At 70.5% G+C, this 57671-nt stretch carries 46 protein-coding genes and 3 pseudogenes (1 of these 49 running past the window's edge); 33 read left to right on the plus strand and 16 right to left on the minus strand.

Annotated features, from left to right (window positions below; all coding sequences use genetic code 11):
• Positions 1-9: 9 nt before the first annotated feature.
• The 5 genes and pseudogenes from ABZ454_RS19365 to ABZ454_RS19385 form a co-directional block, all read left to right on the plus strand.
• A pseudogene (locus ABZ454_RS19365) lies at positions 10-478 on the plus strand (IS5 family transposase); the annotation flags it as partial.
• Between the two features lie 279 nt (positions 479-757).
• Positions 758-937, plus strand: a complete 180-nt coding sequence (locus ABZ454_RS19370; protein ID WP_359539424.1) for a transposase — start codon at positions 758-760, stop codon at positions 935-937.
• 391 nt (positions 938-1328) lie between these two features.
• A complete protein-coding gene (locus ABZ454_RS19375) occupies positions 1329-1478 on the plus strand; it encodes a hypothetical protein (RefSeq protein WP_359539426.1) in 150 nt (49 codons plus the stop codon).
• Complete coding sequence (locus tag ABZ454_RS19380; protein WP_359539428.1) at positions 1478-1702, plus strand: helix-turn-helix domain-containing protein; 225 nt, start codon at positions 1478-1480, stop codon at positions 1700-1702. Before ABZ454_RS19375 ends, ABZ454_RS19380 begins: the two co-directional genes overlap by 1 nt.
• On the plus strand, positions 1702-2982 hold the full coding sequence (locus ABZ454_RS19385) for a site-specific integrase (RefSeq protein WP_359539431.1): 1281 nt from the start codon (positions 1702-1704) through the stop codon (positions 2980-2982). Before ABZ454_RS19380 ends, ABZ454_RS19385 begins: the two co-directional genes overlap by 1 nt.
• Positions 2983-3059: 77 nt before the next feature.
• Here ABZ454_RS19385 and ABZ454_RS19390 read toward each other — a convergent pair whose 3' ends face one another.
• The 3 genes from ABZ454_RS19390 to ABZ454_RS19400 all read right to left on the minus strand — a co-directional run bounded on the left by ABZ454_RS19390 (position 3060) and on the right by ABZ454_RS19400 (position 6326).
• The gene (locus tag ABZ454_RS19390) at positions 3060-3488 is read right to left on the minus strand and encodes a hypothetical protein (RefSeq protein WP_359539433.1); all 429 of its coding nucleotides are present in this window, start codon (positions 3486-3488) and stop codon (positions 3060-3062) included.
• A 139-nt stretch (positions 3489-3627) separates the two neighbouring features.
• Positions 3628-5478, minus strand: a complete 1851-nt coding sequence (locus ABZ454_RS19395; RefSeq protein WP_359539435.1) for a polymorphic toxin-type HINT domain-containing protein — start codon at positions 5476-5478, stop codon at positions 3628-3630.
• Positions 5475-6326, minus strand: coding sequence for a hypothetical protein (locus ABZ454_RS19400; protein ID WP_359539436.1), 852 nt, complete (start codon positions 6324-6326; stop codon positions 5475-5477). The genes ABZ454_RS19395 and ABZ454_RS19400 overlap by 4 nt, the downstream gene beginning before the upstream one ends.
• A gap of 99 nt (positions 6327-6425) precedes the next feature.
• On the opposite strand from ABZ454_RS19400, the gene ABZ454_RS19405 reads away from it, so the two are divergent.
• Complete coding sequence (locus ABZ454_RS19405; protein ID WP_359539438.1) at positions 6426-11768, plus strand: DUF3883 domain-containing protein; 5343 nt, start codon at positions 6426-6428, stop codon at positions 11766-11768.
• Between the two features lie 84 nt (positions 11769-11852).
• Here the strand turns inward: ABZ454_RS19405 and ABZ454_RS19410 are convergent, their stop codons facing one another.
• Together ABZ454_RS19410 and ABZ454_RS19415 are read right to left on the minus strand one after the other, a co-directional pair.
• Positions 11853-12221, minus strand: a complete 369-nt coding sequence (locus ABZ454_RS19410) for a UBP-type zinc finger domain-containing protein (RefSeq protein ID WP_359539441.1) — start codon at positions 12219-12221, stop codon at positions 11853-11855.
• A gap of 382 nt (positions 12222-12603) precedes the next feature.
• On the minus strand, positions 12604-13326 hold the full coding sequence (locus ABZ454_RS19415) for a flavodoxin family protein (RefSeq protein ID WP_359539443.1): 723 nt from the start codon (positions 13324-13326) through the stop codon (positions 12604-12606).
• Between the two features lie 182 nt (positions 13327-13508).
• Here ABZ454_RS19415 and ABZ454_RS19420 point away from each other — a divergent pair, with 182 nt between their 5' ends.
• Positions 13509-14459, plus strand: a complete 951-nt coding sequence (locus tag ABZ454_RS19420; protein WP_359539444.1) for a DUF5996 family protein — start codon at positions 13509-13511, stop codon at positions 14457-14459.
• Positions 14460-14834: 375 nt separating this feature from the next.
• Here the strand turns inward: ABZ454_RS19420 and ABZ454_RS19425 are convergent, their stop codons facing one another.
• Positions 14835-15257, minus strand: coding sequence for a YjbQ family protein (locus ABZ454_RS19425; protein WP_359539446.1), 423 nt, complete (start codon positions 15255-15257; stop codon positions 14835-14837).
• Positions 15258-15412: 155 nt separating this feature from the next.
• Here ABZ454_RS19425 and ABZ454_RS19430 point away from each other — a divergent pair, with 155 nt between their 5' ends.
• On the plus strand, positions 15413-16504 hold the full coding sequence (locus tag ABZ454_RS19430) for an NAD(P)-binding domain-containing protein (RefSeq protein ID WP_359539447.1): 1092 nt from the start codon (positions 15413-15415) through the stop codon (positions 16502-16504).
• A 21-nt stretch (positions 16505-16525) separates the two neighbouring features.
• Here ABZ454_RS19430 and mltG read toward each other — a convergent pair whose 3' ends face one another.
• The 3 genes from mltG to ABZ454_RS19445 form a co-directional block, all read right to left on the minus strand.
• Positions 16526-17374: an endolytic transglycosylase MltG gene (gene mltG, locus ABZ454_RS19435; RefSeq protein WP_359539450.1), complete on the minus strand. Its 849-nt coding sequence runs from the start codon at positions 17372-17374 to the stop codon at positions 16526-16528.
• Positions 17375-17763: 389 nt separating this feature from the next.
• Positions 17764-18372, minus strand: coding sequence for a hypothetical protein (locus ABZ454_RS19440; protein WP_359539451.1), 609 nt, complete (start codon positions 18370-18372; stop codon positions 17764-17766).
• Between the two features lie 80 nt (positions 18373-18452).
• Positions 18453-20261: an ABC transporter ATP-binding protein gene (locus tag ABZ454_RS19445; protein WP_359539453.1), complete on the minus strand. Its 1809-nt coding sequence runs from the start codon at positions 20259-20261 to the stop codon at positions 18453-18455.
• A gap of 218 nt (positions 20262-20479) precedes the next feature.
• On the opposite strand from ABZ454_RS19445, the gene ABZ454_RS19450 reads away from it, so the two are divergent.
• The gene (locus ABZ454_RS19450) at positions 20480-20923 is read left to right on the plus strand and encodes a MarR family transcriptional regulator (protein WP_356318711.1); all 444 of its coding nucleotides are present in this window, start codon (positions 20480-20482) and stop codon (positions 20921-20923) included.
• A gap of 85 nt (positions 20924-21008) precedes the next feature.
• A complete protein-coding gene (locus ABZ454_RS19455; RefSeq protein WP_359539456.1) occupies positions 21009-23942 on the plus strand; it encodes an FAD-binding and (Fe-S)-binding domain-containing protein in 2934 nt (977 codons plus the stop codon).
• A gap of 49 nt (positions 23943-23991) precedes the next feature.
• Here ABZ454_RS19455 and ABZ454_RS19460 read toward each other — a convergent pair whose 3' ends face one another.
• Positions 23992-24708, minus strand: a complete 717-nt coding sequence (locus ABZ454_RS19460; protein ID WP_359539694.1) for a hypothetical protein — start codon at positions 24706-24708, stop codon at positions 23992-23994.
• Positions 24709-25016: 308 nt separating this feature from the next.
• Between ABZ454_RS19460 and ABZ454_RS19465 the strand changes: the two genes are divergently transcribed.
• Positions 25017-26867: an ABC transporter ATP-binding protein gene (locus ABZ454_RS19465; RefSeq protein ID WP_359539458.1), complete on the plus strand. Its 1851-nt coding sequence runs from the start codon at positions 25017-25019 to the stop codon at positions 26865-26867.
• Positions 26864-28645 carry an ABC transporter ATP-binding protein gene (locus ABZ454_RS19470; protein ID WP_359539460.1) on the plus strand — a complete coding sequence of 594 codons (1782 nt, stop codon included), beginning with the start codon at positions 26864-26866 and terminating at the stop codon, positions 28643-28645. The genes ABZ454_RS19465 and ABZ454_RS19470 overlap by 4 nt, the downstream gene beginning before the upstream one ends.
• 78 nt (positions 28646-28723) lie before the next feature.
• On the opposite strand, the gene ABZ454_RS19475 is transcribed toward ABZ454_RS19470, so the two are convergent.
• The gene (locus ABZ454_RS19475) at positions 28724-30364 is read right to left on the minus strand and encodes an MFS transporter (RefSeq protein WP_359539461.1); all 1641 of its coding nucleotides are present in this window, start codon (positions 30362-30364) and stop codon (positions 28724-28726) included.
• Between the two features lie 260 nt (positions 30365-30624).
• On the opposite strand from ABZ454_RS19475, the gene ABZ454_RS19480 reads away from it, so the two are divergent.
• On the plus strand, positions 30625-31620 hold the full coding sequence (locus ABZ454_RS19480; RefSeq protein WP_356318717.1) for an AsnC family transcriptional regulator: 996 nt from the start codon (positions 30625-30627) through the stop codon (positions 31618-31620).
• Positions 31621-31815: 195 nt separating this feature from the next.
• Here the strand turns inward: ABZ454_RS19480 and ABZ454_RS19485 are convergent, their stop codons facing one another.
• A complete protein-coding gene (locus ABZ454_RS19485; protein ID WP_356318718.1) occupies positions 31816-32607 on the minus strand; it encodes a metal-dependent hydrolase in 792 nt (263 codons plus the stop codon).
• A 174-nt stretch (positions 32608-32781) separates the two neighbouring features.
• Between ABZ454_RS19485 and ABZ454_RS19490 the strand changes: the two genes are divergently transcribed.
• A complete protein-coding gene (locus ABZ454_RS19490; RefSeq protein WP_356318719.1) occupies positions 32782-35295 on the plus strand; it encodes a DUF3516 domain-containing protein in 2514 nt (837 codons plus the stop codon).
• A 46-nt stretch (positions 35296-35341) separates the two neighbouring features.
• On the plus strand, positions 35342-36223 hold the full coding sequence (locus ABZ454_RS19495; protein WP_356318720.1) for an acyl-CoA thioesterase II: 882 nt from the start codon (positions 35342-35344) through the stop codon (positions 36221-36223).
• 95 nt (positions 36224-36318) lie between these two features.
• On the opposite strand, the gene ABZ454_RS19500 is transcribed toward ABZ454_RS19495, so the two are convergent.
• Complete coding sequence (locus ABZ454_RS19500; protein ID WP_356318741.1) at positions 36319-36507, minus strand: DUF6011 domain-containing protein; 189 nt, start codon at positions 36505-36507, stop codon at positions 36319-36321.
• A 268-nt stretch (positions 36508-36775) separates the two neighbouring features.
• On the opposite strand from ABZ454_RS19500, the gene ABZ454_RS19505 reads away from it, so the two are divergent.
• From ABZ454_RS19505 to ABZ454_RS19515, 3 genes are all read left to right on the plus strand, one after another.
• Positions 36776-37465, plus strand: a complete 690-nt coding sequence (locus tag ABZ454_RS19505) for a hypothetical protein (RefSeq protein WP_359539465.1) — start codon at positions 36776-36778, stop codon at positions 37463-37465.
• A gap of 208 nt (positions 37466-37673) precedes the next feature.
• Positions 37674-39443, plus strand: coding sequence for a cation:proton antiporter (locus ABZ454_RS19510; RefSeq protein WP_359539466.1), 1770 nt, complete (start codon positions 37674-37676; stop codon positions 39441-39443).
• Between the two features lie 151 nt (positions 39444-39594).
• On the plus strand, positions 39595-40935 hold the full coding sequence (locus ABZ454_RS19515) for a chloride channel protein (protein WP_359539468.1): 1341 nt from the start codon (positions 39595-39597) through the stop codon (positions 40933-40935).
• A 27-nt stretch (positions 40936-40962) separates the two neighbouring features.
• Here the strand turns inward: ABZ454_RS19515 and ABZ454_RS19520 are convergent, their stop codons facing one another.
• A complete protein-coding gene (locus tag ABZ454_RS19520; protein WP_359539469.1) occupies positions 40963-41400 on the minus strand; it encodes a hypothetical protein in 438 nt (145 codons plus the stop codon).
• 159 nt (positions 41401-41559) lie between these two features.
• Here ABZ454_RS19520 and ABZ454_RS19525 point away from each other — a divergent pair, with 159 nt between their 5' ends.
• The 3 genes from ABZ454_RS19525 to ABZ454_RS19535 all read left to right on the plus strand — a co-directional run bounded on the left by ABZ454_RS19525 (position 41560) and on the right by ABZ454_RS19535 (position 43276).
• On the plus strand, positions 41560-42141 hold the full coding sequence (locus ABZ454_RS19525) for an XRE family transcriptional regulator (protein ID WP_359539472.1): 582 nt from the start codon (positions 41560-41562) through the stop codon (positions 42139-42141).
• Positions 42142-42154: 13 nt separating this feature from the next.
• Entirely contained in the window at positions 42155-42685 is a 531-nt protein-coding gene (locus tag ABZ454_RS19530) for a GNAT family N-acetyltransferase (protein WP_356318727.1), read from the plus strand.
• Between the two features lie 102 nt (positions 42686-42787).
• Positions 42788-43276 (plus strand): glutathione peroxidase, encoded by a 489-nt coding sequence (locus ABZ454_RS19535; RefSeq protein ID WP_356318728.1) that lies wholly within the window; start codon positions 42788-42790, stop codon positions 43274-43276.
• Between the two features lie 99 nt (positions 43277-43375).
• Here the strand turns inward: ABZ454_RS19535 and ABZ454_RS19540 are convergent, their stop codons facing one another.
• Positions 43376-44605 carry an acyl-CoA dehydrogenase family protein gene (locus ABZ454_RS19540; RefSeq protein WP_356318729.1) on the minus strand — a complete coding sequence of 410 codons (1230 nt, stop codon included), beginning with the start codon at positions 44603-44605 and terminating at the stop codon, positions 43376-43378.
• Between the two features lie 170 nt (positions 44606-44775).
• Here ABZ454_RS19540 and ABZ454_RS19545 point away from each other — a divergent pair, with 170 nt between their 5' ends.
• A complete protein-coding gene (locus tag ABZ454_RS19545; RefSeq protein ID WP_356318730.1) occupies positions 44776-45426 on the plus strand; it encodes a TetR family transcriptional regulator in 651 nt (216 codons plus the stop codon).
• Positions 45427-45435: 9 nt separating this feature from the next.
• Here ABZ454_RS19545 and def read toward each other — a convergent pair whose 3' ends face one another.
• Entirely contained in the window at positions 45436-45990 is a 555-nt protein-coding gene (gene def, locus ABZ454_RS19550; protein ID WP_359539475.1) for a peptide deformylase, read from the minus strand.
• Positions 45991-46095: 105 nt separating this feature from the next.
• On the opposite strand from def, the gene ABZ454_RS19555 reads away from it, so the two are divergent.
• From ABZ454_RS19555 to ABZ454_RS19605, 11 genes and pseudogenes are all read left to right on the plus strand, one after another.
• Positions 46096-47334, plus strand: a complete 1239-nt coding sequence (locus ABZ454_RS19555) for a MurT ligase domain-containing protein (RefSeq protein ID WP_356318732.1) — start codon at positions 46096-46098, stop codon at positions 47332-47334.
• A gap of 34 nt (positions 47335-47368) precedes the next feature.
• The gene (locus tag ABZ454_RS19560) at positions 47369-48097 is read left to right on the plus strand and encodes a glutamine amidotransferase (RefSeq protein WP_356318733.1); all 729 of its coding nucleotides are present in this window, start codon (positions 47369-47371) and stop codon (positions 48095-48097) included.
• Positions 48098-48240: 143 nt separating this feature from the next.
• Positions 48241-49266, plus strand: coding sequence for a 6-phosphofructokinase (locus ABZ454_RS19565; protein ID WP_359539477.1), 1026 nt, complete (start codon positions 48241-48243; stop codon positions 49264-49266).
• Positions 49267-49384: 118 nt separating this feature from the next.
• Positions 49385-50335 (plus strand): cytochrome c oxidase assembly protein, encoded by a 951-nt coding sequence (locus ABZ454_RS19570; protein ID WP_359539480.1) that lies wholly within the window; start codon positions 49385-49387, stop codon positions 50333-50335.
• Between the two features lie 66 nt (positions 50336-50401).
• Positions 50402-50560, plus strand: a complete 159-nt coding sequence (locus ABZ454_RS19575) for a hypothetical protein (RefSeq protein WP_148015273.1) — start codon at positions 50402-50404, stop codon at positions 50558-50560.
• Positions 50561-50708: 148 nt separating this feature from the next.
• Positions 50709-51251 (plus strand): hypothetical protein, encoded by a 543-nt coding sequence (locus ABZ454_RS19580; protein ID WP_356318736.1) that lies wholly within the window; start codon positions 50709-50711, stop codon positions 51249-51251.
• A 3-nt stretch (positions 51252-51254) separates the two neighbouring features.
• On the plus strand, positions 51255-51653 hold the full coding sequence (locus ABZ454_RS19585; protein WP_359539482.1) for a cupredoxin domain-containing protein: 399 nt from the start codon (positions 51255-51257) through the stop codon (positions 51651-51653).
• 747 nt (positions 51654-52400) lie between these two features.
• On the plus strand, positions 52401-53936 hold the full coding sequence (locus ABZ454_RS19590) for an endo-1,4-beta-xylanase (RefSeq protein WP_359539484.1): 1536 nt from the start codon (positions 52401-52403) through the stop codon (positions 53934-53936).
• Positions 53937-54131: 195 nt separating this feature from the next.
• On the plus strand, positions 54132-56885 hold the full coding sequence (locus tag ABZ454_RS19595; protein WP_359539697.1) for a glycoside hydrolase family 48 protein: 2754 nt from the start codon (positions 54132-54134) through the stop codon (positions 56883-56885).
• Positions 56886-56947: 62 nt separating this feature from the next.
• Positions 56948-57640: pseudogene (locus ABZ454_RS19600) on the plus strand (hypothetical protein); the annotation flags it as partial.
• 30 nt (positions 57641-57670) lie between these two features.
• A pseudogene (locus tag ABZ454_RS19605) lies at position 57671 on the plus strand (cellulose binding domain-containing protein) (its annotated part continues 755 nt past the right edge of the window); the annotation flags it as partial.

The following is a 57671-nucleotide window of genomic DNA, read 5'->3' on the forward strand; positions in this document are numbered from 1 at the left end:
TAAAAAAGGGGCGAACTCACAGGTCCGAGCCCCGTGGACCGGGGCAAGCCGGGTTCCAAGATGCACGTCCTGTCGGACGCGAACGGACTGCCCCTCCTCGTCGGGATCTCCGCCGCGAACACCCACGACAGCCTCGCGCTGAAGCCCATGGTCGAGGGTCACCAAACGAGACACGACCCCCACCGCGGCCGCTACTTCAAGCCCCAGCGCCTGCATGCGGACAAGGCATACGATGTCCCTCACCTGCGGAAATGGCTTTTGGGACAAGCACATCGGCGTGCGCATCGCACGCAAGGGAGTCGAGTCCAGCGAACGATTAGGCCGCCGCAGATGGGTCATCGAGCGGACCATGTCCTGGCTGACCGGCTACCGCAGACTCAACCACCGCTACGAACGCCACCCCCGCAACTACCTGGCCTTTCTCGGCCTCGCAGCCGCCCTCTGCTGCTACAAACGACTCGCCCGACTCACCACATAGGACACCGTCTTAGAAGTTATTGTTGTTCCGATCTCGAGGGGCGGGCATCGAACAGGAGTCTTGATCGGATGATCACAGCTGGCTGCGGGCACGAAAGCAAGGCAACATTGGTAGCTCAGTGTTGCGAAGCCAGCCGAGATCCAGGGGAACCTGTTGCCGCAGTTGCACGTGCTCGCGCCGATGGAGTTCAACTGGGCTGCTCTGTCATGTGATTGTGTCGCTCACCGGTTGGGGAATGCGGCCAACCATCCGGAGCGTGTTCGGAGGCATCACTCGGACATGACGGATGCGGAGTGGGCCGTGGTCCGGCCGCTGCTGCCGGTGCCGCGCTGGATGCGGGGTCGGGGCGGGCAGCCGGAGGCGTACACCCACCGGGCGATGCTGGACGCGGCCCGCTATCCGGTGGACAACGGGTTCAAGATGCCTTGTCGGGGGAACCGCCGTGTGGAGCAGCTATGACCGCTCAAGCAGGCGTCCCGTTTGGTGCGGCCGGAAGCCGCTCCCACGGTGAAGTCAGACACGACACTACGCGAGGGACGACAACCGAACGTTACGGTCGCGATTCGAGACGTTCGTGTCCACCAAACTCCGTTTACATAGCTCGCAGCATGGCCATGGGCGCCACCGAGCCCTCCCCTGGTGGGCGGCTCTGACCGCAGGAACCGGCGTGCGCCGGCGGGTGCTCGACCTGTTGCGGATCAGTCGAGTCGCAGCTCCGCCGCGCTTCACGCCGTCCCGTGATCGCACTAGCGCTTGCGAAAGGGCAGAGCAGGGACGCTCCGTCACCCTCGGCGCGCTCCGCGACGCCCGCCGCGCCTGGCGTACCGACCAGGCCCGCACCCAAGCCGGCATGCCCGAGCCCGGCCCGAAGACCACCCTCGTCATCGGCCACTGGGCCTACCACGGATCGGGTCACAACCCCGGCGCCGGACTCCTCGCCGCTGGCGTATGGCACCGCAGAGAACTGGAACGACAGTTCGCAGCGGAAGGGAGCTGCTGATGACCTCGTACCAGCCCACACCGCCCCACCAGGCACCGAGTACTTCTCAGGAACTGCTGACCGTCCCCCAGGTCATGGCCCGCCTCCAACTCGGCCGCTCCGCTGTCTACGACCTGCTCCGCACTCAGCAGCTCGCCTCGATCACCCTCGGACGCGCCCGCCGCATCCCCACCCACGCCCTCACCGACTTCATCCACGCCCGCCTCGACCAGGAAGCCGCCTGATGACCACGCCCCGCGACGCCACTCCCTCCCGCCGCGTCCGCGCCAACGGCGACGGGACCGTCTACCAGCGCAAGGACGGCCGCTGGGAAGCCGCTGGCTACGTCATCGCCCCGGGAAACACACGCAAGCGCATCCGCGTCTACGGCACCACCCGCAAGGAGGCCCTGGCCAAGCTCACCGAGAAGATCGCAACCAGCAACCACGGCGTCCCCGTGCCGTCCGCGCAGGGCAGCGTCAGCGCGTACTTGACGTACTGGCTCGAGGCGGTCGCCCTCCATCAGCTCCGCGAGAACACCCACACCCGTTACACCGCCTGCGTCAACCAGTACCTCGTCCCCGGCCTGGGCAAGAAGAAGCTCGCCAAGCTTACCGCCAAGGACGTCCGCAACTGGCTCAACCAGGTCCGCACCACCTGCCAGTGCTGCGCCCGCAGCATCGATGCCGGCCGTGATCAGCCCCGCTGCTGCGCCGCCGGAGCGTGCTGCTCCAAGCGGCTCTCCCCGCTGACGCTGGCGTACATCCACTCCGTACTCAAGTCCGCTCTGGAGCACGCCGTCCGCGAGGAGGAGATCACACGCAACGTGGCCCGCAACGTCCGCACCGGTACACCGCGTCCTCGTCGGTTCGAACCGCTCACGGCAGATGAAGCCCGCCAGTTTCTCGCTGCCGCCCGCGGTGACCGCCTGTTCGCGCTGTACGAACTCGCCCTCCGCACCGGACTCCGCAAGGGCGAACTCCTCGGCCTTCAGTGGGAAGACCTCGATCTCCAGACAGGCACTGCCAGCATTCGCCGCACCCTCCAGCGCACCCAGACCGGCGGGCTGACCGCCCTGCCCACCAAGACCCGAGCATCCGACCGACGCATCGCCCTCCCCAGTGAGTGCATCCACTCATTCAAGGGACACCGTGAGGTACAGGAAGGAGAACGAGGGGCGGCAGCGGAGGGCTGGAGAGACAACGGCCTCGTCTTCAGCACGCCCGCGGGAGGGCCGATCGATCCGGCGAACCTCAATCGCAGCTTCCGTGCCCTCCTCGACCGGGCAGGGCTCCGCCGCATCCGCTTCCACGACCTGCGACGCTCCACTGCCACCCTGCTCTTGGAGCAAGGCGTCGAACTCGTCGTAATCAAGGAGCTCCTCGGCCACGCACACATCGGCGTAACCGCCACTGTCTACGCCCATGTCCGGCTCCGACTTCAGCGTCAGGCCATCGACACCCTCAGCAGCGCGCTCTCCCGCCCGACGAGCACCGAGGCAGCCCTCGACGGCAGCGACAAGTAGCCGCCTTGGATCGGCCCGTCCGCTGACGTTGCCGTCAACTACTGCCGTCACGGCTCAGCTGCCCGTCGATTGGCTGGTCAGCTCGTCCAGCAGTAAATGCCCTCCTGGGGTTCTCGTTCCTGGCAAGTCAGGTCGACAAGCGCATGCAGAATACCCAAAGAGATGGGTAGTCCGATCTCCATTCCGCTATCCGCTTTCTCGTTTACCCACCACTGAGCTAGATCTTCGATCTGATAGGTCGACGAGGAGCTGAACGCATTCAAGAGTGAATCGGACAGCAGGAAAACCGCGGGGCCTCCATCACTTTCCGCGACGACCTCTGGAATGTCTTCCTCAACGAGTGCTTCGAATGAATTTCCGGTGAGGTGGGACTCCCAGTCCAAGAGGGCTTCCTCGGCATCGAAGTTACCGAATGAGATCATGCGAAATGATGCATCCGGACCGGAGTTCAACACGTCGAGTGCATCTGCCCTCGCTGCCACAAAGAATTTCACAATGCTGCTCACGATTCACCCTTCCATCGATCAATAGGGAAATGCCCCACTGGGAGCGACTGGGCCGCCCGACCGGCACTTTCGGGCGGGCGGCCCAACCGCGATCATCCCGTCATGCGAGAACTACGGGGCCTAAAGAATCCTCTTGCGTTCACTGCCAGAGGATTCCCACCCCTGGGCCATACTTGGGCCCGTAGTCAAATGCATGCTGCCCCCACATACGTGTGGTTGTCAGATCGTACCAGCCGACACCTGGAACGCTTGACCCCGTATTAACCCAGTCTGGACCTGGCATACCGCCAGGGGTAGAGAAGAGCTCACTTAGGGCCGGGTCATTGTCGGCCAGCGTCTTCACTCGGGCGTCGAGGATGTTGCCCTTAATGGTGTTGGCTCGGCTTGGCCTCCGTGCTACCCGTGCAAGATCTTTTACAGAAAACCCGATGGTTCCTGCATTCCATTCAGATAGAGCTGTATTCGTGTGCTCAAGCAGACGCGAAGCCAGTGCATCTGGATTCACAATGTCGTTGCCGTGCATATCGACAACACGAGCTCCACAGTTATGGACGAGGACCGGAGTGGTGCCTGCCAGCACATAGTACGTGTGGAGGTCGTTGACGGTGAGGTTGTGAACGGTTTTGTGGTGGCCCGTCCACCGCTTGATTACTGTGACCTGCACGTAGGTGCCGGCACTCGTGCGCAGCCATTGGCCCGGCTTCAGGTCGGTGGCGTCGACCCACCTCTCGAGTGACTGGATCCAGAAGGGGTGGCCGTCGGTGGCTGTGAGGGTGGCGGTAGCTGTGCCCCTGTCGCTGTCGGCGTCGACTGTGACCTCGACGAGGTGCTTGACACCGGTTCCTTGGATTTCTGCTGTGACCGGTTCTGCGGTTGTCTCGCCGGTTTCGGGGTCGGTGGCTAGGACTTCATCGCCGCCCTTGACGTCTTCGATGGATTTCGTGGTGCCGTCAGCCATGAGCACCTGGGTGCCGGGGGTGAAGCTGTTGCTGGCCGAGCAACTGCTTGGGGCGTCGTCCTTGCCCTTCCGCGTCACTTTCTGGGCGGCGCTCTTGACCTTCTCGCCGGCCTGGGCTGCCGCCTTCTTGGCCTTTTGTACCGGGTTCCTGGTTTTCTGTGCTGCCTTCTTCGCTTGTCGAGTGGCGGCCTGTTTTGCCTTCTTCGCCGCGGCCTGGGCAGCCCTCTTCGCCGCGGCCTTTGCGGCTGCGGCCGCCGCCTTCGCGGCTTCACGAGCAGCCTTGGCCGCGGCAATGATCTTGCGGGCCTTCTCCTGGGCCTTGCGCCAGGCGCTGATCGCGCTGAATGTTTTCTCGACCGCGCGCCAGATCTTCTTACCCTTGCTGAAGACCGAGGTCCACGGAATGGCATCGATGATCAGGCTGCCGCACGCCCACATGTCCCCGCGGGAGAAGCAGGACACGACGTCGTTCCAGCCGATGAACTCCTTGAACACCGCCCAGCCGACGTTCATGATGATGTCGGAAATCGTAGTGTTCAGCTGGGCGTTGGCCCATGCTTCCTCGGCTGTTTCTCCGCCACTACCGCTGCCGCCGCTGCCTCCTCCGTCGATCATCAGACCGCTCGGGTCGGCAAACGTGACGGGGTTGTTCTCGCAGTACACGTACCCATTCATCTGGACCGGGTCGGCCAGGTCCAGGACCGGGTCGGCCGAGAGGAACCGGCCTGTCGAGGGGTCGTATTCTCGTGCTCCCAGGTGGATCAGTGCGCTGGATCGGTCGTCGTTCCCGCCGATGTATCCGGAGTGTGAGAGCCAGTTCGCGTGGTTCGTGCGCTTCACACCAAACGGGTCGGACTTGTCGAACTTGCGCCGCGGTGGGGTTGGGGCGACAGGTGTAGTGAAGGGGGAGTCGTTGTTGACCCATAGCACGCCGGCCAGCTCGGGGGGCATGGTCCAGCGCGGCGGGTTGGACAGGTCGACATCGACGGGGTGGTGGATGAACGGGTCGCCGAAGTTGAACTGGACGCTCAACGTGGGGGAGCCGTTGAGCAGGTCGTCGGATGCTGGACGTGGACGCCGGTGAATTTGTGGGCGCCGGCCGCCACGATCAGCGGGAGTCCGGCTTCCTTCGCGAGCGTCCGGTACTTGTTGACCTTCTTCTCGATGCGAGCGGTGACCGAGCGGGCGGAGACGACGCCGGCCATGCCGCTCGGGGGGATGAGAATCGTGCTCATTCCGGGGGGCCGCATGCTCTGGTCCGTACGTGGGTCGGCCTGGAGCAGGAAGGTGTAGCCCTGGCTCCTGAAGACGCTCTGGTGCAGAGGGGAGAGCAGTGCTCGGCGCAGGTGCTGGGCGATCCTCTTCGCGGTGCGGGCATCAGGGGCGGCGAGTGGGCGCGTGGGGTCGCCAGTCACGGTGAGGACGACGGGGACCGGTACCTGCTTGAGACGCTCGACCAGGGCGTGCCACGCCTTCATCTTCGCGAACGTTCCCTGCTGCGGGCTGTGGGTGAGGACCTCGACCAGTGCGACCGGCGCGCCGTCTTCACCGACGACTGTCCAGTCAGGTGTCAGCTTCCCCCACCGGCGCTCGAACTCCACGCTGAAGCCTTGCCGCCGCAGCGCCGCGCCTGCGGCGAGTTCGATGACGTCGGGCCAGAAGTTCTGGTCGCGCCACAGGTTCGCGGCGAAGGTCTCCGCGGCGGCCTCCGGCAGGAGATCGAGCTGTTCGTCCAGCCAGATCCGCCAGGGCTCGTACTCGTCCAGCACCGCCAGGTCGTAGGAGAGCATCCGGTTCTCCGGCGGACGCTTGCCGTAGCGGTGGCGCTGTTCGGCGACGAACTGAGGGCCGAAGCGCCGAAGGGCCTGTTCCGTGGTCATGGGCCCGGATTCTCCGCTTTCCCGCCCCTGCGCGCACCCAGTTTGAGAGGCTAATCGTGCAGCTGTGGCAGACGGGCATCGGCGTGGGGGAGTAGCGGTATGGCAGCGGGGGGCCGGCGACCGTCGGTGGAGCGGGTGCGGCAGCGCCGGTCGGCGGCCGTGCGCAGGCGCGTGCACGAGAAGGCGCTGGTCGAGGTGCGTGGCTGTCTGCGGGACTGGGACGACGACCGTGACGCGGCTGGCGAGGCCAAGGCCGTGATCGATACGCTCATCGTGCCCGAGTACCAGGGCCGGGCGCTCATCGAGTTGTTGCAGAACGCACATGACGCGCACCCGGCCGGTGCCGCCGACGGACGTGTCGAGATCCGGCTGGACGAGGACGAGGGTGAGTACGGCACCCTCTATGTGGCCAATCGGGGCAAGCCGTTCAGCAGCAAGAACTTCAAGGGCATGTGCAGCATCGCCCGGTCTCCCAAGCGTGCCGACGCGGGGATCGGCCACAAGGGCGTCGGGTTCAAGAGCGTGCTGAACCTGTGCGATGCCCCCGAGGTCTACAGCGTCGACAAGGAGAGGGCTCGGACCCCCGACGGGCTCACCTTCCGTTTCGCCCGGCTCGACGACTACGACGCGCTCGCCCGCGAGGTGGCTCCCGAGCGCGCGGACTTCGCCAACTACTTGAAGGCGAACCTGCACACGCTGAAGGTTCCGATCTTCCTGGAGGAAGCACCGAAGGCCATTCACAGCTTCACACGCCGGGGCTTCGTCACCGTCGTCCGGCTGCCGCTGAAGTCCGCCGAAGCCTGCTCGGCAGCAGCTGCGCAGGTGCGGGAGCTCATGGACGACAGCGCCCCGTTCGAGCTGTTCCTCGACCGCCTGGAACGCGTCCAGCTGGAGTGGCGGGCCGCGGGGGAAAATCGGCGCAGGACGTACGACCGTCAGGTTCAGGTGCTTTACCGGGCCCGTGGCCTGAAGGTGCAGCAAGTCACCTTGCGCCGACGGATGCGACTGATCGTCGTCTGCGGGAAGGTCGACCCGGACCGCGCCCGGGAGGCGCTCACCGCGTCGATCGAGAGAAGCGGGATGCGACACGACTGGACGGCCTGGGAGAAGAAGGCCGAGGTGCGCATCGCCATCCCGGTCGCCAATCCCCTCGACAAGGGGCGGCTGTACACCTTTCTGCCGATGGGCGAGCAGGTCACGGCCCCTCTGCGCGGCTTCGTCCACGCTCCGTTCTTCGCCGAGCTGAACCGGCGCTCGTTCAACGCGTGGGTGCCGTGGAACGACCTCCTGCTCGACACCGTGGCCGAGACGTGTGCCCGTGCGGTGCTCGCCACGACGGACGGACGTGCACCCATTCCCTCCGGGGCGCTGGTCGACCTGATGTGCTGGCAATCGCCCATGGCACTGCCCCGGCTCACCTCGGCCTTCCAACGGCTCGGTCACGGCATCACCCAGGTGCCGTTCATCCCAACGATCACCGCGGCCTCGGGCACGCGCACCTCCCTGCACCGGGCAGTGCTGTGGGAAGGCAAGGAGCACGCCACGGCTTTCACTCCGCACGCGGTCGCCGCCACGGGGATCACCGATCTCCTCGACCCGCAGCTCCACCCAGTCCGGCTACGGGAACTGGTCTCTTTGGCCGGGAGTGCCGGCACGCGCCTCGAACCGCCCACGGAGCGCCTCGCCTCCTGGGCCGAGCGGCTCGCCGAGGCGACCGCCTGCGCCCCCCTCGACCCCGGATGGTGGGCGGACTTCTACTACGACCTCTCCCAGGAGTTCCCTGATGGCTCGGACGTCGCCGGCCTACGGATCATCCTCACCGCCGGGCCGGCGCTGGCACCCGCTGCCGCGGAAGGCATCTTCTTCAACCGGGAGCCCCCACGGGGGGCCTCCCTTCCGGCCTTGCCCACCGGGCTGTCGGGCAGGCTGCACTTCGTCCACGAGGCCATCACCTGGACCGGCAAAGGCAGCAAACGCAGAGCGCAGGGCCGCACCTGGCTCAAGACCGTCGGCCTCGTCCACGACTACAGCGCAGACCAAGTGCTCGAGGTCGTGGCCGCGGCCCTGCGGGTGGACGGAGAGGGCGAAGACGACAACGACGTGCGCATGGCCTGCCTCCGCTACGCCTGCGCGGTGTCCTACACCTTGGAGAAGGAGGGGCGTAGGCCTCCGCGGCTGCATGGTCTCCGGGTCCCAACGCGGGGCGGCTGGCAGAAGGCGAGCGTTGCCATGTTCGGGCCGGGGTGGCCGGGAGAGCACTCCGCTGTCGACGACACCCTGACCCGGTTTCTGGAACGCGTCCGGGAACTGTCCTCCGTACTCACCCGGACCGAGCGGCAGCTCCTCCGGCGCCCCGAGGAACTCTGTGGGGAGGCGATCCCTGTCGAGGTCATGCGGCGCTTCCTCGAACGGCACGATGTCGCTCACGGCCTCCGCCCCCGCTACGAGGTCTTCCGTACCGGAGTGCGAGGCGAGGTTCTCAACCGGCCCGCCCGTTTCTGGGCCCCGAACAGACAGAATCTGCTGCCACAGTGGCAAACGGCCGCCGAGCGCTGGCCGAACCGGCGGCGCGTCGGCTACGTCAGCGTTGACTACCACTCACGCTCCCGTGCTACGGCCGCGCTGCCCGGACAGGGCGTCTACGCCAGCTTCAGCGAGGAAGACCGCAGGCTGTATGCGGAACTCATCGTGCACGGCCTCGCCATCTCCTGGCCCGACTCCGCGCTGGAGATGCACTTCGTACGCCACACCGACTCAGCCGGGACCTCGTGGCCCACGCCGCTGGCCGCCTTCCTCACCCACGCGCCGTGGATCCCGCAGACCTCCGTCTCAGGCGCCCCATCGGAGGGAACGGTGTTCGCGACCGCGGGCCGTGCCTGGTGGTGGCAGGGCACGCAGTCCCCACTCCCGTTTCTCAGCGTGGTGCCCGCGGCCTTGCGTAGCAGTCGGTCCCCCAAGCTCGTGGCGCGCCTCGGCCTGCTCGGCATCCGCTCCTGGGACGATGCCGGGACCGCGCCCGACAGGCTCGGCCACCTGCCCGAGCTGGTGCAGGTCAGGCCTCACCTGCGCGAAGGCAGGCTCGCGCACGAAATCAGGCGGGAGTACGAGAAGGCATGGGCCCAGCTGCTGCCCGCCCAGGGCGGCACACGCACCACCGACGGCGGGCCCGCCATGCCACCGCACCGGCTGCTGGTCCACCGGGCCGGCGTCCTCGAATCGCTGGACCCGGCGCAAACAAAAGAGACGGTCTTCGCCCCCGACCCTGACGGGGCTCAGAACCGGGTCCTCCTGGACCGTGTCCCGGTACCCGTGATCCCGATCGGGGACAAGGCACTTGGTGCCCGGGTCCACGCCTTTCTGGACAAGAGGGCGGCGTTCGACGTCCAGCGGTGCGGCGACGCCACACGCGACATCCAGGCCGACGGACTGCCCGTCCGTGAGGCGATTCGCCTGCCGCTGGCCCAGTACGCGGGTCCCTGGCTGCTCACCCTGGTCGCCGCTCTGCTGGAGTTCGACGAGGAGCGCGCGTCCCGGACGGAACCCGTGGCCGTGGCCGAGGCGACCAGCCTGCTGAGCCAGTGCGAGGTGGCCGTGGCCGGCGTGGCCGTCGTCTGGATCGCCGGACACCGTCTCACCGAGAACGGAACGGACCGCGCTCTGCTCCACTCCGACCCCGACCGGCCCTGTGTCGTCGTCGTGCACAGCGGGCTACGCACAGGCTGGCGGATACTCCGCACCGCCGCACCCGCCCTCGCCGCTCTCATCCGCGCACCCCACCTCGAGCACATCCTGTGGAAAGCACTGACCCGGCTGGAGGAGCGGGGCCTGAAGACGGACGGCGTCTCCGAGGAGGATCTCGCCGACGTCCTGGAACTGCGGCAGCACCAGCTGCACGCCGTCCTCGCCGAGCGGGCCTCGCAGCGCTCCGGCAGCACGCGGCTCGTGCCGCTGCTCGCCTGCCTCGACCTCGACCTCGCGGAGGAACTTCAGCAACGCATCGAGGACTTCCCCGACCGTGCTGCCCTCCATGCCTGGCTCACTTCCCGGATCGGCGCGCCGGACGCGGAACGGCTCATACGGCTCCTGGACGACGACGATCCCGAACGGCAGCTGAGGGCCCTGTCCGTACCCCTGGCCGAGGCCAACCGCGCCTGGCAGGCACTGGGCCTGCCGCAGATCGACAACACCGACAGGCACGAACAGCAGTTCGCGGCCTGGCTCCAGCGGTACCGTCCCGCACTCGCCGAGCGGGTCAGGGACGCCCATGCCGACGACTACCGCTCCGGCAGGTCCCTGACTGCCTACGTGCGGCTGCGTGGCCTGCCCGCGCTCGCGCCGGACCCGGCCTGGCACACGACACTCTGGGACCTCACCGATCAACTCCTCCAAACTCACGCGGACACCTGGCTGAACCGATCGCTCCCCGCACAACCGTCGACGTCCCGCGCGCTGGCGCCGCTCACAGAGGTCCGCGAGTCATCCACCACCGCAGTCCACCAGCATCTGCCGCGCCTGCGGCAGCTGATCGAGGACTGGCAGCGTCTGCACCCGACGAGCCGCACCGTGGTGCCTCCGCCCCCGCAGGAAGTACTGCGAGCGCTGGACGACCAAGGGCTGCTGGACTTCGAGGTCCTGCCCAAGAAGGCGTTGATCACCTGGCTCAGCGACCACAGCCACTGGCCGGCGGGCATGCCGCTGTCGGACCGGCCGTCCCAGCTCGGACTGTCCGCAACCACGTCGGCGCCAGCCGGGAACAGCGGTGCGACCGCAGGCACCAGCCGATCTGGAGCACCCCTACCGGGCCCCACTGTGGTTCTGAACGGCAGGCTCGTCCTGGCAGGCCCCTACGACCTGGCGGCACTGGCCCGCCAGGTGGCCGCGGACCTGACACCGGAACAACGCGCCACCCCGGCCACGGCCGTCACGGTGCTCGCGCCCCGCATTCCCCGGCCGCGCACCTCGTCGCAGTCCGCCACCGGATCACATGGCGGCTCCTACCAGGCCGCGGGCAACGACCAGGACCGCACCCTGCCGGTGGGCCTCGCGGGGGAGGCAGCGGTGGCCACGTGGCTGCACGAGCAGTTCGACGTCGCACCAGAGGACTCGTGGAAGTCGAGCCTGCGCCTACACGGACTCGCCGGTGCCCAGCCCGGGGACGACCGGCTCGGCTACGACTTCCTCATCCACGACGGCAACGCGACCTACCTCTACGAGGTCAAGTCGTCCACGGGTAACAGCGGAGAGATCATCCTGGGCGAGTCGGAGGTGCGACGCGCTTCCCGGCTGGCCCCGGGCGAGACGTACTTCATCGTGTACGTCTCTGACGTCCTGGACCGCGACCGCCGCAGCATCACCGTCCTGCCCAACCCATTCAGCGCCCCCGACCTCGCCGGCTACGAACTAGTCAGCACCCAGATGAGGCTCCGATTCAACATTGGCTGACCCAATCAGGACTTCCGCAGTCGCCGCCGGTCAGGGGTTGGCACCCGCCGAGGGCCCGGCCGGTCGCGGTCACCGGCTTGCCTCTCACTGTCGGCTCCACCGTCCTGGCCTACGGTCTTGAGTAGCAGCAGTACACCAGTTCCCTGCCAGAGCGGGCGGCTGGCCAGGACGCAAACGGCACCACGTGCACCTTCCGTCTCCGTCCACCGCCGGAGCCTCAACTCGAGCGAACTCTAGGACCGAATCTTGCGGCATATAGGGGTGCCCAGTCGACTGGAAGTGCTTGGTGGCGTGTTGGGAGGGCGAGGAGTCGCAGCACCCGATCCGGCCGCACGCGGCGCAGCGCCGCAGATGGAACCACCAGCCTGGACCGTCACCCGCCAGACAGTCGGCGCAGCCCGGTCCGCTCGGCGCGGCCTGAGGATCGATTCCGGGGATAGCCTGGTCAGCCATCGGTACACTCCTCACTCGACGGGTGCCGGGGCCGACGGCGGCGCAGTCGACAGCCTGCTCACCAGGTTGCGCCAGGAAGGTGGGGGACGCCAGCGGACACTGGGGCAACGTCGGCCGGCCGCGTCTCGGCTTGCACGGTGCCGGGCGCCCGCTGGGTCACGAAAACGACTCGCTCAGGCCCCGCAGCAACCTCGTGTCGGCCGAGGGCCCGCCGCAGCCTCGATCCTGTTGCGGTCGAACCGGCTGGTGAGGCTGACGTCATGTGGCCGACAGGAAGCTTCGGCGACGACGGCAGCCGTGAAGATTTCTGTCCCCGGGCTCTTTGTCCTGGGTGGTGTCCGCACCTCAGCGACGATGTTCAGGGTTGGGTGGTGTCCGCACCTCAGCGACGATGTTCAGGGTTGGGCGCGTCGAAGCGACAGCCGACGTCCCACTCAGGGCGCTGGTTGCCATAGGTGGGAATACCTCCGGCTCTCCTGAGGAGGGCGGCGAGGTGCATGAGATTCCAGGCGGCGAAGGTCGTGTTCCGGTTGGTGAAGTCGTTCTCGGGACCACCGGATCCTGGATCGAGGTAGCTGGGCCCCGGGCCGGCCTCTCCGATCCATCCCGCGTCGGCCTGCGGCGGGATGGCGAAGCCGATGTGCTGGAGGCTGTAGAGGATGTTCATGGCACAGTGCTTGAGGCCGTCCTCGTTGCCGGTGATCAGGCAGCCGCCGACCCGCCCATAGTAGGCGGACTGGCCGGCATCGTTGAGCTCGGCCGAGTTGGAGTAGAGCCGTTCGATGACGTGCTTCATCACCGAGCTGTTGTCGCCGAGCCAGATCGGACCGCAAAGGACCAGGATGTCCGCGGCCATCACCTTGGCGTACAGCTCGGGCCACGCGTCACTCGCGGCGCCATGCTCGGTCATGTCGGGCTGGACTCCGACCGCGAGATCCCAGTCGACCGGGCGGATCACCTCGGTACGCACACCGCCCGCGCGCATCACCGCGGTGCTGCGATCGATCAGTCCCTCGGTGTTACTGGTCTCCGGTGAAGGTTTCAGGGTGCAGTTGAGGTAGAGGGCGCTGAGGCCGTCGTAGTGGGGCGGGGTACTGGAGTGCATGGGTCCGATCCCTTCGCGACGGCTGATGCCGCGAGTCTGGAGCACCGGAGTGGGGGCTGCGACCACAGCGCGGCGAACGCGGTACGCGCGCCGCGTGCGGATGCGGCGGGGCGTGCCCGGAGTGAGAGTGGGACTCAGGGCCCCAGGTCGTCCGGGCCGGGGCACGAGCCCGGAGGCCCCGGATGGAATTGTTCCCCGCACTGCCCCGTGAGTCCTGGGCGGCGACGAAGGAGACGTTGCATCGGTTCCTCCAGATCGTCGGAAAGGTACGGCTGGCGGCCAGTGCCCGGCGCAACCACTGGTGGAACGTCCCCTTCCACCTGACCGGGGACGGCATCACCACACGCCCCTGTGGCCCGCTCGTCGACGGGACCGTCTTCACCGTCGACTTCGACTTCACCGCCCACCGTCTGCGGGTCCTCACCCTCGACGGCCGACATACCTCGTTCTCCCTGATGGGCCTGTCGGTGGGCGACTTCTACCGTGCTTTCACGGCCGCCCTGTCCCACCTCGGCATCCGCACCCTTCCCGAGCATCCCTACCCATTCGACCTGCCCGACGCCGCCCGGCCGTTCGAAGAGGACGACGAGCACCACACCTACGATCCAGCCGCCGTGGGTCGCTACTGGACGATCCTCACCCAGGTCATGCTGATCCTGGAGAAGTACGCGGCCGGGTACTCCGGGAAGACCAGCCCCGTCCACCATTTCTGGCACACCTTCGACATCGCCGTGACCCGGTTCTCCGACCGGCTCGTGACGCAGGACCGCTCCACCGATCCGGTCACCCGCGAGGCGTACTCGCGCGAGGTGATCAGCAGCGGCTTCTGGTTCGGCGACGAGCGCTCCTACCCGGAGCCCGCCTTCTACTCGTACACAGCGCCGGAGCCCGACGGACTGGAGCGGCAGCCGCTGGACCCACCGGCCGCCCGATGGACGGAGAGCAACGGTGCACACATCGCCCTGCTCCCCTACGACGACGTGCGCGCCACCACGGATCCGCGCGCGGAAATCCTCAGCTTCTACCACAGCGCTTACGCGGCGGGTGCACGCCTTGCGTGCTGGCCCGCGGACCAACTGTGCCGGAACGGGGTGACCGACCCCCAGATTCGGGTGCCGCCGAGGACACTGTGAAGGGACGCCGACGCTAGGACCGCAGACCTCTTCCCGCCCGGCTGCCGACCAGTTCGCTGGGTGGTGTACGACTCCACGGCCACCAACCAGCCAGAACCGCTGACCAGTTGTCCAGTTGCCTTCACGCCGACCAGGAACGACGAGCCACCCACCGGTGTTCCTGACGTGTTTCCCTTGACCATGGACGCCCTCGCCGTGCCCGTGGAGGGCAGGGCGACGAGCGCGATACGCAGCAGTCCTCAGGGGCGCGTCCGGTGGCCGTCGCGCTCGTCCGGCATCAGGGGCCTGGCACCGCTCGCCCAGCCCCGCCCAGAGTTGGGGCCTTCTCACTTGGTGCGGCCGGACATCACTCCTGCAGTGACGTCAGACGCAGCCCTACCCGAGGAACGACAGCCGCACCTGACGGTTGGCATTATCGACATTCGTGTCCACCAGGCACACCGACTGCCACGTTCCCAGCTCCAGCCGGCCCCCGATCACCGGCAGCGTCGCGTGCGGTGGGACCAACGCCGGGAGCACGTGGTCGCGTCCGTGGCCGGGGCTGCCGTGGCGGTGCTGCCAGCGGTCGTCCGCGGGGAGCAGGGCGTGCAGGGCGGAGAGGAGGTCGTCGTCGCTGCCCGCGCCGGTCTCCAGGACGGCGATACCGGCGGTCGCGTGCGGGACGAAGATGTTGAGCAGGCCGTCGCGGCCCGGGGCCGTCCGGGTGAGGAACTGTTCGCAGTCGGACGTCAGGTCGGTGACGGTCTCCGTCGTACCCGTGGTGATGTGCAGGACGCTGGTGGTGAAGGCAGAGGGCATGCGGTCATTGTCCTGCCCGCACAGCGGGATTGCGCGTCCACGGGGCGAGACGTTGTCGGACGGATCGCCCGGATGCCTCCGTTGTGGGCGGAGTCGAGGCCGGCGGGAAGATCCTCACCCGTGTCGCGGTTGGTAGAAGCGTGAACAACGTCGGGGTGCGCCCAGTGGATGTCGTGGTGATCGGCGCCGGACAGGCAGGACTGTCGGGCGCCTACCATCTGCGTCGCGCCGGTCTGGAGCCGGACCGGGATTTCGTGGTCCTCGACCACGCCCCGCGCCCCGGCGGCGCCTGGCAGTTCCGCTGGCCCTCGTTGACGTACGGCAAGGTGCACGGCATGCACGCCCTGCCCGGCATGGAGCTGGCGGGCGCCGACGAGAGCCGGCCCTCGTCCGAGGTCATCGGGGCGTACTTCGACGCGTACGAGCGCGCCTTCGACCTGCGGGTGCACCGGCCGGTCGAGGTCAGCGCGGTGCGCGAGGGCGGGGGCGGGCGGCTGCTGGTGGAGACGTCCGAGGGAACGTACGCGACGCGCGCCCTGATCAATGCCACCGGGACCTGGGACCGGCCGTTCTGGCCGCGGTATCCGGGCCAGGAGACCTTCCGTGGGCGGCAGTTGCATACCGCGAACTACCCGGGGCCCGCCGAGTTCGCGGGGCAGCGGGTGGTCGTCGTGGGCGGCGGGGCCTCCGGGACGCAGCATCTGATGGAGATCGCCGAGGTGGCGGCGGAAACCTACTGGGTCACGCGCCGGCCGCCGGTGTTCCGGGAGGGTCCGTTCGATGCCGAGCAGGGCCGGGCGGCCGTGGCCATGGTGGAGGAACGGGTGCGGCGCGGGCTGCCGCCGCAGAGTGTCGTGAGCGTCACGGGGCTGCCGGTCAACGATGCGGTCCGCCGCGCCCGCGAGTCGGGAGTGCTCGACCGGCTGCCCATGTTCGACCGGATCACACCGGCCGGCGTCGCCTGGGACGACGGTCGCACCGTCGAGGCCGACGTCATCCTCTGGGCGACCGGTTTCCGGGCCGCCGTGGACCATCTCGCCCCGTTGCGGCTGCGCGAGCCCGGCGGCGGGATCCGGGTCGAGGGGACGCAGGCCGTGCGGGACGAGCGGGTCCACCTCGTCGGGTACGGGCCGTCCGCCAGCACCATCGGCGCCAACCGGGCGGGGCGAGCCGCCGTGCGCGCGATCGGCCGGCTGCTGGAGCGCGCCGAGCCCGCTGCGGAGCGGGCCCCGTCCGTGCCCGCGTGAGAGGCGGGGCGGGCGTACCGCTCAGCCGTTTCCGGCGTCGCGGCGCCTACGGTTGAACTCGGCCACGTTGCGTTGCTGCTCCGCGTAGTCGTCGGTGAAACGGGTGTCACCGGGCGCGACCGTGACGAAGTACAGCCAGGGGCCGGGGGTGGGGCTGATCGCCGCCGCCATCGCCTGCTCTCCGGGATTGCCGATGGGGGTGGGCGGGAGCCCCTTGCGTTCGTAGCTGTTGTACGGACTGTCGATCTTCGTGTCTCCCGTGGTGGTGTCCAGTGTGCTGCGGTTCATCGCGTAGTTGAGCGTGGAGTCCATCTGGAGGGGCATGCCGCGGTCGAGCCGGTTGTGGACGACCCGGGCCACCTTGCCCATGTCGGACTCGGTGTCCGCCTCCGCCTGGACGATGCCGGCGATGGTCACCATCTGGTAGACGGTGACACGGTTGCTCCGCGCTCCCGCCGTGATGTGGTCGGCGCCGAACCGGCTCACCGCCGTGTCGACCATGTAGCGCAGCAGGCTCTGCGCAGTCGTGCCGGAGGAGATCGGGTACGTCGCCGGGAAGAGGTAGCCCTCGGGGTTGCCCTTCGCCTCGGCCGGCAGCGGCAGGTCCGCCGTCGCGACGGCCTGCTCCGTGGTGCCGACCGGCTCGTCGAGGGCCTTGTCCGCGGCCACGTACACCTGCGAAGCCCGCCATCCCTCCGGAATCACCAGGGTGCGGGGCTGCTCGGTCTCAGGTTCCCGGGTCAGCAGCGGCACGAGGACGGCGGCCGCCCCCGCGAGGAGGAGGACGGCACCGATGATCAGCACCAGACGACCGCGCCGGGTCGGGCGGATCCTGCGGCGGGGAGGGACGTCCGGGGGCTCGTTCACCATCCGGGCACGCTATCCCGGACCGATCATGCCGCCGGCGCCCCGTCCGCGACGACACGCGGCCCGCACGACACGCGACCCGCAGCACGCGAGGTGAACACACGAACAGGGGATCGGGTGTTCGCTGGAACGCGTGATCGTATCGGGATTCGTTGCTCGGCCCTCGGACGGCGGCTGATGATGACAGAGCGCAAGCGACGGGCTGCAGACCGCGACTGCGCTGTCCCGGAGATTCACCCTGCACAAGGAGAAACACCCGATGAACCTGATCACCAACCTGCTGGCCGGCGTCGTCCACTTCGTGGGTTGGCTCATCTGACCCTTGCTCCGCCCGGCGCCGTCACTCCCCGTCCCACGGGAGTGGCGGCGCCGTCGCGTGTGCCGCCGCGCCGTCAGGCGTGGGCCGCGGGGCCCGTGAAGGGCGGCAGGGCGGCGAAGTCCGGGGCCACCGAGACCGCCTGGGCCAGTGCGCCGAGGGTGCGCCGGACGCGGCTGAGCGGGTGGTCGGGGAAAGCCGCGTCCCACCGTTCGTGGTCGGCCACGTGGAACGGCAGACCGCCCTGGACGTCCGGGGCGTAGGGGTGTGGCCGGAAGTAGTCCTGGGGCCCGACGTCATTGAGGACGACGGCCTCTCGCAGGCCCGTCATGCCCTGCTCCAGCGCCTGGATCTTCACCACGGTGCTGCATCCGGCGCGCGGCACGGTGAAGCTGCCGATGAACGCCTGGCCGCTCCGCCGGTCCGGAAGCGGCAGTTTGAGTATCTGGCGCAGTGCAGGCAACTCCCCCAGCCTCTTCACGGTCGCCTCGATGAGCCCGCCGCCCGCCCGTGCGGTGTGGTGAGTCAGGGCGCTGCGCAGAGCCGGGCCGTCGTCGAGTCCGGCCGGCAGGTCGGGGGGCAGGGCGAAGAAGTGCAGCGACACCACGTCGTCGTACTCGTTCGCCCACGTGTCGTCGGCGACGGGCCGGTATCCGGGGAGTCCGACCCCGAGGAGAGCTCTCATGGCCGGGCATCATGCCGTACCGCCGCCCGGCCCGGCGGCTGCAGGCGTCCGCCGCGCGGGCCGGCTCCGGCTCCTTCCGGTCAGCCGGCCACGGGCGCGAGCCTGGTGTCGTCCCTGCGGACCAGGGCCGCATACCGCCCGTCCTGTCGCAGCAGTTCCTCATGGGTGCCGCGCTCCGCGGTGCGGCCGGCGTCGAGGACGACGATCTGGTCGGCGTCGCGCACGGTGGAGAGCCGGTGGGCGATGGTGATCGTGGTGCGTCCGGCGGAGAGAGCGTCGATCGCCTCCTGTACGGCGAACTCCGTACGGGTGTCGAGGGCGCTCGTCGCCTCGTCGAGGATCAGCACCGGCGGGTCGCGCAGGATCGTGCGGGCAATCGCCAGGCGCTGCTTCTCGCCTCCCGAGAACCGGTAGCCCCGTTCACCGACGAGGGTGTCGTAGCCGTCGGGCAGCGAGGCGATGTGGTCGTGGATCTGAGCGGCACGGGCCGCCGCCTCGATCTCCTCGTCGGTCGCCTCCGGCTTGGCGAAGCGCAGGTTCTCGGCGACCGAGGCGTGGAAGAGGTACGTCTCCTGGGAGACCACGCCGACTGCCCTGGCGAGGGTATCGAAGTCCAGTTCACGCACGTCGACCCCGTCGAGCGTGACCCGGCCGCCGGTGACGTCGTAGAGCCTGGGCACCAGGTAGCTGAGGGTGGACTTCCCGGAGCCGGTGGGACCGACGACGGCCAGGCTGGCGCCTGCGGGAACGGTCACATCGACGCCGCTGAGGGTCGGCCCGCTCTTCTCGTCGTAGCTGAAGTCGACGTTCTCGAAACGGACCTCGCCGCGGATCTTGTCCAACCTCACCGGCTGCTCCGGCTCGGTGATGTCCACCGTGAGGTCGAGGTATTCGAAGATCCGCTGGAAGAGTGCGAGGGACGTCTGCATCTGCACGCCGGTGGACAGCAGGCTCACGGCGGGCCGGAAGAGGCCCTGCTGGAGCGAGACGAAGGCCACGAGGGTGCCGATCGAGACGTCCGGACCACCGGACTGCAGGGCGATGCCGGCGGCCCAGTAGATGACGGCCGGCATGGCGGCCATCACGATGCCGATCGTCGACATGCGCCAGCGCCCGGCCATGCTGGAGCGCACTTCGAGGTCGACCAGGCGCTCGGACTCCTCGGCGAAGCCCTTGGTGAGCGAGTCCGAGCGGCCCATGGTGCGGCCGAGCAGGATGCCGCTGACGGAGAGCGATTCGGTGACGGTGGCCGCCATGGCGGCCATCTGCTTCTGACGCTGGGTGGTGATCTTCTTGCGCTCGCGGCCGACCCGGCGGCTGATCCAGACGAAGACCGGCAGCAGGAGCAGCGAGACGACGGTGAGCCGCCAGTCGAGCGCCAGCATCGCGACGACCGTGGCGATGACCGCGGTGAGGTTGGAGACCAGGGAGGTCGCCGTCGAGGTGACGGTGGCCTGCATGCCGCCGATGTCGTTGGCGATCCGGGACTGGACCTCGCCGGTGCGGGTTTTGGTGAAGAAAGCGAGCGGCATCCGCTGGAGCTGGGTGTAGACGGCGGTGCGCAGGTCGTGCATCACCCGCTGGCCGACGGTGGTCGAGATGAGCGTCTGCAGCACGCCGAAGACGCTGTTCATCACCGCGGTGAGGATCATGCCGAGGGCCAGCAGCGAGAGCAGCCCGGTCCGGCCCTGGGGGATGGCGGTGTCCAGGATCTCGCGCAGCAGGAAGGGAGAGGCGACCGACACCAGCGACGAGGCGCCGACGAGCAGTCCGACCACCGCGAGACGACCGCGGTAGGGGCGGAAGAGGCGGAGGATGCGGCGCAGCTCGGCCGGCGGCTGGGCGGCGCCCTTGGGCGGGGGTGTCCACGTGGGTTCGTCGGGTTTCATGGGCTCCTTCGTCAGGCGTGCGACAACGGGAGGAAGAGCGTGGGCGCCTGCGAAGTGCACGCGACCCGTGGGTGGCAGAGCGGCCGGGGCCTCGCCGCCGGCCGCGCCGGCGCCCGGCGAGCGGGCCTCGTGGCCCTGGTCGCCCGTGGGTGACAATGAGAGCCTAGCTCATTGTTACCTATACTCACAATGAACAAGGTCCTGATATTGTTCCCGTCATGGATTCCCCCGACCCCGACGGCGTGCTCGCCGAACAGCTGCTGCGGCTGACCCGCAGACTCCAGCGCATTCAGAGCCGCCAGCTGGAGCCGATCGGCATCACCCCCGCACAGTTCCGGCTGCTGCGCACCGTCGCGCACTACGACGGCCCACCGCGGATGGCGGATCTCGCACAGCGTCTCGATGTCGTGCCCCGCGCCGTGACCACGCTGGTCGACGGGCTGGAGGCCAGTGGGCGGGTGCGCCGGACCCCCGATCCGGACAGCCGCCGGGTGGTCCGGATCGAGATCACGGAGGAGGGCATCGCCACGCTGCGCTCGCTGCGCAACGCGCGCCGGGCGGCCGCAGAGGAGATCCTGGCTCCACTGACCGCGGAGCAGCGTGAGGTGCTCGGCGGTCTGCTGACCGCTCTGGTCAACGGAATGCCGGAGCGCCACTGCTGACCGCTCCGGTCAACGGAATGCCGGAGCGCCACTGCTGACTGACCGGGTGCGGAGTTCCGCGCCGAGCCGCCGAGGGGACCTGGACATGCCGCTGCTGGAACCGAACCCGGAAGCCCTGCGCCCCGGCGTGACGCGGTCCCCGTCCCACGACCGGGTCCCCGACACCCGGGCGGCGGGCACGCCCGAACCGCTGCGGGGCGAGCTGACCGCACTCCTGGGCCCGCAGAAGGTGCTCTGGAAGATCTCCGACCTGGTGCGGTACGCCTCCGACGCCAGTCCGTACCGCTTCGTCCCCCAGGTCGTCGTCGTTCCGGAGGACATCGACGACATCTCCGCGATCCTGTCGTACGCCCACGGCAAGGGCCGCAACGTCGTCTTCCGGGCCGCGGGCACCAGCCTGAACGGCCAGGCGCAGGGCGAGGACATCCTCGTCGACGTACGACACCACTGGGCGGGCATCGAGGTCCTGCAGGGGGGCGCCCGGGCCCGCATCCGCCCGGGGACGACGGTCATGCGGGCGAACGCCGCCCTCGCCCGGCACGGACGGCTGCTGGGGCCGGACCCGGCCAGCGCGATCGCCTGCACGATCGGAGGCGTGGTCGCCAACAACGCCTCCGGGATGACCGCCGGAACCACCCGCAACTCGTACCGGACCGTCTCCTCCCTCACCGTCGTGCTGCCAAGCGGCACGGTGGTGGACACCGGCGATCCCGCGGCGGACGAGGACCTGGCGCACGCGGAACCGCGGCTCTGCGCGGGGCTGCTCGCCCTGAAGGCGGAGATCGAGGCCGACGCCGCCCTCACCGCCCGCATCCGGGCCAAGTACGAGATCAAGAACACCAACGGCTACCGGCTCGACGCCTTCCTGGACGGTTCGACGCCGGTGGAGATCCTGCGCGGTCTCATGGTCGGCTCGGAGGGCACCTTCGGCTTCATTTCCGAGGTCGTCTTCGACACGCTGCCGCTGGACCGCCGGATCTCCACCGCGCTGCTCTTCTTCCCCTCCCTGACGGCGGCCGCGGCGGCCGTCCCGCTGTTCAACGCGGCGGGCGCCCTCGCCCTGGAGCTGATGGACGGCAACACCCTGCGCGCCTCGGTCAGCGTCAAGGGGGTGCCCGCCGACTGGGCCGGGCTGCCGAAGGAGACCGCGGCCCTGCTGGTGGAGTTCCGCGCTCCGGACGAGCCGGGCCAGGAGGCGTACGAGGAGGCGGCCGCCCAGGTCGTACGGCAGCTCGAACTGGTCCGGCCCGTCACCTCGGTGACCAACGAGTTCACCCGGGACGCCCGCACGATCGCCGGCTACTGGAAGGCCCGCAAGGCCTTCGTCACCGCGGTCGGCGGTTCCCGGCCGTCCGGTACGACGCTGATCACGGAGGACTTCGCGGTCCCGCCCTCCCGGCTGGCCGACGCCTGCGAAGCCTTGCTCGGGCTGCAGGCCGCGCACGGTTTCGACGCCGCCGTCGCGGGCCACGCGGCCCACGGCAACCTGCACTTCCTGCTGGCGTTCGACGCGGCGAAGCAGTCCGACGTCGACCGGTACGCCGCCTTCATGGCCGACTTCTGCCGGCTCACCGTGGAGCGGTTCGACGGATCGCTCAAGGCGGAGCACGCCACCGGCCGCAACATCGCGCCCTTCCTGGAGCTGGAGTGGGGACCGCGGGCGACCGAGCTGATGTGGCGTACGAAGCAGGTCATCGACCCCGACGGCGTACTGGCGCCCCGGATCGTGCTGGACCGCGACCCGAAGGCCCATCTGCGCGGGCTGAAGACCATTCCCCACGTCGAGGCGGTGGCCGACCCCTGCATCGAGTGCGGCTTCTGCGAACCGACCTGTCCCAGCCGCGACCTGACCACCACACCCCGCCAGCGCATCGTGCTGCGCCGCGAGATGATGCGGCAGCCGGGCGGCTCACCGGTGGAAACGGGGCTGCTCGACGCCTACGGCTACGACGCCGTCGACACCTGCGCGGGCGATTCCACCTGCAAGCTCGCCTGCCCCGTCGGGATCGATACGGGCGCCATGATGAAGGACTTCCGCCACCGACGGCACTCCCCGCGCGAGGAGCGGATCGCCGCGCTCACCGCAACGAACTTCCGCACCGTCGAGGCGGCGGCCCGGCTGGCCGTCGCCGCCGCCGACCGGATCGACGACCGGCTGCTCAAAGGCGCCACCGGTCTCGCCCGCAAGGCCGTGAGCCCCGATCTGCTGCCCGCATGGCTGCCGGAGATCCCCGGCGCGGCCGCCCGCAAGCTGCCCCGCACCTCCCGGGCGGGGGCGAGCGCGGTCTACTACCCGGCCTGCGTCAACCGCATCTTCGGCGGTCCCGAGGGACATCGCGGCCCGTCGCTGCCCCAGGCCGTGGTCCTCGTCTCGGCCCGTGCCGGGAAGCCCGTCTGGATTCCGGAGGATGTGGCGGGCACCTGCTGCGCGACGATCTGGCACTCCAAGGGGTACGACGCCGGGAACACCGTGATGGCCAACCGGATCGTCGAGGCCGCCTGGGGCTGGACGGCCGGAGGACGGCTGCCCCTGGTCGTCGACGCCTCCTCGTGCACGCTGGGCATCGCCCACGAGGTGGTGCCGTATCTGACCGAGGACAACCGGGAGTTGCACCGCGAGTTGCGGGTGGTCGACTCGCTGGTGTGGGCGGCCGACGAGCTCCTGCCCGAGCTGACGGTGCTGAGGAAGACCGGTTCGGCGGTTCTGCACCCGACCTGCTCGATGGAACATCTGGACGACGTCGGCCAGTTGCACACGGTCGCGGAAGCCTGCGCGCGGGAGGTCGTGATCCCTGACGACGCCGGGTGCTGCGGTTTCGCGGGCGACCGGGGCATGCTGCACGAGGAGTTGACGGCCTCGGCCACGGCGAAGGAGGCCGCCGAGGTGAACTCCCGGGAGTACGACGCGTATCTGAGCGCGAACCGCATGTGCGAGATCGGAATGGACCGGGCGACGGGCCGTTCGTACCGCTCGGCGCTGATGGAGCTGGAGCGGGCGACCCGGCCCGGACCCGCTTAGGCCAAAGGCCCGGTCCGGACCCGTTGAGGCCAAAGGCCCGGCCGGGCGCTCAGGCGCGGAGGCCGGCGCGGTCGCCCATCACCACGACGGGGTGCTGTTTCGGGTCCAGGGTGCGCAGCAGCTTCACCATCGCCGCCTTCGGCAGGCTCACACAGGCCGATGTGCCGCTGCCGTGGTCCATGTGGAGCCAGATGCTGCCGCCCTTGGACTGGCCCTCCGGGCGCGTCGGGTCGTTGGGGGCGGTGCCCTTGACGCGGTTGTAGTCGATGGCGATGACGTAGTCGAAGTCGTGCCAGTAGGGCTTGGCCCAATAGCGGGGGGCCTGGATGGCGGTCGACTCGCTGTACGGGAGCAGCGCTCCCGGGTCGGGCAGCGCGCCGCCCGCGTCGGTGAGGGTGAAGACGCCGACCGGTGAACGCTTGTCGTCCTCGTGATGGTCGGTGGTCCAGCCCTTGCGGCCGTTGTGGGCCTTCCAGCCGGCGGCTTTGTCCCAGGTGGACCCGGTCCGGGTGTACAGCACGACGGTGGAGTCCGCCGAGTTCCGGCCCTCGCCGTACACGGCGACGACCTGGCGGGAATCCTCGGGGATCTTCGACTGCAGGCGGTCCCCCACGTCCGGGATGCGCTTCAGGTCGGTGGTCCGCGCCTGGTCCTTGTCCTTCCGGGCGCCGGCCGACCGCGCGTCACCCTTCTTGTGCTCCTGCCCGTCGCCGCACGACGTCAGGGTGGTGAGCAGGACACCGCAGGCGGCCGCCGAGGCCACCACTCGTACCGCACCGGCTATAAGCATGCGTCCATGCTCGCACCCCCGGGTCCCCAGGACGTCCCCGGCTGCGGTGTCCGGCGCGTGTGTGCCCAACCTTTACTCGGTCGCCCGGTGGACCGGACCGCGTCCCGCGACGCCCGGCGTGCGGGTCGGGCCTTCCGAGGCGCTCAAGGGCCTCCGCGTAAAAGGGTTTGCCTCCGCCCCCGCGGGGAGCGAGGCTTGAACGGTTTGGTCCCCCCACGCCCTCCCCCCACGTGTTTCCGCGGCTCCCTCGCGGACTTCAGCTCCTTCCGATCTCTTGGGACGTCATGCACATTCGCGATCTTCCGTACTCGGATCCCGGCGATCCCGATGTCCGGTCGGGCCCTCGCTTCCTGCTCTGGCTCGGCCGCAACCAGATCCGCGGACAGCTCAAGTCCTTGTCGTGGGGTCTGCTGCACCAGTGCGCCCTCGCGGGGCTGCCGCTCGCCGTGGGGTTCGCCGTCCAGTCGGTCATCGACCGGTCCGCAGGACGACTGGCCCTGTCCGGCGGCCTGATCGCGGTGCTCGGCGCGCTGATCGCGGTGGGCGACACCATGCTCCACCGGACCGCCGTCACCAACTGGATCACCGCCGCCGCCCGGGTCCAGCAGCTGCTGGCCCGCAAGACCGCGGAGCTCGGCTCGGCGCTGACGCGCCGGGTCGCGGCGGGCGAGGTCGTCGCGGTGTCCACCGGCGACGTGGAGAAGATCGGCTGGTTCGTCGAGGCGCTGTCCCGCTTCGCCGCCGCCGCGGCGGCCCTCGTCCTCATCTGTGTCGGGCTCGTCCTCTACCTGCCCTCGCTCGGCGTGCTCGTGGCGCTGTCCGTGCCCGTGCTCGCCCTGGCCGTACTGCCGCTCCTGCCCCGGGCCACCCGCCGCGCCGACGTGCAGCGCGAGAAGGCGGGCAAGGCCACCGAGCTGGCCTCCGACACGGTGGCCGGGCTGCGCGTGCTGCGCGGCATCGGCGGCGAGGAGCTGTTCCTCGGCCGCTACCGGCGCGCCTCGCAGGAGGTCCGCAAGGCCGCCGTGCGCAGTGCGCGGATGTGGTCGCTGATCTCGGCGATCCAGGTGCTCCTGCCGGGTGTGCTGCTGATCTCGCTGGTCACCTACGGCGCCACGCTGGCGCGGGACGGGAAGATCGGCGTCGGCCAGCTGGTGACGGTGTACAGCGCGGCGACGCTGATGCTGTTCCCGCTGCGGCACTTCGAGGAGATCGCCATGGCGTACTCCTTCTCCCGGCCGTCCGCACAGCGCGCGGTCCGGGTCCTCTCGCTGAGCCGGGTCGCACGGCCGTCCACGGTCGATGCCGTTCCGTCCGGTGACCTGTACGACCCGGCCACCGGACTGATGGCTCCGGAGGGCCTGTTCACCGCGGTGGTCTGCGGAGATCCGGACGAGGCCGGCCGCCTGGCGGACCGGCTCGGCGGCCATGCCCAGCCGGCCGTGGCGCGGGAGGGCGAGGCGGAGGAGGCGGCGGCTCCCGCGCTGCCGTCGGTCCTGCTCGGGGGCGTACCCCTGGACGAACTGGAACTGGACGCCGCCCGGACCGCTGTGCTGGTCCAGGACAAGGACCCGGTGCTGCTCTCCGGCACGCTGCGCGAACTGCTGGACGTGCCGTCGTCCGGCCGGGTCGCCGCCGCGGACGCGCTGTCGGCCGCGCAGTGCGGTGACGTCCTGGACGCGCTCGCGCAGGCGTCGGTCGACGCCGACGGTGACCCCATGAACACCCGGATCACCGAACGCGGCCGGTCGCTGTCCGGCGGCCAGCGTCAGCGGCTCGCCCTGGCGCGGTCGTTGGTGACCGACCCGGAGGCCCTGGTGCTCGACGAGCCGACGTCCGCCGTCGACTCGCACACCGAGGCGCGGGTCGCCCAGGGCATCAAGGCGCTGCGGAAGGACCGCACGACGGTGGCGTTCGCTTCGTCACCGCTGCTGCTCGACCTGGCGGACCGCGTCGCGCTGGTCCATGACGGCACCGTGGTCGCGGTCGGCACCCACCGCGACCTGCTGCGCGACGAACCGCGCTACCGCGCGGTCGTCACCCGGGAGACCGACGACGAGATCGCCGCGGCCGCACCCGGAACGAACGAGGACATCGACGCGATCGAAACGATCGAGGAAATCGAGGAGAGGGCATGATCGGCGTCGCACCACCGGCGTACGACCCGGCCGCCCCGGAGTCGGCGACGACTCTGCCGGTCGGCACCCCCACGACCGTACGCGCCTACGTAAGGGAGCTGTTGCGGCGCCACCGGCGGCCGTTCATCGTCGTCACGGCGCTCAACTGTGTCGCGGTGATCTCGTCGATCGCGGGGCCGTATCTGCTGGGCGGACTGGTCGAGGACCTGTCCGACGGCGTCACCGACCTGCATCTGGGCCGGACGGCCGCGGTGTTCGCACTGGCGCTGGTCATCCAGACGGTGGTCACCAGGATGATGCGGCTGCGCAGCGCGATGCTGGGCGAGGAGATGCTGGCCGATCTGCGCGAGGACTTCCTCGTGCGGTCGGTGCGGCTGCCGCCGGGCGTGCTGGAGCGGGCCGGGACCGGAGACCTGCTGTCCCGGATCACCACGGACATCGACCGGCTCGCCAACGCCATGCGTGAGGCGGTGCCGCAGCTGGCCATCGGCGTGGTGTGGGCGGGGCTGCTGCTCGCCGCGCTCGCCGTCACCGCTCCCCCGCTGGCGCTCGCGGCGCTCATCGCGCTGCCGGTACTGATCGTCGGCTGCCGCTGGTACTTCCGCCGGGCACCGTCGGCGTACCGCTCGGAGGCGGCCGGGTACGCGTCGGTCGCGGCGATGCTCGCGGAGACCGTCGACGCCGGACGGACCGTGGAGGCCCACCGGCTCGGGGCGCGGAGGGTCGCCCTGTCGGACCGGCGGATCAAGGAGTGGACGGCCTGGGAGCGGTACACGCTGTTCCTGCGGTCCGTGCTCTTCCCCGTCATCAACGTCACGTACGTGACGATTCTCGGCGCGGTCCTGATGCTCGGCGGCTGGTTCGTCATCGAGGGCTGGCTCACCGTCGGTCAGCTGACGACCGGTGCGCTGCTCGCGCAGATGATGGTCGATCCGATCGGCCTGATCCTGCGCTGGTACGACGAGTTGCAGGTCGCCCAGGTGTCACTGGCCCGCCTCGTGGGAATCCGCGAGATCGAGCCGGACGCGGGGGACGCCGACGTGGCCCCGGACGGCCGCCAGGTGCGCGCCGCCGATGTGCACTTCGGCTACCGCGCCGGACTCGACGTGCTGCACCAGGTGTCGCTGGACGTCGCTCCCGGTACGCGGCTGGCGCTGGTCGGGCCGTCCGGTGCGGGCAAGTCCACGCTGGGCCGGCTGCTGGCCGGGATCTACGCCCCGAGGACCGGGGAAGTCACGCTGGGCGGTGCGCAACTGGGACGGATGACGGCGGAGCGGGTCCGTACGCATGTGGCTCTGGTCAACCAGGAGCACCATGTGTTCGTCGGGTCGCTGCGGGACAACCTGCTGCTGGCCCGGACCGATGCCGGGGACGCGGAGCTGTGGGCCTCGCTGGCCGCGGTCGACGCGGACGGCTGGGCGAGGGCCCTCGACGAGGGGCTGGACTCCGAGGTCGGCTCGGGCGGTCTGGTGCTCACCCCGGCGCAGGCCCAGCAGATCGCGCTGGCCCGGCTGGTGCTGGCCGATCCGCACACGCTCGTGCTGGACGAGGCGACCTCGCTGCTCGACCCGCGCGCGGCCCGTCATCTGGAGCGCTCGCTGGCCCGGGTGCTGGACGGCCGTACGGTCGTGGCCATCGCCCACCGGCTGCACACGGCGCACGACGCCGACGTGATCGCCGTCGTCGAGCAGGGGCGGATCAGCGAGCTGGGCAGCCATGACGAACTGGTGGCGGCGGACGGCGCGTACGCCGCGCTGTGGCGGTCCTGGCACGGCTGACCAGGACCGGCCCGTCACGGGCCCGCGCGTGCTCGCCTTCCGGCCGTGGCCCGCCGCCCCGGCCGGAAGGCGTCGTTTTCACCCGTTCCGCCGCGTCGCGGCCAGATCGCCTCCCTGTCCGGAGGTGACCGCGTCGGCGGCGGGGCCGGTCGCCGGGTGCGGGGTGGCCGCGGCGACCTTCACCGTGGCGGTGGACGGCCGTGGCCGGAGCAGCACCACCGAGACGAGAGCCGCGAGCAGGGTGAGCGCCGCGGCGACGATCAGGCACAGCCGGAGTCCGTCGAGGAAGGCGTCGCCGACGGCGCCCAGCGCCTGGCCGGTGTGAGCTCCGAGGTTCATCCCGGCGACCGCGCCCAGCCCGCCTTCGCGGGCGGTGTCCACCATGCCCTGCCGGCTCGCTCCCGTGATTCCGGCGTCGGCGAGACGGGCGGGGAACGCGTCGAGGGCCCGTGAGGTGAGAAGGGCGCCCAGAACGGCCGGGCCCAGTGCGCCGCCGATCTGGCGGAAGGCGTTGTTGCCGGCTGCGGCCATACCGGCCAGGTGGTGGGGCACGGAGGCGACCGCGGTGGCCGTCATCGGCGTCAGGATGCCGCCCATTCCGACGCCCAGCAGAGCCAGCCGCCCCGCGAGGGAGACGAACGACGTGTCCGCGTCGAGGGTGGTCATCGAGAGGAGCGCGCCGGAGACGACGAGCAGCCCGGCGGTGATCAGGGTGCGGGCGGGAATCCGGTGCATGAGACGTGAGACCGGACCGCCGACGACGATGGAGGCGGCGGTGACCATGAGAAGGCGCCAGGCGGCCTGAAGGGTGTCGAGCTGCTGCACCAGGCCGAAGTAGAGGCTCAGCAGGAAGAAGAAGCCGATGAGCGCCAGGAACGTGATCATCGCGACGAGCGTCGTGGCCGTGAACGCGGGGCTGCGGAACAGGGCCAGGTCCAGCATGGGGCTGTCGCTGCGCCGCTCCGCCACCACGAAGGCGATCGCGCCGGCCACGGCGACGAACAGCGCCACCAGGACCGGGGTGTCGGTGAAGGAACCGGCACCGCCCTCGATCACGCCGTACACCAGCGCCGTGATCGCCACCGCCGCGGTGATCTGGCCCGGCCAGTCGAGCCGTCGCCCGTGCGGGGCGCGGGAGTCGGTCAGCAGCCGGGCGGCGAAGACCACGGCGAGCAGCGAGACCGGAATGGCCAGGAGGTAGATCCACCGCCAGGCCGCGTGCTCCAGGACGACGCCGGCGATCAGCGGGCCGACGGCCAGCGCCATGAGGAGCGAGGTCGCCCACAGACCGATGAACTTGCCGCGTTCCCGGTGGTCGGGCACCGCGTGACTGATCAGGGCCAGGGTGGTGGGCAGCAGCGCGGCCGCGCCCAGCCCGGCGAGTGCCTGCCCCGCCCACAGCACCTCGATCGACCGGGCTCCCAGCGCGACGGCGGCACCCACGGCGGAGAACAGCAGGCCCGCCTGGAACACCTTCTTGCGGCCGTACACGTCGCCGACCACGCCGGCGGTCAGGATGAACGCCGCCATGGGCAGAACGAACGCGTCCTGGACCCAGGACAGCTGGGCAGTCGACGCGCCCAGCGCCGCCTGGATGGCGGGCAGGCTCACGGAGACGGTGGTCACCGGCAAGTAGGCGACGAAGACGCCCAGGCAGGCCATGACGAGCGTGGCCGCCCGCCGCTCGGGCCGGCTGCTCGCCGAGGGTGTGACGTTCAAGGCAACACTCCTATGCGACGCGGTGCGCCGCGGTTGATGTCCAGCGGGGGTCCTGTCCCCCTGGAGCGCGGTTCCCCGGCCGCCACGGAACCCGAAGGGCACCGTTCCGGGCCCCGCGGGACGGGGGCCGAAAGCGTCGGGCCCTCGCTTCGGACAGAGCCGCGTCCCAGCATCGGCGAGGCGACACGGAATCAACGAGGCGAGAGCGCACTTCGCACCTAAACCGCCGTCGGCGCCGCCGGACGTGACACAATTCCGCCGTGATCGACGACGTGGACATGAGAATCCTCCGCAGCCTTCATCACGCGCCGCGTGCTCCGTTCCGGCTCATCGGCGACGTGAGCGGGGTGTCCGAGCAGACGGCGGCCCGCCGCTATCAAGCCCTGCGGCGCGCCGGCGTGATGCGGGTCGTGGGCCTGGTGGATCCCGCCGTGCACGGCGAGGCGCAGTGGGTGGCCCGCATCCGCTGTCGCCCCGACCGCGCCGGATCCCTCGCCGACGCGCTCGCCCGGCGCCCGGACATCGCCTACGTCGGCATCGCCTCGGGCGGCTCGGAGATCATCTGTGTCATCCGCTCACCGCTCCACGCCCCGCGCGAGGCCATGCTGCTGCGGCAGTTGCCCCGATCCGCGGCCGTCCTCGACATGAGCATCGATCTGCTCATCCACCCCTTCGGCGACCCCCGCACGGCAGGCTGGACCGGCTACGGCGGACATCTCACCGCCGAGCAGGAGGCACGGCTGGCCGGCAGCCCGCCCGCCGCCCCGGCCGGCCCGCTCCTCCCCCTCACCGCCGAGGACGGCCCGCTGCTCGACGCCCTCGCCGAGGACGGCCGTACCTCGCACACGCGGCTGGCCGAGGTCACCGGCTGGTCCAAGGGCCGCGTCGCCCGCCGGCTGGAGTCCCTGGAGGCCACCGGCACCCTCACGTACGACATCGACCTGCTGCCGGAACACCTCGGTTACCACCTCAACGCCACCCTCTGGCTGCGCGTCGCTCCTGCCCGGCTGGAAGACACCGGGAACGAGATCGCCCGGCACGACGAGGTCGCGTTCGCCGGCGCCACCAGTGGCGAACACAACGTGATGGCGATCGTCATCTGCCGCGACGCCGAGGAGTTCTACCGCTACCTGACCACCCGCCTCGCCGCCGTGCCCGGCGTCGACGCCTACGGGGTCAGCATCCGGGTACGGCGTCTCAAGCAGGCCGCCTCCCTCATCTCCCACGGCCGCCTGGTCCCTCCCGCACCCGCCTGACGGCTTTGTGTGCCCCACGTGACGAACCGTCATCTGCCGTGCCTCGGAGGCGGGTTCACGGGCAGCATGGAGGTGGGGTTCCGTGGTCGACTCCGGACGAGACGCCGCAGTGCTGTGCCGGCCAGGCGCCGGACCCCCGTGCGGGCCTCGCGGACTGCCGGCCCTGGACCCCGACGGGGGCAGGGCCGGAACGCGTCAGATGAAGTTCATGGCGGCAGCCCCGCCCACGCCCCCGAGCACCATGAACAGCGGCATCAGCACCTTCATCTCCACCCAGCTGCCGGCCCTGAACCGCATGGCCTTCGGCGGGCCGATCGGGTACCAGCGCTTGCGGCCCACCGGGATCGGCCACAGGATCGGGCAGCCGGAGACGGTCAGCGCGTCGCCGATGTCGTGGACGAGGGCGCCCAGCACGATGGGCAGACCCAGCCAGAGGTACTCCTGGCCGGGATCGGTGAAGAGCCAGTCCGAGCCGTTGCCCGGTTGGTCGAGGACGCCGGCGAGGATCCACGCGCTGGTCGCGCCGAGCAGCCACACCAGGACGTCGCTGGACACCCTGGCGGCCCGCCAGAGCAGCCCCTCGACGGCGAGCACCAGGTGGACGAAGAGAATGGCGAGCACCGCCCACCGGCCGCCGGTGATCGCGGCGGCGGAGGCGCCCGCGCCGATCAGGACCGCCCACAGCCAGGTGTGGGTCAGGGTGCGGTGGCCGCCGTTGCGGTTCGAGTCGCCCCGCAACCGGGTGGCCTTGTAGACGGCGTGCGAGAGCTTGTCGACGATCTCGCAGAGTCCACGGGAGACCGGTCCGAAGGCGCGCGATATGGTCGCCGACTTGTGGTCGAGGTCCGGGGCCAGCGCCGCGCCCGCGGTGATCAGCGCGCCGACGACCAGGACGGGCCACGGCATGGCGTGGCCGGCGGCAGCCGCGGCCGCGCCCACCCCCAGCCAGGCTGCTGCCCCTGACAGAGAGTGTGCCGGTCCCATCATGGCTGTATCCGCCCCCGTAGGTGTCGTGAGTGCGACAGGTCAGGTGGTGCCTGTGCGCGAGTTCCGGTCACCGTCGGTGCGGTGCGGCCGAGTTGAGAGGGCAGCGTATCGTCCGTGATCTTCGTGCCGTCGTCCGGTTCCCTCCTCGGGGTGGAAGACAGGCAAGATGGGGGTGTGACCCTTATCGATCAGCTGCCCCCGACCGACGACCCCGACGCCCTCTTCGAGGCTTTCTCGTCATGGACCGAGACGCAGGGGATCACCCTCTATCCCGCTCAGGAGGAGGCGCTGATCGAGGTGGTCTCCGGGGCCAACGTGATCCTCTCCACCCCCACCGGCTCCGGGAAGAGCCTGGTCGCGGCGGGCGCGCACTTCACCGCCCTGGCCCAGGACAAGGTCACCTTCTACACCGCTCCGATCAAGGCGCTGGTCTCGGAGAAGTTCTTCGACCTGTGCAAGCTGTTCGGTACGGAGAACGTCGGCATGCTCACCGGCGACGCCTCGGTCAACGCCGACGCCCCGGTGATCTGCTGCACCGCCGAGGTTCTGGCGTCCATCGCGCTGCGTGACGGGAAGTACGCGGACATCGGCCAGGTCGTCATGGACGAGTTCCACTTCTACGCGGAGCAGGACCGCGGCTGGGCGTGGCAGATCCCGATCCTGGAGCTGCCGCAGGCCCAGTTCGTCCTGATGTCGGCCACGCTCGGTGACGTCCGGATGTTCGAGGAGGACCTGACCCGCCGTACCGGACGCCCCACCTCCGTGGTCCGCTCGGCGACCCGCCCGGTCCCGCTCAGTTACGAGTACCGGCTGACGCCGATCACCGAGACGATCACCGAGCTCCTGGACACCCGGCAGTCGCCCGTCTACATCGTGCACTTCACCCAGGCCGCGGCGGTCGAGCGGGCGCAGTCGCTGATGAGCATCAACATGTGCAGCAAGGAGGAGAAGGAGAAGATCGCCGACCTCATCGGCAACTTCCGCTTCACCACCAAGTTCGGCCAGAACCTCTCCCGTTATGTGCGCCACGGCATCGGGGTGCACCACGCGGGCATGCTGCCGAAGTACCGGCGCCTGGTCGAGAAGCTCGCCCAGGCGGGTCTCCTGAAGGTCATCTGCGGCACGGACACCCTCGGCGTCGGCGTCAACGTGCCCATCCGCACCGTGCTGTTCACGGCCCTCACCAAGTACGACGGCACCCGGGTGCGGACGCTGCGGGCCCGCGAGTTCCACCAGATCGCGGGCCGGGCCGGCCGCGCGGGCTTCGACACGGCGGGCTTCGTCGTCGCCCAGGCCCCGGAGCACGTCGTCGAGAACGAGAAGGCGGTCAAGAAGGCCGGCGACGACCCGAAGAAGAAGCGCAAGGTCGTCCGCAAGAAGGCACCCGAAGGCTTCGTCGCCTGGTCGGAGACCACGTTCGACAAGCTGATCCAGTCCGATCCGGAGCCGCTGACCTCGCGTTTCCGGGTCACTCACACCATGCTGCTGTCGGTGATCGCGCGTCCCGGGAACGCCTTCGAGGCGATGCGGCATCTGCTGGAGGACAACCACGAGCCGCGGAAGGCGCAGCTGCGCCACATCCGCCGGGCGATCGCGATCTACCGTTCCCTGCTGGACGGCGGCGTCGTGGAACAGCTGGACAAGCCCGACGCGGAGGGCCGCATCGTGCGGCTCACCGTCGATCTGCAGCAGGACTTCGCGCTGAACCAGCCGCTGTCCACGTTCGCGCTCGCCGCGTTCGAGCTGTTGGACGCCGACTCGCCTTCGTACGCGCTGGACATGGTCTCGGTGGTGGAGTCGACGCTCGACGACCCGCGCCAGATCCTCGCCGCGCAGCAGAACAAGGCACGCGGCGAGGCGGTCGGGCAGATGAAGGCCGACGGCATCGAGTACGAGGAGCGGATGGAGCTCCTCCAGGAGGTCACGTACCCGAAGCCGCTGAGCGAACTGCTGTGGCACGCGTACGACGTCTACCGCCAGAGCCACCCGTGGGTCAGCGATCACCCGGTGTCGCCGAAGTCGGTGATCCGTGACATGTACGAACGCGCCATGACGTTCACCGAGTTCACGTCGAACTACGAACTGGCGCGCACCGAGGGCATCGTGCTGCGCTATCTCGCGAGCGCCTACAAGGCGCTGGAGCACACCATCCCGGACGACATCAAGTCCGAGGACCTGGAGGATCTCATCGCGTGGCTCGGCGAGATGGTCCGTCAGGTCGACTCCAGTCTCCTCGACGAGTGGGAGCAGCTGGCCAACCCCGAGGTGGAGACGGCCGAGCAGGCGCAGGAGCGGGCCGACGAGGTCAAGCCGGTCACGGCCAACGCCCGCGCCTTCCGGGTGCTGGTGCGCAACGCGATGTTCCGCCGGGTCGAGCTGGCCGCGCTGGACCGGGTCCGCGACCTCGGGGAGCTGGACGGTGACGCGGGCTGGGACGAGGACGCGTGGGGCGAGGCGATGGACGCGTACTGGGACGAGTACGAGGAGCTGGGCACCGGTCCGGACGCCCGCGGGCCGAAGCTGCTGAAGATCGACGAGGATGCCGAGCACGGCCTGTGGAGGGTCCGGCAGACGTTCGCCGACCCGAACGGCGACCATGACTGGGGCATCAGTGCCGAGGTTGATCTGGCCGCGTCCGACGAGGAGGGCCGGGCGGTCCTCCGGGTCACGTCCGTGGGCCAGTTGTGAGCGCGTCCGTACCGACGGCGCCGCTGCGAGAGTGGAGAAGAACCCCATGACGAACCCCGCCGAGCGCTTGGTCGACCTGCTCGACCTGGAGCGGATCGAGGTCAACATCTTCCGTGGCCGCAGTCCCGAGGAGTCCCTCCAGCGGGTCTTCGGCGGACAGGTGGCGGGACAGGCGCTGGTGGCGGCGGGCCGCACCACCGACGGGGACCGGCCGGTGCATTCGCTGCACGCCTACTTCCTGCGGCCTGGCCGCCCCGGGGTGCCGATCGTCTACGAGGTGGAACGGGTCAGGGACGGCCGGTCGTTCACCACGCGCCGGGTGACGGCCGTCCAGCAGGGCCGGACGATCTTCAATCTGACGGCGTCCTTCCACCGCCCGGAGGAGGCGGGCTTCGAGCACCAGTTGCCGCCGGCCCGTGTGGTGCCCGATCCGGAGGAGCTGCCGACGGTCGCGGAAGAGGTGCGCGAGCACCTGGGCGGTCTGCCGGAGGCCCTGGAGCGGATGGCCCGGCGCCAGCCGTTCGACATCCGCTACGTCGACCGGCTGCGCTGGACGCGGGAGGAGATCAAGGACGCGGACCCGCGCAGCGCGGTGTGGATGCGCGCGGTCGGCCCGCTCGGTGACGACCCGCTGGTGCACACCTGTGCGCTGACGTACGCGAGCGACATGACGCTGCTGGACGCGGTGCGCATCCCGGTGGAGCCGCTGTGGGGGCCGCGCGGCTTCGACATGGCCTCGCTGGACCACGCGATGTGGTTCCACCGCCCGTTCCGGGCCGACGAGTGGTTCCTGTACGACCAGGAGTCGCCGGTGGCGACCGGCGGGCGGGGTCTGGCGCGCGGCAGGATCTATGACCGGCAGGGCAATCTGCTGGTGTCCGTGGTGCAGGAGGGGCTATTCCGGCGGCTGGGCGTACAGCCCTCCTGACCGGTCGGAAGGGGTGGTTCCGGCGGCTGGGCGGGCAACCGTCCTGACCGGTCGGATGCCCGGGAGCGGTCCGGGCGTACAGCCGTCCTGACCGCTCAGATGCCCGGGAGCGGGTCCTGCTCGACCTCGTGGCGACGGGTGCGGATGTCGGGCGGCGCCGGGTGCAGCCGGGCGTCACAGGTGGGGCCGAGGCCGGTGCGGCGCGAGGCCGTGCCGGTGAGCGGGCGCCCGCACATGCGGCAGCGCACCGGGCGGCGGCCGGTTGCGGTGGCGGTACCGGGCAGCGGCTCGCCCTCCGTGCCGGGCTCTGGTTCTGGGGACTCCACGCACCGATCCTCTCAGGTGCCCGGCCCAGGCCCGGTCCGGCCCTGGGGCGGACTGGGCCAGGACTGCGGCCGCACGTCGAAGAGCCGCCCTGAGAACCGTACGTACGTGGGCGACTGCGACAACCCTGCGCGGGTGCGTGTGTGCGGGACGCCGGGAGCCGGGCGGGACCTGGCCGACAGGACTTACGCTACGCCTTCCCGACCCCGCACAACGGAGGAGCCGTACGTGACCAGCAGGCTGAAAGTGACTGCCCTCAGCAAGGGCGGCAAGGCCAGGCCCGAGGTTCCGCCGGGGGTGGCCGAGGGCTTCGAGCACGTCGTCGTCGACACGTCCCAGGGCCACTTCCCCGTGGTCGCCTACCTGGAGCGCGAACTGCCGGTGGGCGGGATACCCGCGTACCTCGCGGCGCGGAAGGACGGCAGCCGTTCCTTCGTGCTGTGGGCCGATCCGCAGCGCCGCTCACGGCTGGCCACGCTCGTCACCACCGCGGCGGGCAACGGGGTGTCGGAGTATCAGGTGTGGGGCGGGCACGGCGAGCTCCTCGGCACGTTCACCCGGGAGAAGGCCCTGTCCGGCAAGGGCCTGCGCACGCGCTGGACCGTCGCCCAGTCAGGCTGTCCCGAGGCAGTCGGCCTCAAGGGCCGGTCCTTCTGGTGGTACGTGTGGTGGGCGCTGTTCCCCCTGTGGGTGGTCATCGCCGTGGGAAGCCTCTTCAGCGGCAGCGGCGATGTGCCGCGCGGGCCGCGGCGCATCGTCTGGCGGGCGGGTGGGGAGGCGCCGCTGGAGTACCTGAGCGAGGACGAGGTCGTCGTGCACGCCCCCTGGGTCGACCCGCGTCTGGCGGCCGCGCTCACCGCGGTCGTCCGCTCGTTCGACAGCTGGCTCGGCACGCCGTGGGACGACAAGAAGCAGTGACCCCGTCCCGCGCCCGGCCGGTCCTCGTCACCGGCCGGCCGCCGCCCCGTTAGCCCATTGGACGGATGCCGCGGCCCGCTGTCCGCGTCAGGCGCGCGCCTGCCCGCCACACCGCGCCGCCACCGCGGAAAGTGGTCGCTCGCGGTGCTCCGCGGGCCGCGACCGCTGCCCCCGGCGCCGGAGGGACGTCGTCCGAGGAGGCGCGGTCATGACGGCCGATCAGGTGCTCATGGGTCTGGGGCTGCTCGTGGTGCTCGCGGTCGGCTCGCAACTGCTGGCGAACCGGCTGCGGGTCCCGGCGCTGCTCCTCCTGCTGCCCGCCGGCTTCACCGCCGGGGCGCTCACCGACACCGTCGACCCCGAACGGCTGCTGGGCGACGCGTTCTCCCCGCTGGTGTCCCTGGCGGTCGCGATGATCCTGTACGACGCCGGGCTGGGGCTGGACCTGCGACGGCTCACGGGCCACCCGCGCCGCGTGGTGTACCGGCTGCTCTGTCTCACAACCGTGCTCACCGTGGTGTCCGCCGCGCTGTTCGCCGTACCGGTCCTGCACATGTCGGCGGGGGCGGCGGTGATGCTCGCCGCGATCCTGATCGTCTCCGGCCCGACCGTCGTCGGCCCCCTGCTCAACTTCGTCCGGCCCACCGAGCGGCTGCAGCGCATCCTCATCTGGGAGGGCTCGCTGATCGATCCGGTGGGCGGGATCCTCGGGGCTTTCGTCTTCCACGGGGTCGTCGCCGGCGACGGGCACGGTTTCGGCAGCCAGCTCGGCTCGTTCTGGTTCAGTGCGGCCGTGGGGCTGGCCGGCGGCGTGGCCGGGGCGGCGCTGCTGTGGCCGGCGCTGAGCCGTCTGCGGCTGAGCGAGGAGCTGGAGACCTCGGTGCAGGTCGCCGCGGTCATCGGCGTGGCGGCCGCCTGCGACCTGGTGCGCGAGGACACGGGGCTGATCTCGGCGGTCGTCATGGGAATGGCCATGGCGAATCTGCCGGGCCTGGACATCCCGGCCAGGCGGCCCTTCTTCGACACCCTGGTCTCGCTGATCATCGGCCTGCTGTTCGTCTCCATCTCGGCCACGGTCACCCCGTCGTCACTGCGGCACGTGGTGCTGCCGTCGCTCGCACTGGTGGCCCTGCTCGTCCTGGTGACCAGACCCCTGGTGGCCCACCTGGCGACGCTGCGTACCGATGTGCCGCGCGGGGAAAGGTGGTTCATCGGCTGGATGGCCCCGCGTGGCATCGTCGCCGCGGCCACGGCGTCCACGTTCTCGGCCGAGCTGACCGAGAAGGGCATCGCGGGCGCCGAGCGCATCCTGCCCGCCACCTTCGTCGTGATCGTCGCCACGGTGATGCTGTACGGCCTGACGGCGTTTCCGGTCGCCCGGAGGCTCGGGGTGCTGCGCCCGGCCCGGTCCAGGCCGCTGCTCGTCGGCGGCGCTCCCTGGGCGGTCGACCTGGCGTGCGCCTTGCGCTCGGCGGGGCTCGACGTCCTGATGTGGGCCGGCGCGGAGCGTGAACGGGCGCGGATCGAGGAGGCCGGGCTGAAGCTGGCGCCGGGCGAACTGCTCGCCGCGGCCACCGGTTCCGGCGCGGAGCTCGAAGGGATCACCGGAGTGCTCCTGCTCACGGGCGAGGACGACTTCAACGCCCTCGCCTCGACGACGCTGCGCGAGAGTGTCGACGGCCCGGTCCACCGCCTCGCGGCGCCCTCCGCGAGTCACGGGGTGGTGGCGCCGTACACGGGCGGATCGTCACTGTTCGGCGGCGGGCTCACCGGCGCCGAGCTGTCCCGGAGGTACGAGCAGGGCGCCCGCGTGGTGGCACGACCCGCCGACGGCGCTCTCCCGCCCGGACACGTGCTGCTGTTCGTGGTGACCGCGGGCAAGCGGCTCACCCCGGTCACGGACACCCGGATACCTGCTCCGGGCGCGGGCGACACCGTCATCGTCCTGCGCCCGCCCTCCGGCGTCGTCGCCGACTGACCGCGGGGCGCGCCCGGCCCGGGGACCGGCCGGCGTGGCCCGGACGCACGCACTCCCGCGCGGACACCTGCCCCACACAGGGGGAAACCGCCTCGGCACGCCTTCGCAGCAGGGCGTCCGCGAAGACTTCTGAGCCAAGGAGACACCGAGCATGCCGACCCGACCCGCCGGAGCGCCCGCCGCTGCGCCACCCGACCCCGCCGCCCTGATCCGCACCCGCGGCTACGCGGTCCTGCTGGTGATGGTGGCGATCCTGGGCGTCCCGATGTCGGCGGGCGCCTTCGGCTTCCTCGCTCTCGTCTCCGAACTGCAGTCACTGACCTACGACGACCTGCCCAAGGCTCTGGGTTTCGACGGGACGCCCTCGTGGTGGCCGGTGCCCCTGGTCGGTCTTGCGGGGCTGCTGACGGGGCTGGCCATCCGGTACCTGCCGGGAGACGGCGGGCACAAGCCGGCGGAGGGGCTGGTGGCCACCGGGCCGCCCTCGGCCGCACATCTGCCCGGCATCGCGCTCGCGGCCATCGCCTCGCTCGGTCTCGGCGCGGTGCTGGGCCCCGAGGCGCCGCTCATCGCGCTGGGCGGGGGTGTGGCCGTGTACGCGGTGCGGCTGATCAAGCCGGACATCGATCCGGGGGCGAGCGCGGTGGTGGGGGCCGCGGGCAGCTTCGCAGCCGTCAGCGCCCTGCTGGGCTCGCCGCTCCTCGGCGCCTTCCTGCTGATGGAGGCGTCAGGGCTGGCCGGTTTGATGCTCGGGGTGGCCCTCGTGCCCGGGCTCCTGGCAGCCGGGATCGGCGCGCTGATCTTCACCGGCCTCGGCTCGTGGACGGGTCTGGGGACGTACTCCCTGGCCTTGCACGAGGTCCCGCCGGCCGACAGCCCCACCGCCGCCGAGTTCGGCTGGGCCGTCGCCCTCGGGCTGGGCGCCGCGCTCGTGGGTGCGGGCGTCCAGCGGCTGGCGCTGTTCCTCCAGCCGCGGGTCGAGCGGCGGAGGGTGGTCGCCACCCTCGCGGCGGGCCTGGCAGTCGGTGTGCTGGCGCTCGTGTACGCCGAGATCACCGGGAACTCCGCCGCGCAGGTCCTGTACTCGGGCGAACACGCCCTGGACCCGCTGCTGGCCGACCGGGCCCGGTACTCGGCGGCCACCCTGGTGGTGCTCATCGTCTGCAAGGCGCTGGCCTACTGCGTCTCCTTGAGCGCCTTCCGGGGCGGGCCCATCTTCCCGGCCATGTTCGCCGGAGCGGCGGGCGGCCTCGCGCTCTCCCACCTCCCCGGGCTGAACCCGACGTCGGGATTCGCCATGGGGATCGGGGCGATGTGCGTGGCCATGCTGAAGCTTCCGATGACATCCGTACTGCTGGCCACGCTCCTGCTGGGATCCCAGGGGCTCACCGTGATGCCCCTCGTGATCGTCTCGGTGGTCGTCTCCTACGTCGTGACGCTCAGGCTCACTGCCCCGCCGGCGGCGTTCGCCACGAAGCCGTCCGCACCGTAGCGAACGCGCCGGCCGTGCGGCGTGCCCTCAGGCCCGTTCCCGTCCCCCGGGTGCGGCGCAGAGAGCCCAGATGATGAAGACGTCGATTGCGATGAGCACGATGGACCACAGCGGGTAGTGGGGCAGCCATGCGAAGTTGGCGAGCGCGCCGAGTCCGGCGAGGACGACACCGGCGACACGCGCCCAGAGGGCCCCGGTGAACAGGGCGCAGCCGGCGAGGACGATGACGATGCCGAGGATCAGGTGGATCCAGCCCCAGCCGGTCAGGTTGAACTGGAACACGTAGTTGCGCGTGGTGACGAACACGTCGTCCTTGGCGATGGCGGAGATCCCCTGGAAGATCGCCATGGCCCCGCCGAAGATCATCAGGACGGCGGCGAAGGCGGTCCAGCCCGTTCGGAACGGGTGGTGGGAGTCCGTGGCGACGCCCGGTGCCGCCTTGGGGTGGTTGCTCGTACTGGCCATATCGGCCTCCTCGGGTAGAAGAATCACCCGGCAGGACACAAGCGCCCGGCCGGGCGTCCCCGGTACCAGCGTGGCACGAGGGCGGGTGACCGGCACCACCGGCGGATTCCGTGGGCCCGGTCACCCGCCCTTTCTCCATTTCGGGATAGCATCTCTGACATGAGAGAAGCGGGCAGAGGAGCGGCCCCGTCCGTGGAGGCGGGGCTCGCGGCGCGGCTCGGCGAACTGCGGGTCGAGCGCGGCTGGTCGCTGGACGAGCTGGCCCGGCGCAGCGGGTTGAGCCGCTCGACGCTCTCGCGGCTCGAACGCGGTGAGCTGAGCCCGACCGCCGCCCAGCTCGGCCGGCTGTGCAGCGTCCATGAACGGACCATGTCCCGGCTGCTGCTGGAGGTGGAGGCGCAGCCGCCGCAGTTCGTGCCGGCCGGGCAGCAGACGGTCTGGCGGGACGAGGCGACGGGCTTCGTGCGCCGCTCCGTCTCGCCTCCGCACGCCGGGCTGCGCGCGGAGGTGGTCGAGGGCGTCCTCGGCCCGGGTGCCGCGATCGCGTACGAGGATCCGCCCGTCCCCGGCCTGGAGCAGCACATCTGGGTCCTGGAGGGGACGCTGGAGGTCACCGTCGACGACACCGTGCACCCCGTCGGCCCGGGTGACTGTCTGCGGTTCCGGCTGCGCGGCCCTTCGCGTTTCCACTGTCCGGGCCCGGAGCGGGTCCGTTACGCACTCATGATCGTCGCCCCGTGAAAGGACCTGCCGCATGACCGAGATCGTCCGCGTCTCCGGACCCGAACTCGTCACCTACGCCGATGAGCTGGCCGCCCTCCTCGTCGAGACGGTCGACGGCGGATCGTCCGTGGGGTTTCTCGCCCCGCTCGACCGGGGCGAGGCCGCGTGCTGGTGGCGGGAGCGCGCCGCGCCCGTGGACGCGGGACTCCAGCAGGTCTGGATCGCCCGGGACGGTGAGCGGATCGCGGGGACCATCGGACTGGCCCGCACACCGCTGCCCAATGCCCGCCATCGCGCGGAGGTCGGCAAACTGATGGTCCGTCCGTCGGCGCAGGGACGGGGACTGGGAAGGCGGCTGCTGGAGGCGGCCGAGCGTTCGGCGGCCGAGGACGGCGTCACGCTGCTCATCCTGGACACCGAGAGCGGCAGCCTGGCCGAGCGGCTGTACCGCTCGGCCGGCTGGACGGAGTGCGGATCGATTCCTGACTACGCCGCTGACCCGGCCGGTGTCCTGAAGCCGACCACCTTCTACTACAAGGCGGTCGGCGCGGCCGTGCGATGACCGCTCAGTCGGCACGTCCTCCGGCGTTCCCGGCGACCGGTTTGGTGCCGACGGCCCCCTGGGCGTGACAATGACCGCCGAAGACACCGACGAGGAGAGACCATGACGCTGCACGACATCCCGCTCCACACCCTGACGGGCGAGCCGACCACGCTGGGCGCCTACCGCGGCCAGGCGGTGCTGCTGGTGAACGTCGCCTCCAAGTGCGGGCTGACCCCCCAGTACGCCGGTCTCGAACGGCTCCAGAAGGAGTACGGGGACCGCGGCTTCACCGTGCTCGGCGTGCCCTGCAACCAGTTCGGCGGCCAGGAGCCCGGGAGCGCGGAGGAGATCCGGACGTTCTGCTCGACGACGTACGGGGTGAGCTTCCCGCTGCTGGCGAAGACCGACGTCAACGGCGCCGGGCGGCATCCGCTCTACGCGGAGCTCACCCGGCTCGCGGACGCGGACGGCGAGGCCGGTGACGTCCAGTGGAACTTCGAGAAGTTCCTCATCTCCCCCGCGGGCGAGCCGGTCGCCCGGATCCGCCCCCGCACGGAGCCGGAGGACCCGGAGGTCGTCGCGGCGATCGAGGCGCAGCTCCCCGCCTGAGTGCCGGTGGCGCCCCCGGTCCGCCGGGCCACAGCCGGCACGCCCCCCGTCCCTGTCGGCGCGACAGGAACGGGGGGCGGGGGCGGGCCGGCGGGGGTGTCAGCGGATGGGCATCCCGGACAGCGTGCGGGCGATCACCAGGCGCTGGATCTCGCTCGTCCCCTCGAAGATCGTGTAGATCGCGGCGTCCCGGTGCATGCGCTCCACCGGGTACTCGCGGGTGAAGCCGTTGCCGCCGAGGATCTGGAGCGCCTGGGCGGTGACCTTCTTGGCGGTCTCACTCGCGTACAGCTTGGACATGGAGCCCTCGGCCGACTCGAACGGCTTCCCGGCACTGGCCATCCACGAGGCGCGCCAGACCAGCAGGCGGGCCGCGTCGATCTGCGTACGCATGTCGGCGAGCTGGAAGGCGACGCCCTGGTTGTCGATGATCGGGCGGCCGAACTGGGTCCGGGTCTTCGCGTAGTCGAGGGCGACCTCGTACGCGGCACGGGCGGTGCCGACGGCCATCGCGCCGACAGCCGGACGGGACGCCTCGAACGTGGCCATCGCGGCGTTCTTCACGCGCTCGCCGCCACCGGAGGCGGCGCGCTCGCGGGCCCGGGCGAGGCGCTGGTCGAGCTTCTCCTTGCCGCCGAGCAGACAGTGGCCCGGGACGCGCACGTCCTCCAGGACGACCTCGGCGGTGTGCGAGGCGCGGATGCCGTGCTTCTTGAACTTCTGGCCCTGCGAGAGGCCCGCGGTGTCCGGCGGCACGATGAAGGAGGCGTGCCCCTTGGAACCGAGCTCGGCGTCGACGACGGCGACCACGACATGGACGTTGGCGATGCCGCCGTTGGTCGCCCAGGTCTTGGTGCCGTTGAGCACCCACTCGTCCTTGGCCTGGTCGTACACGGCCCGGGTGCGCATCGAGGCGACGTCGGAACCGGCGTCGGGCTCGGAGGAGCAGAAGGCGGCGACCTTCACGTCGTCGGCGTCGCCGTACATCTGCGGGATCCAGGTGCCGATCTGCTCCTCGGTGCCGTTGGCGAGCACGCCGACGGCCGCCAGGCCCGTGCCGACGATCGACAGGGCGATGCCCGCGTCGCCCCAGAACAGCTCCTCCATCGCCATCGGGATGCCGAGGCCCGTCGGGTCGAAGAACTGCTGCGCGTAGAAGTCGAGGGAGTAGATTCCGACCTTGGCGGCCTCCTGGATGACGGGCCAGGGCGTTTCCTCACGCTCGTCCCACTCCGAAGCCGCCGGCCGGATCACGTCCGCGGCGAAGCCGTGGAGCCAGTCACGGACCTGCTTCTGGTCGTCGTTGAGCTCGAGCGTGAACTCGGCCATGTTCCCCTCCACGTACTGCCGTTCCCATGATCATTACTTGCGGTAACAACAGTCTGTTACTGACAAGTAGCCTGTGTCAACCACCCGGCCGGCGATCCGCACACCGCTGGGCAGGGTGTTACGTTGCGCAGGCAGGACGGACATGCATGGTCAGGGGTGGGAGAAACGACATGGAGACCACACGACAGGCCGAGCGACAGCGGACCGCGGCCGAACGCCGCCGCCGCGAACTGCTCGAGGCCGCCGACCGCGTGGTGCTCAGGGACGGCCCCGGGGCCTCGATGAACGCCATCGCGGCCGAGGCCGGCATCACCAAGCCCATCCTCTACCGGCACTTCGGCGACAAGGGCGGTCTCTACCGCGCCCTCGCCAAGCGGCACACCGACGCGCTGCTGAGCGCCCTGCGGGCCGCGCTCGACGCCCCCGCGGACCGCCGCGCCCGCGTCGAGGCGACGCTCGACACGTACCTCGCGGCGATCGAGGCGCGTCCCCAGGTCTACCGCTTCCTGATGCACCCCTCCGACGACGCGGCGCCTTCGCCGGAGCAGGGCTTCGACGTGGGCCGGCACTCGGCGCCGCTGCTGCGCCGCCTCGGCGAGGAACTCGCCACCGTCATCGCGGAACGGGTGGATCTCGGCCCGGACAGCCAGGAGATGGCCCGGATCTGGGGCCACGGCATCGTCGGCATGATGCACGCGGCGGGCGACTGGTGGCTCGGTGAGCGCCCCTGCTCCCGCGCGCAGCTGGTGCGCAGCCTGGCCGATCTCCTCTGGGGCAGGCTGGCCGCGGCGGGCGACCGGCCCGGCGGACCCGGGTTCTGACGCCGCGGCTCAGCCGGTGCGCCCCCAGGGCGCCCGGCGGGCCGCACGCAGCGCGCGTGCCCGGCGCAGCCCGGTCAGCCGGTCCGTGTAGACGGCGCCGTCGAGATGGTCGCACTCGTGCTGGAGGCAACGGGCGAAGAAGCCCGTCCCGCTGATCCGCACCGGCTCCCCCTCGACCGTCAGGCCCTCGACCACCGCGTGGTCGAAGCGCGGCGTGCCGGCCTCGATCCCCGGGAGCGACAGACACCCCTCCGGTCCGCGCACGGTGACACCGTCGGCCTCCACGAGCGTGGGGTTGACCACGTGGCCCAGATGGCGGACGTCCTCGTCGTCGGGGCAGTCGTAGACGAACACGCGCAGCCCCGCACCGACCTGGTTGGCGGCCAGCCCGACCCCCCGCGCCGCGTACATCGTGGCGAACATGTCCTCGACCAGCCGGGCGAGCGACGGCCCGAAGTCCGTGACCGGCTCGCACGGGGCGTGGAGCACCGGGTCGCCGAGCAGACGCATCGTCCGGACGAGGCCGGAACTGCCGGGGATCGGGCGGTTTCGCATGACGGTCATCGTACGTTCCACGGGAAGTCGGCGGCCCCGGCGGTGCCGCCGTGCCTGCTCCGCGCCGGACATCGATAGGCTGGGCGCGGACCGATGCAAGGAGGATCTAGGACGATGGCAGGCAACACGGAGCCGTTGTCGCCGCGGGCCAAGCTGGCCGTGACGGCGGGCAAGGCCGCTGCGGCGGTGTCGCGAGCGGCCGGGCGGGGCAGCGGATCGGTGATCGGCGGCCGGGTGGCGCTCAAGCTCGACCCCGACCTGCTCGGGCGGCTGGCGCAGCACCTGGACGTGATCCTCGTGTCGGCGACGAACGGCAAGACGACCACGACCCGGCTGATCGCCGAGGCGCTGCGGGCCGCCGGCCCGGTGGTGTCGAACGCGCTCGGCGCCAACATGCCCGCGGGCATCACCTCCGCCCTGGCCGGCGGCTCGGACGCGCAGTACGGCGTGATCGAGGTCGACGAGAAGTACCTCGCGGGGGTCGCCCGCGACACGACGCCCAAGGTGATCGCGCTCCTCAACCTCTCGCGCGACCAGCTGGACCGCGCCGCGGAGACCCGGATGCTCGCCGAGAAGTGGCGGGAGGGACTGTCCGGCTCGAAGGCCGTGATCGTCGCCAACGCCGACGACCCGCTGATCGTCTGGGCGGCCTCCTCCTCCCCCAACGTGGTGTGGGTCGCGGCCGGCCAGGCGTGGAAGGACGACGCCTGGTCCTGCCCGTCCTGCGGCGGTGTGATGCAGCGCCCCGGCGACGACTGGTTCTGCGGCGAGTGCGGTTTCCGCCGCCCGCCGCCCAGCTGGGTCCTGCACGGTGACTACGTGCTCGACCCGCACGGTTCGGCGTGGCCGATCCACCTGCAGCTGCCCGGCCGCGCCAACAAGGCCAACGCCACCAGCTCGGCCGCTGTCGCCGCCGTCTTCGGCGTGCCGCCGCAGGTCGCCCTGGAGCGGATGTACCAGGTGCAGGCCGTGGCCGGCCGCTACGACGTGGTCACCTTCCTCGGCCGCGAGCTCCGGCTGCTGCTGGCGAAGAACCCGGCGGGCTGGCTGGAGACGTTCTCCCTGATCGACCCGCCGCCCACCCCGGTGATCCTCTCCGTCAACGCCCGTGGCGCCGACGGCACGGACACCTCGTGGCTGTGGGACGTGGACTACACCCAGCTCGCGGGCCACCCGATCTTCGTGCTCGGCGACCGGAAGCTGGACCTCGCGGTCCGCCTCGAGGTGGCCGGTCTCGACTTCCGGGTCTGCGAGAACCTCGACGAGGCCGTCCAGCAGTCACCGCCCGGACGCATCGAGGTCATCGCCAACTACACCGCCTTCCAGGATCTGCGCCGTCGTGTCGGCAACTGACCCCGGCCGCGGGCCCCTCCGGAGAGGACGAAGCATGAGCAACAACAGCCTGCGGCTGGTGTGGGTCTACCCCGACCTGCTGAGCACCTACGGCGACCAGGGCAACGCCCTCGTGGTGGAGCGCCGGGCCCGTCAGCGCGGTCTCGACGTGTCGCGCGTCGACGTGCGCAGCGACCAGCCGGTCCCCACGTCCGGGGACATCTACCTGATCGGCGGGGGTGAGGACCGGCCGCAGCGGCTCGCGGCGGAGCGGCTGCGCCGCGACGGCGGCCTCAGCCGGGCCGCGTCCAACGGCGCGATCATCTTCTCGGTCTGCGCGGGGTACCAGATCCTCGGCCACGAGTTCGTCAACGACCTCGGTGAGCGCGAGCAGGGTCTCGGGCTGCTCGACGTGGTCTCCACCCGCGGCGAGGGGGCCCGGTGCGTCGGCGACGTGCTCGGGGACATCGACCCGCGCCTCGGGCTGCCGCCGCTGACCGGCTTCGAGAACCACCAGGGCATCACCCATCTCGGGCCGACGGCACGCCCGTTCGCGCAGGTGCGGTTCGGCGGGGGCAACGGCACGGGTGACGGGACGGAGGGTGCGTACAACGACACCGTCTTCGGCACGTACATGCACGGGCCCGTGATGGCGCGCAACCCGCTGATCGCGGATCTGCTGCTGAAGCTGGCCCTCGATGTGAACGCGCTGCCCCCCACCGACGACCGCTGGTACGAGGCACTGCGCGGCGAGCGGATCGCCGCGGCGACACAGCCCGCCTGATGAGGCCCGAGCGGCTCAGCTGAGCGGAGTCCAGCAGGCGGACGCCCGGTTCGGTCCCGCCACCCTGCGCCGGTAGGGTGGCGGGGATCCAACCGGACGACGTGGTCCGGTCGTCGGCCCACGTTGCAAAGGTTTCCCGGGCAATGCGAATTGGTGTGCTCACCTCCGGCGGCGACTGCCCCGGCCTCAATGCGGTCATCCGTTCCGTCGTGCACCGCGCTGTGGTCGACCACGGCGACGAGGTCATCGGCTTCCACGACGGGTGGCGGGGCCTCCTCGAGTGCGACTACCGCAAGCTCGACCTCGACGCGGTCGGCGGGATCCTGGCCCGTGGCGGTACGATCCTCGGCTCCTCCCGGGTCCAGCCCGCGCATCTGCGCGGCGGTGTCGAGCAGGCCAGGGGCCACGTCGCCGACCTCGGGCTCGACGCGATCATCCCCATCGGCGGCGAGGGCACGCTGAAGGCGGCGAACCTGCTGTCCGAGGCGGGGCTCCCGATCGTCGGCGTACCGAAGACGATCGACAACGACATCGCGTCGACGGACGTGACCTTCGGCTTCGACACCGCGGTGGGCGTGGCCACCGAGGCCCTCGACCGGCTGAAGACGACCGCCGAGTCCCACCAGCGCGTCATGATCGTCGAGGTCATGGGGCGCCACACCGGCTGGATCGCCCTGCACTCCGGCATGGCGGCCGGCGCGCACGCCATCGTCGTCCCCGAGCGCCCCTTCGACATCGACGAACTGACCGAGCTGGTCGGCCGGCGCTTCTCGGCCGGCAAGAAGTTCGCGATCGTCGTGGTCGCCGAGGGCGCGAAGCCGCGCGAGGGCTCCATGGAGTTCGACACCGGCGTCAAGGACGTCTACGGCCACGAACGCTTCGCCGGCGTGGCGACGCAGCTCTCCATCGAACTGGAGCAGCGCCTGGGCAAGGAGGCGCGCCCGGTGATCCTCGGCCACGTCCAGCGCGGCGGCACGCCCACCGCGTACGACCGCGTCCTCGCGACCCGCTTCGGCTGGCACGCGGTGGAGGCGGCGCACCGCGGCGAGTTCGGCATGATGACGGCCCTGCGCGGCACGGACATCTCGATGGTGCCCCTCGCGGACGCCGTGGAGACCTTGAAGACCGTCCCGGCCGAGCGGTACGCCGAGGCGGAGTGCGTGCTCTGAGACACACCAGGACCCGAGACCGCCCCCGGCCGCAACCGCGGCCGGGGGCGGTTCTACTCTGGTCGGGAGAACCGGCACGAAACGGGGACGTCCCGGCGTTCCCATCGGGAGTGAACAGATGGATCACAGCGGGCACGGCATGAACATGGATCTGCCGCCGTTCACGCTGGGACGCGGGCTCCAGTTCTCCGCGGACCCGTTCTTCCTGACCGGCTGTGTCCTGGCCGTGGTCCTCTACGGGTACGCGGTGCTGCGGCTGCGCAGGCGCGGGGACGGGTGGCCGGTCAGCCGGAGCGTCTTCTTCGTCGTCGGGGTGCTGACCATCGCGCTGGTGATGTGCACCCGGCTGAACGACTACGGCATGGTCATGTTCAGCGTACACATGGTGCAGCACATGGTGATCAGCATGCTGTCGCCGATCCTGCTCCTGCTCGGCGCTCCCGTGACGCTGGCGCTGCGTGCCCTTCCGGTGGCGGGGCGAGGCAGCAAGGGGCCCCGCGAGCTGCTCCTGATGCTGCTGCACAGCCGGTACATGAAGGTCGTCACGCACCCCGCCTTCACGATCCCGCTGTTCATCGCCAGCCTGTACGCCCTGTACTTCACCCCGCTCTTCGACTACCTGATGGGCTCGACGACCGGGCACCTCGCGATGATGGTCCACTTCCTGGCGGTCGGCCTGTTCTTCTTCTGGCCGATCATGGGCGTCGACCCGGGGCCGCACCGCCCGGGCTATGTGATGCGGATGCTCGAACTGTTCGCCGGGATGCCGTTTCACGCCTTCTTCGGCATCGCGCTGATGATGGCGAGCCAGCCGATGGTGAAGGTGTACGAGAACCCCCCGGCCTCGCTCGGCATCGACGCCCTGTCCGACCAGAACGCGGCGGGCGGCATCGCGTGGGCGTTCAGCGAGATCCCGTCGGTCCTGGTCCTGGTGGCCCTGGTCTTCCAGTGGTACCGCTCGGAACAGCGGACGGCGAAGCGCTCGGACCGGGCCGCGGACCGGGACGGCGACCAGGAGCTCCAGGCGTACAACGCCTATCTCGCGTCCTTGCAGGCGCGCGGACGGTAGCGGTGGAGGGGCCTTCCGGGTGACGATGGCATCCACGGCCGCGCGGCCGATGAGGAGGGTGCGCGCATGTCCGGATCCACGAAGGCAATGGGAGTGCTCACGGTAGGCGCCCTGGTGGCAGTCACCGCGTACACGGTGGCGCTGGGGAGCAACGGCTGGCTCTGGTTCGGCTGGGTGGTGCTGGGGCTGATCACGATGGGAATGGTCGCCACCCGCGAGACCTGAGCCGTACGGAGCAGGGCCCGGCCGCTGCGTACACCCGGACGGTGCCGGTCCGCGGTTCCCCCCGAGCGCCTGCCCAAAGACGGGCGGGCGGGCCTCTACTGTTCGGGCCACGGTGCCGCCTGCCGGCGGCCGGGCCGAGGAGTACGTGATGGGGAACCGCGCTGGAGCGACCGCGGCCGCGACGGTGGGCCTGCTGGCCGCCGTGCTCGGCGGATGTTCGGACGACGGCGGTGGCAGCAGTTCCGCTTCGGCGACGCCGTCCGCGACCGGCACGCCGGCGTCCGGGACCGTCGCGTCCGCGTCGAGCCCGCTGGGCACCATCCTGGTCGACGGCGAGGGGCGGACGCTCTACCTCTGGGAGGCGGACACCACCTCCCGGTCGACCTGCGACGGCGACTGCGCGCAGTCCTGGCCGCCCCTGACCCTCACCGGAAAGCCGGTCGCGGGCAAGGGGGTGAAGGCGTCCCTGCTGGGCACCACGACGCGTGACGACGGCCGCGCGGAGGTCACCTACAACGGTCATCCGCTGTACCGCTACGCGGGCGACACGGCCGCCGGAGACACCCACGGACAGGGGTCGAACGGTTTCGGTGCGGCCTGGTACGTGCTCGACACCGCCGGTAACAAGATCACGAAGGCCGCACCGTCCCCCTCCGCCTCGTCATCGGCGTCGAACAACGGGGGGTACTGACCCGTGCTCGCACTGCTCCCCGCCAGGGCGCGCACCGCCGTGGTCGCGACGGTGGCCTGCGCCGCCGCCCTGGCCGGCTGTTCCGGCGGCGGTGGCGGCTCCACGTCCTCCGCCACCCCGAGCCCGTCCAAGGCCTCGCCGTCGGCAGCCGGCCCCCTGATCACGATCAAGGACTTCGCCTTCCATCCGGCGGCCCTGACCGTCGCCCCGGGCACGAAGGTCACCGTGATCAACAAGGACGCGGCAACCCACACGGTGACGGCCACCGCCGGCAAGGCCTTCGACACCGGCGAGGTGAAGTCGGGGCAAACGGTGACCTTCGAGGCTCCGGCCCGGCCGGGAGCGTATCCGTACATCTGCACCATCCATCCGACGATGCACGGCTCGCTCACGGTGCGCTGAAACCGGTTCCCGCGACGCCGCCCGGACCGGTCCCGCCACTCTCGGGCCACCCCGCGTACGCCATCGTGTACGCCGGGCGGGGCCGTCCGGGGGCGCCGCCCGCGCCCTTCCGGGAGGAACGCGTCCGTCACTCTCCGCCCATGATTGGTATACGGCTGTACTACCCGTGCCACCGACCGCCGCCGGACGGAGGCTTCGCGTCAGGGCCGTCTCCGCCGTCCCCCGCCCGACTGTCCAGCGACTTTGCCGCCGGTGCGCGAAGGGCGGCCGGCAGCGGCACCGGACCGCCGAAAGCCCTCGCACCTGGAGGCGCACCGCCCCGGCCGTCACCCACCGTACACACCCGTATCGGCTCCCGCGGTCCCCGCCGCAGCCATGCGCACGCGATCGCGAACACGCCCCGCCCACCCCGCCCACTCCGTCGCCGGCGCTCCGGACGACGCCTTCACGCACCGTCGGGAACGCACTCTCCGGGGGCTCCCGCCGGTACCTCGCGAGGCGGTCAACCCCACCGCCCCCGGCGTCCGTTCGACGTGTGGCCGAGTTAACGCGCTCTTAAGGGAGTTGTGATTTAAGTCTTGACAGGTGCCTATCACCACGCCACCTTGGGAGCGCTCCCACAATCAAGACTTGCACACTCCACTCCCCTCCCTTCTCCCCCAACACCGGGTGGCGAAAAGGGCGTTACGGGGCGCAGCCGCGCACCCCGTAACACTCCACGCTGCCCGGCAGAGGAAGGCGTTTGTCATGAGCTTGGTGAAGCGCTGTAGACACAGCCGCGCCGGAGGGCTCCCGACCCTCCTGGTCGGCGCCCTGGCCCTCGCCACCACCCTGACGGGCGGACCGGCGACCGCGGCCCAGCAGGGCACGTTGCACGAACTCGCCGCCGCCCAGGGCAAGTACTTCGGTTCCGCCACCGACAACCCCGAACTGCCCGACGCCGCCTACGCGGCCACCCTGGGGTCCGAGTTCGGGCAGATCACGCCCGGCAACTCCATGAAGTGGGACACCACCGAGCCGGCGCAGGGCCAGTTCAACTTCACCAAGGGCGACGTGATCACCGACTTCGCGCAGCAGCACGGCCAGACGGTGCGAGGCCACACCCTCGTCTGGCACAGTCAGCTGCCCGGCTGGGTCAGCGCGCTGCAGCCCGCACAGGTCGAGCCCGCCATGACCCACCACATCACCGAGGAAGCGACGCACTACCGGGGCGCGGTCGCCGCGTGGGACGTGGTGAACGAGCCGTTCAACGAGGACGGGACCTTCCGCACGAGCCCCTTCTACACCGCCATGGGCAGCGACTACATCGCCACGGCCCTGCGCGCCGCCCATGCCGCGGATCCGGACGCCAAGCTGTATGTCAACGACTACAACATCGAGGGGCTCGGCGCGAAGAGCGACGCCATGTACGCCCTGGTGCGCGAACTGCTCGACGAGGGCGTGCCGCTCGACGGAGTCGGCATGCAGGCGCATCTGGCCGTCCAGTACGGCTTCCCCTACCAGATGCAGGCGAACATGCAGCGGTTCGCCGACCTCGGCCTCGACGTGGCCGTCACCGAACTCGACGTGCGCATGCAGCTGCCCGCCGACACCGCCAAGACCGCCACGCAGTCCTCGTACTACCGGCAGGTGACCGAAGCCTGTCTGGCGGTCGAGCGCTGTGTCGGCATCACCGTCTGGGACTACACGGACAAGTACTCCTGGGTCCCGAGCACGTTCCCCGGTCAGGGCGCGGCCAACCTGTACGACGACAACCTGCTGCCGAAGCCGGCCTACTCCGCCGTACGCACCGCGCTGGGCGGCGACGACGGGGGTGGCGAGGGTGGCGACCCCGGCGCGCTGAAGGCGCAGTACCGCAGCAGCGACTCCTCGGTGGGCGACAACCAGATCAAGCCGGGCCTCCAACTCGTGAACACCGGTGGCACGGCGGTCAGCCTCTCGGACGTCACCGTCCGTTACTGGTTCACTTCCGGCAACGGGGCCTCCACGTACAGCACTTGGTGCGACTGGTCCCCGCTCGGCTGCTCCACCGTGACCCACCGGGTCGCCACCGTCAGCACCCCGGTGGCCGGCGCCGACCACTACCTCGAAGTGGGCTTCACCGGCGGCAGTCTGGCACCCGGCGCCTCCACCGGCGAGATCCAGCTGCGCCTGAACAAGACGGACTGGTCGAACTTCGACGAGTCGGACGACTACAGCCACGGCACCGGCACCTCGTACGCGGACGCCGCCAAGATCGCCGTCTACGTCGGTGGCGAGCTGGTCTGGGGCATCGCGCCCTGACCGTCGGCCGCTCCGGCCCGCACCTCCTTCCGCTTCCCCGCCCCAGCTCCCCACTTCCCCGCTCCTCCCCACTTCCCCACCGCATTTCCCCGCTTCCCCGCCGCACCTCCCCCGTCCCCCTCCCCCACGACACCCGCCACTGGAGGATTTGTGTCGATTTCACGTAGAACATTCAGCAGCGCCCTGGGTGGCAGCCTGCTCGCCATGGGCCTCGCGCAGGGCACCGCCGTCGCCGGCTCCGCCGCCCCGGCGGCCGGCACCGGCGCCCGCGCCGCCGCGGCCGACGACCCGTACACCCAGGCCTTCCTCACCCAGTACGGCAAGATCAAGGCGTCCGCCAACGGCTACTTCAGCCCGGACGGCCTGCCGTACCACTCGGTCGAGACCCTGATGGTCGAGGCGCCGGACCACGGCCACCAGACGACGTCGGAGGCCGTCAGCTTCTGGATGTGGCTGGAGGCCGCGTACGGACGCGTGACCGGTGACTGGGCGCCCTTCAACGCGGCCTGGGCGGTGGCCGAGAAGACCATCATCCCGCAGCACGCCGACCAGTCGACCGCCGACTCCTACAACCCCTCCGCCCCCGCGACGTACGCCCCCGAGCACCCGCTGCCCAGCGGCTACCCCTCCGCTCTGGACGGCACGGTCAAGGTGGGCACGGACCCGCTCGCCACCGAACTCGCCTCGTCCTACGGGACGATGGACGTCTACGGCATGCACTGGCTGATGGACCTGGACAACGTCTACGGCTACGGCAACAAGCCGGGCACCGGCGGTGAGTCCGGGCCGGGTGCCGGGGCCTCCTACATCAACACCTACCAGCGCGGCGCGCAGGAGTCCGTGTGGGAGACCGTCCCGCAGCCCACCACCGACCTGTTCAAGTACGGGGGCCCCAACGGGTACCTCGACCTGTTCGTCGGTGACGCGAGCTACGCGAAGCAGTGGAAGTACACCAACGCGCCGGACGCCGACGCCCGCGCGGTGCAGGCCGCCTACTGGGCGTACCGCTGGGCCTCCGCCCAGGGCAAGGCGAGCCAGGTCTCGGCCTCGGTCGCGAAGGCCGCCAAGATGGGCGACTACCTCCGCTACGCCATGTTCGACAAGTACTTCAAGCGGGTCGGCGACTGCACCGACCCGGCCTCCTGCCCGGCCGCCACGGGCCGGGACTCCCAGCACTACCTGCTGTCCTGGTACTACGCCTGGGGCGGCGCGGCAGCCGGAAACGGCGGCGGCTGGGCCTGGCGCATCGGTGACGGTGCTTCCCACCAGGGGTATCAGAACCCGCTGGCCGCGTGGGCGCTGTCCAACGTTCCCTCGCTGACCCCCAAGTCGGCGACGGCCAGGTCCGACTGGTCCAAGAGCCTGACCCGGCAGCTGGAGTTCCTGACCTGGCTGCAGTCCAGCGAGGGCGCCTTCGCGGGCGGCTGCACCAACAGCTGGGAGGGCAGCTACAGCAAGCCTCCCGCCGGAACGCCGACCTTCTACGGCATGGCCTACGACTGGCAGCCGGTCTACCACGACCCGCCGAGCAACAACTGGTTCGGTTTCCAGGCCTGGGGCATGGAGCGCCTGGCCGCGTACTACCACGAGACGGGCAACGCGACCGCCAAGACGGTGCTGTCCAAGTGGGTCGCCTGGGCCTCGTCCGAGACCACGGTGGGCGCCGACGGCAGTTTCCGCTTCCCGTCCACGCTCAACTGGACGGGGCAGCCCGACACCTGGAACGCGGCGAACCCCGGGAGCAACGCGGGTCTGCACGTCAAGGTCGTGGACTACGCCAACGACGTCGGTGTGGGCGCCGCGTACGTCAAGACGCTCACCTACTACGCCGCCAAGTCGGGTGACGAGGACGCCGCGGCGCTGGCCAAGGCGCTGCTGGACGCGATGGCGCTGAACGCCACCGACAAGGGCATCTCGGTGCCGGAGACCAGGAAGGACTACAACCGCTTCAACGACGAGGTGTACATCCCGGCCGGGTGGTCGGGCACGATGCCCAACGGCGACCCCATCGAGCCGGGTTCGACGTTCATCGACATCCGCAGCTGGTACCGGGACGACCCGGACTGGCCGAAGGTGCAGGCCTACCTGGACGGCGGCGCGGCCCCCACCTTCACCTACCACCGGTTCTGGGCGCAGGCGGCGCTCGCGCTGGCCTTCGCGATCTACGCGGAGCTGCTGGTGGAGGGCGGCGGCACCGGCGGGGACACCGAGGCGCCGACGGCTCCGGCCGGCCTCACCGTGACGGCGACGACCAGCAACAGCGTGTCGCTCTCCTGGTCGGCCTCCACCGACAACGTGGCGGTGACCGGCTACGACGTCTACCGCAACGGGGTACTGGCGGGGAACGCCACGACCCGGACGTTCACCGACACCGGCCTCGCCGCGGCGACCGGGTACAGCTACGCGGTCGCGGCCCGGGACGCGGGCGGCAACACCTCGGCGCTGTCGGCGGCGGTCACCGCCACCACGAAGTCGGGCGGCTCGACCGGTACGGGCGCGGTGAAGATCCAGTACAAGAACAACGACTCGTCCACCGGGGACAACCAGATCAGGATGGGCCTGCAGGTGGTGAACACGGGCAGCGCCCCGATCGACCTGTCGACGGTGAAGGTGCGCTACTGGTTCACCGCCGACGGCGGCCCGAGCACCTTCGGCACGTACTGCGACTACGCCGCGCTCGGCTCGTCCAACATCACCCACTCCGTGGTCGCCGTCTCCAGCCCGAAGACGGGGGCCGACCGCTACCTGGAAGTCGGCTTCACCGGCGGGGCGGGCACCCTGGCCGCCGGCGCGTCGACGGGTGAGGTCCAGCTGCGGCTGAACAAGAGCGACTGGTCCAACTTCAACGAGACCAACGACTACAGCCGCGCCGCCAACACCGCGTACGCCGACGCCTCCAAGGTCGGGGCCTACGTGGCGGGCACCCTGGCCTGGGGGGTCGAGCCGTGACCGGCCTGAGGTTCCCGGCACTGGCCGGGGCCGCCGCGGCCCTGGTCCTGGCCGCGGCCTCGATGCTCACCGGAGCGCCGGCGGCCTCGGCCGCCCCGGTCACCGACTGCACCCCGTGGGGAACCACCGCACTGCAGGGCGGGGAGTACCTCTATCAGCAGAACGAGTGGAACTCCGAGAGCGAGCAGTGCGTCAGCGTCGACCCGGACACGGGCGCCTGGAGCGTCACCAAGTCCTCGTTCTCCCTGCCGACGAACGGCGCCCCTGCGACGTACCCCTCCAGTTACAAGGGCTGTCACTGGGGGGCGTGCACGACCGGCAGCGGGCTGCCGCTGCGCGTCGACGAGCTGGGCAGCGTACGCACCGACTGGTCGACCACCCAGGTCGGCTCCGGCGCGTACAACGTGTCGATGGACATCTGGTTCAACTCGGCGCCGGTCACCGACGACCAGCCGGACGGCACCGAGGTGATGATCTGGATGAACCACCGCGGCGGAGTCCAGCCGATCGGGTCCCGCACCGCGACGGTGCAGCTCGACGGCCGGAACTGGGACGTCTGGACGGGGCCCGGCGCCTCGGGCTGGAAGGTGATCTCGTACGTCCTGCAGGGCGGCGCCACCGAGCTCGCCGACTTCGACGTGCTGGACCTGATCGACGACGGCGTCGGCCGCGGGTCGATCAGTCCGGCGCACTACCTGATCGACGCCGAGGCCGGGTTCGAGATCTGGCAGGGCGGTCAGGGCCTCGGGATGAAGAAGTTCTCGTTCGAGGCGAGCACGCAGTCCG

This window comes from Streptomyces sp. NPDC005803, from assembly GCF_040630435.1.
GTDB lineage: Bacteria > Actinomycetota > Actinomycetes > Streptomycetales > Streptomycetaceae > Streptomyces.

Coding starts and splice junctions, on each gene's coding strand:
- ABZ454_RS19410 (WP_359539441.1), bottom strand. CDS start 12,221: ATGGCTGACCAGGCTATCCCCGGAATCGATCCTCAGGCCGCGCCGAGC.
- ABZ454_RS19545 (WP_356318730.1), top strand. CDS start 44,776: ATGGAGACCACACGACAGGCCGAGCGACAGCGGACCGCGGCCGAACGC.
- ABZ454_RS19465 (WP_359539458.1), top strand. CDS start 25,017: ATGCACATTCGCGATCTTCCGTACTCGGATCCCGGCGATCCCGATGTC.
- ABZ454_RS19385 (WP_359539431.1), top strand. CDS start 1,702: ATGACCACGCCCCGCGACGCCACTCCCTCCCGCCGCGTCCGCGCCAAC.
- ABZ454_RS19420 (WP_359539444.1), top strand. CDS start 13,509: ATGGAATTGTTCCCCGCACTGCCCCGTGAGTCCTGGGCGGCGACGAAG.
- ABZ454_RS19440 (WP_359539451.1), bottom strand. CDS start 18,372: ATGAGAGCTCTCCTCGGGGTCGGACTCCCCGGATACCGGCCCGTCGCC.
- ABZ454_RS19415 (WP_359539443.1), bottom strand. CDS start 13,326: ATGCACTCCAGTACCCCGCCCCACTACGACGGCCTCAGCGCCCTCTAC.
- ABZ454_RS19530 (WP_356318727.1), top strand. CDS start 42,155: ATGACCGAGATCGTCCGCGTCTCCGGACCCGAACTCGTCACCTACGCC.
- ABZ454_RS19580 (WP_356318736.1), top strand. CDS start 50,709: ATGGGGAACCGCGCTGGAGCGACCGCGGCCGCGACGGTGGGCCTGCTG.
- mltG (WP_359539450.1), bottom strand. CDS start 17,374: ATGGTGAACGAGCCCCCGGACGTCCCTCCCCGCCGCAGGATCCGCCCG.
- ABZ454_RS19405 (WP_359539438.1), top strand. CDS start 6,426: ATGGCAGCGGGGGGCCGGCGACCGTCGGTGGAGCGGGTGCGGCAGCGC.
- ABZ454_RS19590 (WP_359539484.1), top strand. CDS start 52,401: ATGAGCTTGGTGAAGCGCTGTAGACACAGCCGCGCCGGAGGGCTCCCG.
- ABZ454_RS19425 (WP_359539446.1), bottom strand. CDS start 15,257: ATGCCCTCTGCCTTCACCACCAGCGTCCTGCACATCACCACGGGTACG.
- ABZ454_RS19455 (WP_359539456.1), top strand. CDS start 21,009: ATGCCGCTGCTGGAACCGAACCCGGAAGCCCTGCGCCCCGGCGTGACG.
- ABZ454_RS19470 (WP_359539460.1), top strand. CDS start 26,864: ATGATCGGCGTCGCACCACCGGCGTACGACCCGGCCGCCCCGGAGTCG.
- ABZ454_RS19560 (WP_356318733.1), top strand. CDS start 47,369: ATGAGCAACAACAGCCTGCGGCTGGTGTGGGTCTACCCCGACCTGCTG.
- ABZ454_RS19575 (WP_148015273.1), top strand. CDS start 50,402: ATGTCCGGATCCACGAAGGCAATGGGAGTGCTCACGGTAGGCGCCCTG.
- ABZ454_RS19510 (WP_359539466.1), top strand. CDS start 37,674: ATGACGGCCGATCAGGTGCTCATGGGTCTGGGGCTGCTCGTGGTGCTC.
- ABZ454_RS19540 (WP_356318729.1), bottom strand. CDS start 44,605: ATGGCCGAGTTCACGCTCGAGCTCAACGACGACCAGAAGCAGGTCCGT.
- ABZ454_RS19515 (WP_359539468.1), top strand. CDS start 39,595: ATGCCGACCCGACCCGCCGGAGCGCCCGCCGCTGCGCCACCCGACCCC.
- ABZ454_RS19495 (WP_356318720.1), top strand. CDS start 35,342: ATGACGAACCCCGCCGAGCGCTTGGTCGACCTGCTCGACCTGGAGCGG.
- ABZ454_RS19565 (WP_359539477.1), top strand. CDS start 48,241: ATGCGAATTGGTGTGCTCACCTCCGGCGGCGACTGCCCCGGCCTCAAT.
- ABZ454_RS19450 (WP_356318711.1), top strand. CDS start 20,480: ATGGATTCCCCCGACCCCGACGGCGTGCTCGCCGAACAGCTGCTGCGG.
- ABZ454_RS19370 (WP_359539424.1), top strand. CDS start 758: ATGACGGATGCGGAGTGGGCCGTGGTCCGGCCGCTGCTGCCGGTGCCG.
- ABZ454_RS19555 (WP_356318732.1), top strand. CDS start 46,096: ATGGCAGGCAACACGGAGCCGTTGTCGCCGCGGGCCAAGCTGGCCGTG.
- ABZ454_RS19520 (WP_359539469.1), bottom strand. CDS start 41,400: ATGGCCAGTACGAGCAACCACCCCAAGGCGGCACCGGGCGTCGCCACG.
- ABZ454_RS19535 (WP_356318728.1), top strand. CDS start 42,788: ATGACGCTGCACGACATCCCGCTCCACACCCTGACGGGCGAGCCGACC.
- ABZ454_RS19445 (WP_359539453.1), bottom strand. CDS start 20,261: ATGAAACCCGACGAACCCACGTGGACACCCCCGCCCAAGGGCGCCGCC.
- ABZ454_RS19525 (WP_359539472.1), top strand. CDS start 41,560: ATGAGAGAAGCGGGCAGAGGAGCGGCCCCGTCCGTGGAGGCGGGGCTC.
- ABZ454_RS19485 (WP_356318718.1), bottom strand. CDS start 32,607: ATGATGGGACCGGCACACTCTCTGTCAGGGGCAGCAGCCTGGCTGGGG.
- ABZ454_RS19380 (WP_359539428.1), top strand. CDS start 1,478: ATGACCTCGTACCAGCCCACACCGCCCCACCAGGCACCGAGTACTTCT.
- ABZ454_RS19400 (WP_359539436.1), bottom strand. CDS start 6,326: ATGACCACGGAACAGGCCCTTCGGCGCTTCGGCCCTCAGTTCGTCGCC.
- def (WP_359539475.1), bottom strand. CDS start 45,990: ATGACCGTCATGCGAAACCGCCCGATCCCCGGCAGTTCCGGCCTCGTC.
- ABZ454_RS19570 (WP_359539480.1), top strand. CDS start 49,385: ATGGATCACAGCGGGCACGGCATGAACATGGATCTGCCGCCGTTCACG.
- ABZ454_RS19375 (WP_359539426.1), top strand. CDS start 1,329: ATGCCCGAGCCCGGCCCGAAGACCACCCTCGTCATCGGCCACTGGGCC.